We start from the raw sequence: 57671 nt of genomic DNA, 5'->3' as shown, positions 1-57671 counted from the left end.
TTGAGATAGCGCTCCACCTCGCCTGCCCACGCATTCATGCTGACATCCATCGATCCATGGGCAGCGCCAAACAGGAAGAGAGACAGGCCCAGCAGCCAGACATTGGGGGCAACGGCCAAAGCCACGAGGGTTGCGCCATAGGCAAAGGCAATCTTTTTGGTCACTTCGGCGGAGCCATACAGATCGACCAACTTGCCTGCCAGCGGGAAGGAGACGATGGCACCGGCCGCCATGCTGAGCAGCAGGATGCCAAGAAGGGATTCGCTTAATTGATGCATTTCGGCGATGGCCGGCACGCGCGAGGCCCAGATGCCATAAAGCGAGCCATTGAGGAAGAACATCGCCACGACGGCGCGGCGTGGATTGCGCCAGCCGGAATATCCTGCAGGCTGCATGACTGTCTCAGACATGGATAATCTCCGCTCCAACCTCTTTGAAAGGCAGCATGGATGCCGCGTCGGCATCGGTGATGACGAAAGAAAGCTGATCCGGGTCAAGCACCCGATGGCGGGCCTTGCGGCCGAGTTTTTCCTTTCGGCAAATGACCGCCGTGCTGCGTGCCGCCCGAGCCATGGACAATTGCAAGGCGGCCTCGTCGCAATCATCGGAGCTCAGGCCGAAGGTATCATCAAGACCGCAAACACCAAGAAAGGCCAGATCCACCGCCATAGCGGCCAAGGCCCGCTCTGCCTCTCGGCCCACAGCGACACCACCCCATTGACTGATCCGGCCCCCCAGCAGATAGGTCGGGATATCTTTGTCCAGAAGGATGGTGGCAATGACCGGCGAAGGTGTGATGACCAGCAGATCCGGCAATGGCTCAATCCGCTCAGCCAGTTTGGCAAGGGTTGTGCCACCATCAAGGATGAGGCTCATGCCCGGCTTTATGAGCGGCAAAGCGGCATTGGCAAGCGCCGAAACATCCCTGTCCGGACTTTGCCGCCGTTGGCGCAGGGGCTGTAGGGGCTTGGTGGCAGGCACGGCACCGCCCCGCACCCGCTGGGCATATCCTTGTTGTTCCAACATCAGCAGGTCACGCCGGATCGTATCCAGAGAGATGCCGAATTCACCCGCCAGATCGGCGGCCACCAGCTGGGTGCCGTCCTGAAGACGTTTGCGCAGCAAATCCTGACGCACAAGCGGATTGTTCAAGGCCAGTTCGGACATATGGCGGCTCATCCTCTGCATGCACGGCCGTATGGGCTTTTCTCTACATGCATTTTTTTGCAATATTTTGCATGTTATTGCATTTTTGCGCAGAATGTTGCAAGTTCTTTTTGGTCACGCGGGTCACAGATGTCCGCATTGATGCAAGAGACAAACTGTAGTTTAGTGAGCAGAGGACTGTTTTGTCGCCACATTCGCGTTTTGGCGGATAACAGATAGGGAGAAAATAATGATCCGTTGGGGAATCCTGAGCACAGCAAAAATCGCCCGGGAGCATTTGGTCCCGGCCATTCAACAGGCCCGCAATGGCACTTTGCAGGCCGTTGCCAGCCGCCATCAGGACAAGGCCGATGCCTTTGCCCGGCAGTTCGGCATTCCGGAGGCCTTTGGCAGCTACGAGGCGATGCTGGCAAGTGACAGCATTGATGCTGTCTATGTGCCGCTGCCGACCTCGCAGCATGTGGAATGGAGCCTGAAAGCGCTTGCGGCGGGCAAGCATGTGCTGTGCGAGAAGCCGATTTCACTGCATGCCAAGGAGATCGAACCGATCATTGCCGAGCGCAACCGCACTGGTCTGTTGGCGAGCGAAGCCTTCATGGTCACCTATCATCCGCAATGGCACAAGGTTCGCGCCTTGTTGGCGGACGGGGCCATCGGCACGCTGCGGCATATTCAGGGGGCCTTCACCTATTTCAATGTCGATCCGTCCAACATGCGCAACCAGTTGGAGCTGGGCGGCGGCGGCCTGCCGGATATCGGCGTTTATCCGACCGTTACGGCACGCTTTGCCACCGGCAAGGATCCGGTTCGGGCGCGGGCCTCGATCATTCGGGATCCGAACTTCGGTATCGATATCTATGCCAATTGCCAGTATGATTTTGGCAGTTTCGACATGACCTTTTATTGCGGCACCCAGCTGGCAGCGCGTCAGGTGATGGTGTTCCATGGGGACAAGGGCTTCATCGAAGTGACGGCGCCTTTCAATGCCGACCTTTATGAAGCGGTGGATGTTTGCCTTTACAATGCCAGCCATTCCGAAGTGCAACGCTGGAATTTCCGCGGCATCAATCAGTATCGCGAAGAAATCGAGACGATCGGCGATCATCTGGCAGGAAAGACCAAGGAAATTTTCAGCCTTGAAAGCTCGGTCATCAATCAGGCGGCGATCGACGCCCTGTATGAAGCCGACCTCACCGATGGCTGGGTGACAATCTGACGTCAGCAAGCCACGGCTTGCAAAGAAAAAGGGCATTTCCTTTTCAGGAAATGCCCTTTTGTTTTTCCGTAAGGGATCAGCTTATTCAGCCGGAGCCATTGGAGGCTTTTTGCTCTGACCGAGCAACTCGGCTGGATGATTCTGTACCCACGGCTTGCCCATTGGCAGAATTTCGTGGCCATAGACATCCTTCAGGATGGCGCCGATCATCATGTACCATGCGCTGAAGGCACAGCCGATCAGAACGAAGGCAGCAACGGTGTTCATCACTGGGAAGCCAAAGTGGCCAATATCAAGCAGGATGAAGCCAGCCAGCAGCAGCGCGAAAGTGGTTGCCATGGCGCCGTGGACACGGATCGCACCCATCATCATGAAGACGGTGTAGATGGTCCAGGCAACGAGGAACCAGCCAATATCGGTGGCCGAGCTTACGAAAACGCCATAATGGTTGCCCATAAAGATCAGGCACAGGGCGATCCAGAATGCACCATAGGAAGCGAAGGCACTGTAACCGAAATGGTTACCCGTTTTCTGCTCCTGGAAGCCAGCAATCATCTGGGCAAGACCGCCATAGATGAAACCAACCCAGACAACAGGGCCGGTTTCAATCAGGCCGAGATTGTGGATTTGCAGCAAGAAAGTGGTAAGGGCAAAGCCACCCAGACCGACAACGGCAGGGTTTGCATTGATAGCACCTTTAGAAGACATGTCAGATACTCCCGCTTGTAAAAGCTTTGTCTGTCTGAGGTAATTCACGTTAAACTTTCGTCTGAATACCCAGTTGAAACGAAAGAGACAACCTGTCTTTTGGAAGGTGTTTTTGTGTGTTTTCAGTATTTCATATGGCTTAATACTTAAAATCTGCCCTCTTTACCTAGGTAGATACACTTGTTTTCGAGAAACCTAGCCATTATGTCAGTCGATTTTTCACAGCAAAATGCGCCTTGCAACGTTTCAAATGCTGCTTTTATGCGCTTTTTCCGGACCTTAAAGGCAACAACAAAGCCGGGATCCATAGGATCCCGGCTTGCACATTTCATCACACTGGTCTGAGATGACCCGACTTACTTGCCGCTATATTCATTCCATGCGGTGCGATCAACATTGAGATCGGGGAACTTGTCCGGATCAAAGACCGGACGCTCGACGCCCGCTTTCAACTGATCCCGGAAATCCTTCAGGATTCGCAGGCAAGTCGGCAGCAGCATCATGATCACCACAAGGTTGACCACGGCCAGCACACCCATCAGCGGATCGGAGAAGAAGAAGACCGAGGTCGCACCCGGTGCAACAGCCCCAAGGAAGACAACGCAAACCACCAATATGCGCAGGATCGTCAGAGAAGCCGCACTTGACGTGATGACGGTCAGTGCATTCTCACCCAGATAGTAATTGTAGATGATGGAGCTGAAGGCAAACAGCAGGATCATCAGGGAGAGATAATATTGCGACCATTCACCGAGATGGTAAACCAGAGACTGCTGGGTGAGTACCACGCCGTCGATATTCTCCGCACCCGGCACATAGACATTGCCCAACAGAATGACAAAGGCAGTGCAAGAGCAAATGAAAATGGTATCGATGAAAACCGACAGCGACTGGGTGATGCCCTGACTGATCGGATGGCGCACATGGGCCGTTGCAGCGACGTTCGGTGCAGACCCCAGACCGGCCTCGTTGGAGAAGAGCCCACGGCGCAGCCCCTGCGCAATCGCAGCCCCCATGCCACCGCCCACGGCTTCCTTCAGACCAAAGGCATTCATCACGATGTCGGTCAGGATCCGTGGCACTTCGGTGATGTTCAACACAATAACAACGAGTGCCATGGTGATATAGCCTACGGCCATGATCGGGACGACAACGTCGGCGGCTTTGGCGATGCGCTTGATGCCACCAAAGACAATGAAGGCAGTCACGATGGCGAGACCTGCACCGGTGATGTAGCGGCTGATGCCTACGGAATCGACCAGTGCACCGGCAACCGTGTTGCCCTGAAAGGCGTTGAAGCCAAAGCCAAAGGCCGCAATCAGGCAGATACCATAAAGGACCGCCAGCCAGCGATAGTTGGCCCCGAGACCAAAGATGATGGAACGGGCCGGGCCGCCACGAAAATGCCCGTCGGGCTCGCGTCGCTTGTAAAGCTGGGCCAGAGAGCATTCAACAAGGCTGGTGGCCATGCCGACCAGAGCAATGGCCCACATCCAGAAGACCGCCCCAGACCCGCCAAGGGTGATGGCCACGGCCACACCGGCAATGTTGCCGCCACCAACACGCCCGCCAACGGACAGCAGCAGGGCTGCGCGTGCGGTAATGGCATTCGGATCTGCGGACTGGTTCTTGCCAGACAGGACCCGGAACATGCGACCAAAAAACTCGAACTGGACGAATCCGGTCAATGCAGTGATGAAAATACCAAAGACGACCAGAAGCGGGATCAGAGACCACCCCCAAGTGAGATCGCCGATCAGGCCGAAGAAGCTCTCAATATATTGCATGTTTTACTCCAAATGGTTCTGCTGGTCGGGTGGCCTTTTTCACGCCTTTGTTGACCCTTTAGGCAGATCATATTGGCGCAAGGATTTGCCGGCTCTCTTGACCAGCCAACAGCAATCAACATTCCATCCCGCTCACACCCCAACAATGTGTTACGAGACGATGACCAAACCTAAACAAAATCTTAAGGTTGCGCCTTACTAAAGTTTAACAATGCACAAGCCTTTGCCCTTTTTTTTGGCAAAAACCCGCTAAATGGCTGCAAAATTGGGCAGTAATTTCGAACATATTGGAGCAATTGCGGCGACGGACTGTCGCGCATGAGCCAGCACTAGGAAACTATTCCTTTATTTGATCACCCATAAAAAAGGGCCTGCACATACGTACAGGCCCCAATCTGACTTGCCAAAATCCAGACGGCTTGCGGCCCAGAGGGAGCCGATCGCACGTCTAATTCGGGATATCACCCCTGATTTGCTGGTTTAGGGTGCAATCTCTTCTTCTGCTTCTTTGGCAAGCTTCTTCATTTTCTTGGGCAGGATGCGACCGACGAAGATCGGCAGAACGAAGCCGATCACAGCCACAGCCCAGAGGGTGAGCGACAGCGGGCTTTGGAACAGCACCGACCAGTCGCCATCCGAGATGGTGACCGCGCGACGCAAGTTCACTTCCATATTGTTGCCCAGCAGAACGCCCAGAATCACAGGCACCAAGGGCACATCCAGCTTTCTAAGCGCCCAGCCAATAATGCCGAACATAACCATGATCGTCAGGTCGAAGCTCGACCCGGCAATGCCATAAATACCGACAAAGCTGATCATGGCAACCGCAGGCATCAGGATCCGCGGCGGGACCAGCAGGATGCGGATGAAGATCCCGACGAATGGAATATTCAGCAGCAACAGGATGATGTTGGCAATGAACAAAGCCGCAATCAAACCCCAGACCACATCCGGATTGTTGTTGAACAACAATGGGCCGGGTGTGATGTTCAGGGCCAGCAGAACGGCGAGCAGCACGGCCGTGGTGCCGGAACCGGGCACACCAAGCGCCAGCATTGGCACCAAGGCACCACCGGCGGCAGCGTTGTTGCCAGCTTCAGGCGCGGCAACACCACGCGGGTCGCCTTTGCCGAAGGTACCATCCTTGTCACAAATGCGCTTTTCCATCGAATAGGACAGGAAAGAGCCAAGCGATGCACCGGCACCGGGCAGAACCCCGGCAATGAAGCCAACGATCGTCGAGCGGATGGTTGGCATGATGCTGCTTTTCATGGTTTGCTTTGACGGGGTCAGGCGACCCAGTTCGACCTTTTTGCCTTCCACATCAGACGCACCGTGACGATGCTCGATGAAGATAAAGACTTCAGAGAGGGCAAACAGACCGACGATGGCAACCAGGAAGTCGATGCCGTCGTAGAAATGCACCATGCCGAAGGTAAAGCGCGGCACACCGGTCTGGGTGTCAACGCCCACCATGGCGAGGCCAAGCCCGAGCATCGCGGCGAGTGCGGCTTTGCCCTGGTTTTTCGACGACACACCGCCAAGGGTGGCAAAGGCCAGCACGAACAGGGCGAAATATTCCGCAGGCCCGAAGGCCAGAGCGATTTTCACCAGCTGAGGAGCCAGCAGAACCAAACCGATCGTGGCCATGAAGGAGCCGAAGAAAGACGCGAAGCCGGAAAGGGCAAGCGCTTCACCACCCCGTCCCTGCTTGGCCATCGGATGGCCATCGATACAAGTCATCAAGGCCGGTGCATCACCGGGAATGTTGAGCAGGATCGAGGAAATACGACCGCCATACATGGCGCCATAATAAACCGATGTCAGCAGAATCAACGAGGGCGTGGCACCAAGACCAAGGGTAAAGGCCAGCGGAATGAGAATGGCAACGCCGTTCGAGGGACCAAGACCCGGCAGGGCCCCCATGACGGTGCCCAGAAAGCAACCCAGCAGAGCCAGAAGCAAATTCTGCCATGTCATCGCAACCACGAAGCCATCGGCAAGCGAGGAGAAGGTTTCCATCAACAGATCTCCTTAGAAGCCAAGTGGACCCTTGGCCAGCGACAGGCCAAAGATGAGGTGGAAGATGACATAGATGCTTGCAGAAATCGAAATCCCAACGATCACGGACTGGATCGGTGTGGACCCCAGACGCCAGGTCAGGTAGGCCGATGCGACAGCGGTCGAAATGGCAAAGCCAACAACAGGCAGCAGTTCGGCATAGGCAAGCATCACGACGAGCGCGGCGAAGATTTCAGCCAGACGCTTGACATTTGGCCAGTCCGGCTCGGAATCCGGTTTGAGGATAATCGAGAGGCTGGAAATCGCCAAAATCGCTGAAATGATCAGCGGAAAGGCCTTTGGGCCAACCGAGTCGGACAAGAAACTTTCCTGAATCTGCAAGGCAGAATAGGCAAAGAGTACTGCTAGCAGGAGCCCCACGGCTCCAAATATACGATCACTCATGATCCCCTCATATGGGTAGAAAGAGCGGCGGGAGACCACGGCGGGTCACGGGGCACACCCCGGACACCGCCGCAGCAAGGTTGGGATTAGCGGATAATGCCAATGTCCCGGGAGATTTTCTGAATGGTGGCGACAGATTCGCTAACGAATTTCTCGAATTCGGCACCCTGCAGATCCAATGGCGCCAGGCCATTGTTTTTCATGACGGCTTTCCATGCGTCAGACGCATAGAGTTCGTCAATTTTGGCAACCCAAGCTTCATACGCTTCGTCGCTCATGTCTTTTGGAGCATAGAAACCGCGCCAGTTGGCACCAATCGCATCAACGCCCTGTTCCTTGGCGGTTGGGAAGGCAGCATAGTCGCCATCAAGACGCTCTGGGGACAGAACGGCAATCACGCGAATATCGCCGGAATCAACAAAGCCCTTGGCTTCGGAGATGTCACCGGAGAAAGCCTGTACGGAGCCAGCCAGCAGCTGGGTAACCGCTTCACCACCACCAGCAAAGGCGATGTATTTCACTTTGCGAACATCTTCAATGCCAGCCGCATTGGCTGCAATCAGGACCTTGAGATGGTCCCAGCCACCCACGGCGGAGCCGCCGGCGACAGCGATGGAAGCCGGATTGGCTTTCATTTTTTCGAGCAGCTCAGGCAGGGTCTTGATGTCACTTTTTGAAGACACGGCAATCACGCCATAATCAGCGCCGATCGCACCAACCCAGCGAACCTGATCCATGGTGTTGCCTGGATAGGCACCCTGAGCCAGACGGGTTGCCGTTGCAGACGAGGCTGCAATGATAAGATCATTGTCATCACCGCGCTTGTTGACGACTTCAGCGTAAGCCACGCCGCCACCGCCACCGGAGAGGTTGACAACCTGCATGGTCGATTTGATCAGGCCAAGATCCTGAAGCGACTTGCCCACCTGACGGCAAGTGAAATCCCAACCACCACCTGGGTTGGCTGGCGCGATGCATTCCGGGCTTTCAGGTTCGAACGCTTGAACAGAGGCTGGAACAAGGGCCAGACCCGCGACAGCAATCGCTGTGCGAACGATTTTCGAGATCATGTGAATTCCTCCAAATTCGGCCTGCCTTCAATGGCATTGGCCATCTCACAAAGGAATACGTTACGTCGCGAGCCTGTCACCAAGCTGACATGCTGCAAGGTCACCGGTTCCAAGCGGGTCAACGCTTTTGGCGTAAATCTTGGGAATCTTGTCCCAAACTCGGTTAGACTTTGATTTAGTTCGATTTTTCGGAATTTCTTTCGATAGATTTCAGGCGTCAGCAATGATCGAAAAAAATATGTTCCCTGTTGGAATCTTTTGCCTCCCCCCGCTTGCCGCCCGTGCAATCTGTCAGGGCCCCCACCGTCAGAGTGCAACTTGCTTTGGATTTCGCAAAAAGGTGCTGTTTCGCAAACGACCAAAAGCCACGTATAGTGGCTGCTTGATCGACAGCGCCGGGGAACAAAAACGCATAGCTGCCCTGACGTCACTTTTCGGTTCACGGGTCATTTTTGTCAGGAAAATGACAGGTTTTCCGACTAACGTGTCAGATGCAAAAGACAGCCTTGTCGCCTGATATGCGGCCCTGTCTTCCGGCGCTGCGTGAAGCCCATGACGAGCGGCGTATGGCTTTGCCATTCCGCTCCCATTGACAGCTCCAACGAAAGGCCGGTTGATGCGGCAATGCAGCCCAATCGTTTGGCAAGGTCATACCGTGGATCGCGGCATGGGCCAGCCCTCCACCGACCAATATTCTGTCAAGCGAAGGAACGATGCTCGTGAGTGACGGATTGGATTTTTACACGGTGGAGCCAGCCGCCGATCCTGAAGCACGCAGGGAGATTGTGGCCTTCCTCGCCGCCTGCGACCTCGACTTCGAAGAGCAGATCGAAGCCATGGTGCTCTGCCGCGAGAATGACCAGCTCGTCGCCTGCGCTGGCCTTGATAAAGGCATCATCAAGGATGTGGCCATCAGTCCGGCCCTGCGCGGCACATCGCTGAGCCTGCGTCTGGTCAGCGAAATCATCTACCTTGCCCATAGTCGTCAGTACAAGACCCTGTTTGTCTATACCGAGCCGCATAATGCGGATTTCTTCGTTGGGTGCGGTTTTTATCCGCTGGTCGAGGTGCCGGGGCAGACAACCTTGATGGAGAATTCTCCAGTAGGAATGAAATCCTATTGTCAGGAATTGGCTAAAAAACGGGTTGAGGGTGACATCATCGGTTGCGTGGTCGCCAACGCCAATCCCTTTACCCGTGGTCACCTCTATCTGATCGAACAGGCAGCCAAGGCCAGCGACTGGCTGCATTTGTTCATCGTGTCCGAAGATGCTTCCTTGTTCAGCTACGAAGACCGTCTGGCGCTGGCGCGACAGAATGTTGGCCATATCCCGAACCTCACCCTGCATGAGGGCTCGAAATATATGGTCTCGCGCGCCACCTTCCCGGCCTATTTCTTCAAGGACAAGGGCATGGTCGGCAAGTGCCGTACGGCCGTAGATCTGTTGCTGTTCCGCAGATATATCGCACCGGCACTTGGTATTACCCATCGCTTTGTCGGGACCGAGCCTTTCTGTGACACCACCCGCAAATATAATGAAGACATGAAACACTGGCTGCAAGACCCTCTGCGCAAGGCGGAGCCGGTGCATGTCGTTGAAATGGAGCGCACGCGCCTTGATGATATCGCCATTTCGGCGTCCGAAGTGCGGCGTCTGCTCAATCAGAATCATATGGAGCGCATTCAAAGCCTTGTCCCCCCTGCGACCTACGATCTGATCGTCAGCAAATATGTCGCCAAGGTGCAGCAACAAGCCTAACAAGACCGCCGGGATCTCCGACGGCGCCACGAAATCGAGAGGAAAGATATATGAAGATCGTACAGGAGGCGTTGGCGGGAACACTCGAATCGAGCGATCTCTTCGTCAGGGTCTCGCCTATAGACGGCCCGTTGGAAGTGATCGTCCAGAGTGAAGTCGAACATCAGTTCGGCGATCAGATCCGCAAGGTCATCGGCGAGGTGCTGGAAAAACTTGGTGTCACGTCCGGGGCCACCTTGATCGTTGAAGACAAGGGCGCGCTGGATTGCGTCATCCAAGCCCGGGTTGAGGCCGCGATCATGCGGGCCGCTGGAAGCCCGAAGGTTGAATGGGAGGCTTTGTCATGACGTTGCGCCGTTCCATGCTGTTCATTCCCGGCTCCAATGCGGCGATGCTGTCGACCGCCTTTGTGTTCAAGCCGGATTCGGTGATGTTCGACCTTGAGGATGCGGTCTCGCTGCGCGAGAAGGATGCCGGTCGTCTGCTGGTCTATCACACACTGAAATCGGATCTTTATCGCAATATCGAGCGTGTTGTGCGTATCAATCCGCTCTCCACCCCCTTTGGCCATGACGATTTGCAGGCAGCGATCCGTGGCGGGGCCGATGTGATCCGTCTGCCAAAAACGGAAACGGCCGATGACGTGGTTGAGTTGGAAAGGGCAGTTGAGGCCATTGAGAAGGATTGTGGACGCGCGATTGGTTCGACCAAACTGATGGCCGCGATCGAAAGCGCCTCCGGCGTGGTCAACGCGGTTGCCATTGCCTATTCGTCGCCTCGCATGATGGGGATCGCCGTGGCCGGTTTCGACTATGTCACCGACATGCAGACCGAACGCGGGGACGGCACCGAGCTATTCTATGCCCGCTGTGCCGTGTTGCATGCGGCGCGTGCTGCCAAGATCGATGCCTTTGATGTGGTCTTCCCGGATCTCAATGATGAAGAGGGATTCCTCAAGGAAGTCGACGTCATCAAACGGCTTGGCTTTAACGGCAAGTCCCTGATCAATCCGCGCCAGATCGAATTGCTGCACAATGCCTATGCACCGACACAGGAAGATGTGGACTATGCCAACCGCGTCATCGCGGCCGCAGCCAAAGCGGAAGAACAGGGGCTCGGGGTCATTGCGCTGAATGGCAAGATGATCGATGCGCCCATTGTGGACAATGCCAAGCGGGTGCTAAGCCGCGCCGCAGCTTCGGGGGTGAGACGGTAAGATGGACAAGAAACAACTCGAAATCCTGCGGGCTTCCGTTCCGGCCAACAGTGTCTATGCGGGCGCGGTTGAAGAATATGCTGGCTTTGCTGCCAAGATCCCCTATCTGGCGGACCCGGAAGAAAAAGTCGGTCGCAAGGTCGTTGAAAGCATTCAGGAAGCGGTGCGCCGCTCTGGCCTGAAGGATGGCATGACCATTTCCTTCCATCACGCTTTCCGTGAAGGGGACAAGATCCTCAATCTGGTGGTTGGCATTCTGGCCGAGATGGGCTTCAAGGATCTGACCCTTGCGCCCTCTTCGCTGGTCACGGCCCATTTTCCGCTGATCGAGCATATTGAAAATGGCGTCATCCGGAAAATCTATACTTCCGGCATGCGCGGCAAGCTGGCCGATGCTATCTCCCATGGCCTGATGGATGAACCGATCACCATCCACTCCCATGGCGGGCGAGTGGGCCTTATCCAGAAGGGTGAGATCGAGATTGATGTGGCCTTCATCGGTGTGTCGGCCTGCGACCCATATGGCAATGCCAATGGCACGTCTGGCCGGTCCTGGTGCGGCTCGCTCGGCTATGCGATGGTCGATGCCTCCTATGCCAAGAATGTGGTGATGCTGACCGAGGAAATCGTCCCCTATCCCAATGCGCCAGCCAGCATCCGTCAGGATCAGGTTGACTGGATCGTCGAAGTGGAAGAAGTGGGCGATCCGGCCAAGATCAGCGTCGGGGCGGCGCGCGCGACGACCAACCCACGCGAATTGCTGATTGCCCGCTGGTGTGCCGACGTGATGGAGCATGGTGGCTATTTCGAAGATGGTTTCTCGATGCAGACCGGCACTGGTGGTTCCTCCACCGCCACGGCCCGCTTCCTCGAAGCCCGGATGCGGGCCAAGGATATCAAGGCGGCTTGGGCCTTGGGCGGGCAGACCGGCGGCATGGTGGATCTGCATAACAAGGGGCTGATCGGCACCTTGCTCGATACCCAATGCTTCGATTCGGTTGCGGCCCGCTCGCTGGGCACCTCGCCCAGCCATGTGGAAATTTCCGCCCATTTCTATGCCAACCCGTTTGCCAAGGGAGCGACGGTCGACAATCTCGACATGGTGATCCTGTCGGCACTCGAGATCGATCTTGATTTCAACGTCAATGTGCTGACCGGCTCGGACGGGGTGATGCGTGGGGCCTCTGGTGGCCATTGTGACACTGCAGCCGGGGCGAAATTGTCGATTGTGGCCGCGCCTCTGATCCGCTCGCGCATTCCCACCGTGGTAAAGACGGTCACAACGCGGGTGACGCCGGGCGAGACTGTCGGCGTGCTGGTCACCGACCATGGCATCGCGGTCAATCCCAACCGACCTGACGTGGAAGAACGCCTGAAAGCCGCCAATCTGCCAGTCTTTACCATCGAAGAGCTGCATAATCGGGCCATATCGATCACCGGAGAACCTAAGCCGATCGAGTTTCTCGACAAGATTGTCGGCGTGGTTCGCTATCGTGATGGCACCATTCTGGACACTGTTCGACAGGTTGCCTCATGACCAAGGAACGCCTCCCGACCTCCTCCTTGCATCGGTCTGGAGGCGTTTCGCTTCTTCAGCAGTCCATTTCTACTCCGGCTCCTCGGTGTGACGGACCGGAGGCTGCATTTGCTGCACAACTGGGCCAGATTGCCCATCAGGCCTTGCTGGTCGAGGCCAAACTGACCCCGAAGCCGGGTCTGGTCGATGCGGCCAACGATGGCGCACATCGCGACATGTCCCTTGTCACTTTTCATGCGAGCGCGAAGGCTCTTCGCCCCTATCTCAACGCCTTTGTTCTGGCGGGTATCAATGCTGGCAACGAACCGGCTACCGAGGCGCTTGCTCCCTTGCGGGCGCTGGGGCTTGATGCCGAACGGGCCATGCTGGCAGCGACGAGGCATGTCAACACCCACAAGGGTGCGATCTTTGCCTTTGGGCTGCTGCTTGGCGCAGCCGGACGCCTGTGGGCCAAGGGGCAGAGCCTCACCATTGATAGGCTTTGCTCAGAGGCCGGGTGCTTTGTTTCCGGGCTGGTCAGAAGCGAGCTGAAAGAGCGGGTGAAGACTGCCAACAGCGCCGGGGAATATATCTATCACCGCTACGGCCTGACAGGGGCACGGGGGGAAGCCGAAAGTGGCTTTGCCTCGGCTCGACAATGGGCCCTGCCGGCCTACCAGCGGGCAATTGAGGCCGGGTTTGACCCGCAAAGTGCGCTTCTGTCGGCTTTGGTGGCGCTGATGGCAAACAATGACGATACCAATCTGGTGGCACGTGGCGGCATTGAAGGGCTCAATTTTGTCAAGGACGAAGCCCGTCAACTGACACCGCTGGCGCTCTGCGGTCCCGTTGCCTTCAAGGCGCAGCTGCAGGTCATGGATGAACGGCTAACCGCCCGCAACCTCAGCCCCGGCGGGTCTGCAGATTTGTTGGCAGTGACGTGGTTTCTGTCGCAACTAGCATCATCCACGGACAATGGTTACTGACGGGAGGAAAGGGAGGAGCGGCAGTGACAGGGACTAAACGGGACGGGATCGCAATCGACTTGCAGGCCCTGCTTGCCTCACGGGATGCGCGCGCCGCGCGGCGGGCCTCATGCTTTGCCAAACGCCGCCAACCCACCATTACCCTCACTCTTGTCATGCCCGGTCCGGTGAAAGACAGCCCCTTGATCCGCGCCATCGCCGAAGTGGCCCGCCACGAAACCCTTGCCATGCTGGCCCGGCGCGGGTGGGGATATGACATCCATTTCAACACCGATTTGCCAACCGGCCCGGAAAGCCTTTATCAGGTGGACGGCGACGCGGCTCTCCTCAAGCGGGCGCTGGTGGCTCTGGAAGACAATCACCCACTCGGGCGGCTCTGGGATCTTGACGTGCATGATGCGGATGGACAGGCCCTGTCACGCAGCAGCGTCGGTGACCCTCCACGCCGCTGTCTGGTATGCGACGCCGATGCCCGGGCATGCGGTCGATCCCGCACACATGCCCTCGACGAACTCTGGTCCAAGATAGAGACGCTTTATGATCAATGGCTTGGACAAGCTAAGCCGGATTGAGCTTTTCGCGCAATTGTTGCGCGGGAGTTGAAGATTGCCTGCGAAGGGCCTATGGTACCGTCGCACTCCACCCCGCATGCGGGGCACAACCGGAGGCGACTGGGGGACACAGCCTTGGTGGGATCTGTTCAAGGCCTTTTCAGGGGAAGCCATCCTGATCGGGTCTGGTAGTTCATGGAGCAACATGTGGTCAGGCAACTCACACATCCAGATATTCTCGAAGCACTCGATGCCCATGCTGAGGAGTTTGATTTCCTTTTGGTGCCGGGTTTCAAGAATAGCGGGCCTGAGCACTGGCAGAGCTTCTGGGAACGGGATGTGGGGGGCTTCAACCGCATATCCCAGCGCCGATGGGATCAGCGCGACATCGAGTTATGGATCGACGCCATCAGCCGATCACTGTCCGACTGCAATCATCCAGCCATTCTGATCGGCCATTCCCTCGGAGCGCTTGCCTCTGCCTGTGTCATTGCCCAGAAAAACCCCGATGTGGTCGGTGCGATGTTTGTCGCACCCGCCGAACCTCTGCGCTTTGAAGCCGAAGACCGGATTCCGATGGAACGACTGTGTGTGCCAACCTCTCTTGTTGCCAGCCACAACGACAATCTGCTCCGTTTTTCCCGCGCGCGCCACTTCGCAGACACGTGGGGATCCGACTTTGTCGATCTGGGAGAGGCGGGCCATATCAATTCGGAAGCCGGTTTTGGCCGCTGGCCCTATGGCCTGACCATTCTCGTCGAGTTGTGCGACCGCATCAAGCTCGAACAGGAAAGCCTCGTCAGCGCTGTGTGACAACAAACTGCGGCCCAATCGAGCTTTATTCCCCCTTACCCAGAGCCGCCTTCCAGACCGCCCACTGCTTTGTTGTTCCGACCAAGACCGAGCGAAGCCCTTTTCAACCAGCACTGCAACATTGCGCCTTCACCAGCATTGTCACCGTGCTGGTTGAAAAGGTCACAGATTCCAATAACAAGCACGACGCAAAACGCGTGCATCGGAGCATGTGTAAGCATTGAATTTTAAAGGGGAAAATGGCGCGCTGGGGAGGATTCGAACCCCCGACCCCCAGATTCGTAGTCTGGTGCTCTATCCAACTGAGCTACCAGCGCAACCGTCTGCCGTGGAATATTGCCCGGCAAGTGAGGCTGTTGTCTAAAGGACATTGACCGCCATGGCAAGGGCGATTGGTGCTTTTCTTGCACTTTTTTAACAGCGATGAAATTGCCTGTGCACAGGCTGTCAGGGGGCGGGTCCGAGTTCCCCCCTTCAAATGGCAGAAACAGGCCGAATTCAAGCCTTTTTGCCGTGCCAGATATCCACGTTCCACATATGGTTAAAGGCGTCTCGATAGGTGGGATAGAGCATATCGCCTCCGATCAGGGCATGCAGTTTTTTGTTATCGCAGCGCTTGTTCTCACCATAGAAGGATCGGGCCATCGGGGTCATCTCTGCCTCATCGAACGGGATCTGCGTGAGTGGTTCCAGACCCATCAGTTCGGCGCAAAAGGCGATGACCTCTTGCGGTGGGGCGGGTTGGTCATCGCAAACATTGACGATGCCGCTCTGAGCGATCAGAGCTGCCTTGGAGACAGCAAGTGCGATGTCATCGACATGGATGCGGTTGAAGACCTGACCGGGCTTGTCGATGGCGCGACAGGTGCCTGCGGCAAGCTTGATCATCTGGTTGCGGCCCGGACCATAGATGCCTGCCAGCCGATAGATGCCAAGAGGCTTGTCGATCTGTTTGGCAAAGGTCTGCCAGGCCTGTTCCGCAGCGACGCGCTGGACGGAGCGTTTGGAAACGGGATGGCATTCGCTTTCCTCGCTCACCCAGGCTCCATCATGGTTGCCATAGACGCCAACGGTTGAGAGATAGCCCAGCCACTCCAGCTGTTGATTGGCACGAAGATCATCTCCATGGCAGCGCATCACCGGGTCTCCGTCTGCGTCGGGCGCGATGGAAAGCAGGATATGAGTGGCTTCTTTGAGGGCTTCTGAAATGGCTGGACTGGCATTCTCGCCATCGAACTGAAAGGCGCGCAAACCGTCGGCCTCGATCACAGCGCATTTTTCCAGCGAACGAGAGGTCCCGGCAATCCAGTCACATTGGTCTTTCAGGTCCCGTGCGATGGCCTTTGCGCTGAAGCCATATCCGAAAATGAAGAGTTTCATGCCAGTTCCTTATTTGGTTCAAGATTGCAAGGCCTGTTGCCATTCCTGTTGCACATAAGGGTCCGTTTCCTCGACTGCAAGGCGGCCCGCCCATTGTTCGAGTTGTTGTGTGGACAGGAGACGGCCCAAGGCCCAGATGGCCGCCCCACGCACCACCGGATCTGTGTCGATCAAATGGCTTTCAATGGCTGCAACAAGGGACGTCTCCGCGCTGTTGCCTGCCGCAATCAGCACATTGCGCAAGAAGCGGTTGCGGCCGATCCGTTTGATCGGCGAACCGGTGAAATGGGCGCGGAAGGCCGCGTCATCAAGACCGAGAAAGTCGCGCAAGGCTGGGGCTTTCAAATCGTCGCGGGCCTGCAATTTCGCCTCGGCAGCGGTTTGGGCGAATTTGTTCCATGGGCAAGCGGCAAGGCAATCGTCGCAGCCATAGATCCGGTTGCCCATCGCGGGGCGAAATTCATGCGGGATTGGCTCTTTATGTTCGATGGTGAGGTACGAGATGCAGCGTCGCGCGTCGATCTCATACGGGGCCGGGAAGGCACCTGTCGGGCAGGCATCAAGACAGGCGCGACAAGAGCCGCAATGATCCACCTCGGTCTCATCTGCAGGCAGATCGAGGTTGGTGAAGATCGCGCCCAGAAAGATCCATGAGCCGAAGTCCCGGCTGACCAGATTGGTGTGTTTGCCCTGCCAGCCAAGCCCTGCGCGATAGGCAAGAGGCTTTTCCATCACCGGCGCAGTGTCAACAAAGACCTTGATTTCGCCGCCGGGATGGCTGTCGCGCAGGCGGGAGAGCAACTTGGCAGAGAGTTGCTTCAAACGCCCCTTGATGACGTCATGATAATCACGGTGGCGGGCATAGACCGAGATGTTGGCCTTGTCTTTTTGGGCGAGCAGTGGCCGTGGGTCTTCATCGGGGCCATAATTGAAGCCAAGCATGATGATTGAGCGGACATCACCCCACAAAGCCGACGGATGGGCGCGGCGCTCCAGCGTCTCTTGCATCCAGCCCATGGTGGCGTGATAGCCTTGTTTGGTGAAATGGCGCAAGGTGTCGGCGTGATTGGCCGCCTCGTCGGCACGACAGATCCGGATATCGGCAAAGCCGAGTGCCTTGGCTTCCCGGTCAAGGAAGGTCCGCAGTTTGTCATCTGAGGCAGTTCGGTTGGCAGTCATCGGGTAACGCTCGTGACATCTCATGGGCGGCAGAGCGCGCACCTTGCATCAATATGAATCAGAAATCCAGATCCACATAATGGGAGGCCGCCGGGATGCCTTTCAGGCTGTCGGCAAGAATCGGACGGAAGGCGGGGCGGGATTTGATCCGCTGATACCATTCCTTGACCACCGGTTCCTTGTCCCACGGCACCTCCCCCATATAGTCGATGGTCGACAGGAAGGCCCCTGCGGCCAGATCGGCATAGGAGAAATGCTCACCCGCCAGCCAGTTGCGGCGCTCGGCGAGATAAGCGATGTAATTGAGATGGATGCGCAGATTGGCCCGCGCTGCGCGCAGAATGGTCGAATCCGGAGGGCCACCCCCCTCGCCCGGTCGCCGCATGCGTTTGTAGATCTTTTCTTCAATGAAGAATTGGGCGCTTTCCTCAACCGCTTTTTCCAAAAACCAATGGATCAGACGCCGCACTTCAGCGCGCTGGTTGGGATGATCAGGCAACAGGCGGCGATCCCCCAAGGCATAGCCGCGGGTTTCATCGAGATATTCGGCAATCACACTGGCACCACAGACGGGAGGGCCGTCATTTTCGCGCAGCACCGGTACCTTGCCTGCAGGATTGATGCGCAAAAAGGCTTCGTCCCGCTCCCAAGGCAGCATTTCGCTCAGTTCCGCACCAGCTTTGCATTCGGCCAGCACGAGACGGGCAAAGCGGGAAGGAATGGACATTTTCGTGTGATAGAGCAGCAACATGCTGGCGCGACCCCTTTTGACCCCGACGAACACCCATATGGACAGGACAGGTCGGGTTGTGATGTGAGCACCCGTCTATCCAATGGTAAAATGGTTATCAGCGATTTAATAGATTCGCTTTCACACCCTTCCTTACCCGCTTTCCACCCTTCGCTGACAAGGTGGAGTGGGGCCAAAAGCCAAGGGTGTGACAGTGCGTTCATACATCGCTGGTTCGGAATGGAGGCGCGACCATATCGCCCCTTCTTTTGCTTCGCCAGTGATTGCGGGTCGAAACTGCCCGCTTGTCACACTTTTCCACGCACCGGCCCGATGCATGGCCGCCGCCTTGTGGCAAGATCACTCCGGTGGAGCTGCAAACTGGACTAGTCACATCCTGTCAGAGGCTGACATAGCCATAGGCCATGGCAAGTAGGAAGATACCAAGTGCGAATCGATAAAGCACGAAGGGCAGGAAGCTGATCCGCTTGACCAACGCCATCAGGAAGGCAATGGCCGCGAAGGACGCAAGAAAGGACAGACCCGCGCCGAGCCACACATCGGACGACATGGTTGTTCCAGTTTCGATGGCTTCCTTAATGGTCAACAAGCCGGCACCAGCAATGGCTGGCATGCCAAGCAGGAAGGAAAAGCGTGCAGCCTCGGGCCGCGAGAAGCCCAAGAAACGAGCCGCTGTCATGGTGATGCCCGAGCGGCTGGTGCCAGGAATGAGCGCCAGCATCTGCGCCAGACCGATCACCAAAGCAGGCGGCAGGGTCATGTTTTCCATGGCCTTTTCACTGGGTCCGAAACGGTCAGCCAGATACAACAAGGCACCATAGACAATGGCAGCCCAGCCAACCACCTGTAGTTTGAGCAAATCATCAGCCCGCAAAGCGTCCAACGCACCGGTCTTCTTCAAGATCAGACCGAAAATCACCGCCGGGATGGTTGCCAGCACGATGTAAAGGGCCAGTTTGCCATGAGGGGTCAGGCGACCACGTAAGAGATTGAGGCCACCGATGGCAAGGTTCAGCACGTCGCGCCAGAAATAGACGATGATGGCAAAGAGTGAGCCGACATGAAGCATCACATCCATCGCAAGGCCCTGATCGGCCCAGCCGGTGATGTCTGAGGTGATTGCCAGATGGCCGGAGGAGGAAATGGGCAAGAATTCGGTGATGCCCTGAATGATGGCAATCACGATGATTTGCATGAGCGGCATGCTATGGCCTTTCTGGACGAAAAATGCGGCAGGAAACTGGATTGGTCATTATAAAGCAAATGTGGCTGCTTTATTACCAAGCCTGTCAAAAAGAGAAAAGCGGGAAATGCACCCCGCTTTGCACCTTTCTGCACGCCCATCCGGTTGCTCGGCCCTCTTGCCAGTCTTGCCCCCTGGCTCAGGCCAAGGCCCGTTCCGCTTCTGCCGCATTCAAGGCCCGGCGGAATTGGTCAACGCCAGCGGCCCCATTCAACAAATATTTGGAGTTGAGGATGATGGCGGGAACGCCACTGATGCCCTGCTGACGCCAGAATGAGATATGTTCGCCAACATCGGTTGCAAACCGATTCTCGGCCAGAACCGCGCGGGCCTCGTCCGCATCAAGCCCCTGATCACTGGCAATATCAACCAGAATGTCGGTATCGTCGATATTCTTGCCGTCGGTAAAATAGGCCTTGAGCAGGGCGAGCTTCAAGTCATGCGCCTTGCCAAAATCTCGTGCCCAATGGATCAATTGATGGGCTGCAAGGGTGTTGTAGGTGCGCTGTCCTGCGGCAAAATTGAAGGTGAAGCCGACTTCCTTGCCCAGATCGGTTATCCGCTGCTGGGTTTTGGCTGCATCATCCGCCGAGATGCCGTATTTTTCTGCCAGATAGCCCAGACGTTCCTGCCCTTCGGGTCCCATATCCGGGTTCAACTGATAGGGGTGCCAGTGGATGTCCGCTTCCACGCCGGTGCGCTCCAGCGCAACACGCAGCTGGTTATAGCCAACGGCACACCAGGGGCAAACCACGTCTGAAATGATGTCGATGCGAAGCGGGTCTGTCATGGGGCCTGTCCTTGTCTGTCATAGTCTGTCGCATTGCTCGAAAAGTCGGAGCGTTTGGAGACAGACTATAGAAGACCGTTCGGTCCCAAAATAATCAATTGGGCGTGAAGAGCTGCATTCTTTAATGACAAATCTCGCCTGCGATGCCCCGGGTGGGGCAAGCAACAGCTCTTACAGCTCCAGTTTGCTCTCACGCAAGCGGAACAGGGTGATGCCGGTGGAGACGGCAAGATTGAGGCTTTCGGCGCGGCCTGCCATGGGGATTTTCACCAAATGGTCGCAGGTGTCGGCAAAGGCGTCCGGCAAGCCGGATTGTTCATTGCCCATCAAGACCATCACCGGATCCTCAGGTTTGACGTCGCGATAATCGACCGCCCCTTTCAAATGGGTGCCGACGATCGCGCCGGGCCAATTTTGCCGCCACGCAAGGAACTCTTCGCGGGTGGCACGATAGAGCGGTATATGAAAGATCGAGCCCATGGTGGCGCGGACCGCTTCAAGGCTGAAAGGATCGGTGGTCTCACCGATCAGCAGCATGGCGCTGGCCCCAACCGCATCAGATGTGCGGATGGTGGTGCCCAGATTGCCCGGATCCTTGACCCCTTCCATGGCGACCAGCATGTCACCGCCAGCGGCTTCGACATCGCTGGCCAGATCAGAAAGGGTGCCGAAGCGCTGCTGAAAGACGCCGATGACATGCTGGGGATTGTCCCGGTGGGTGATTTTCGACAAAACCTGTTCGGAGACTTCCAGAATAAGCCCGCCCTTGGCATAGACCTTGGCGGCCACTTGCTGGACCAACTCATGGGTCTTGATGTTTTTGGCATAGACCAGCGTTTCGGCGACCCATCCGGCTTCCAACGCAAAGGCAACCAGCTGCAGGCCTTCGGCCATGAAGAGGCCGGTTTCGTTGCGGATCTTGCGGCGCTCCAGCGCCTTGATATCCTTGATATGCTGGTTGGAGACCGCGGTGATTTCCTTGATCAGGCCGTTGCGTTGTGCGCGGCTATTCATGCGCTGATCTCCTGTTGGCTGGCTGCTTCGTCTGCATTGAGCGGACGCCAGCGGGTATAAAGAGAGGTATTAAGGCAGCGGGGGCCATTTTCCTCGGCAATCATCAGTTCGCCGGATTCGACAATCCCGCCCTGCCCGGTCATCACTTCGATCATCAGTTCGTCAAAGGCGGCATAAGAGGCGCGCATCGCATAGGCGGTGAGCGTGTAAAACAGCGCCTCCTTGGACAGGATCTGACGGCAGGCATCGAGCATTTCAGGCAGCATTTCGAACAATTGCCAGACTTCACCCTTCGGCCCACGGCCAAATTTCGGCGGATCGAGCAGGATGCCGTCATAGACATTGCCGCGACGGATTTCGCGCTGGACGAATTTCATCGCGTCATCGACGATCCAGCGGATCGGCTTATCATCAAGGCCAGCGAGAAGCTGGTTTTCCTTGCCATAGGCGACGGCTTTTTTTGACGCATCGACATGGGTGACTTCGGCCCCCGCACGGGCGGCGACCAGCGAGGCAACGCCGGAATAGCCAAACAGATTGAGCACCCGAGGCGGACGCCCCAAAAAAGCACCACGCAATTGCTGGTCCATCCATTGCCAATGAGCGGCCTGCTCGGGGAAGAAGCCCACATGGCGAAAGGCGGTGAAGCGGCCATAGAAGCGGATCTGGTCCCAATGGGTTTCCCATGTCTCGCCCAGTGGCTGAGGATAGCGCCAGCGGCCGGGGCCTTCTTCTTCCAAGTCGCCGGAAAAGATCGCGTCAGCCTTGTCCCAGATGGCTTGATCGAGGCGCGGGCTGCCCATGGCCTGCGGCTCTGGCCGGACGATGGTGTAGGGGCCATAGCGTTCCAGCTTTTGGCCGTGGCCCATATCGAGCAGGGCATAATCATCCCATGGGCCGGTGACCATCAGGGCAAAGGGGGCGCGGCGCGGGGTCGGGCCTTCGGGGCGCTTTGGCAGGATGAATGGCGCGCGCGGCTCTTCGGCTGGCTTGGAGGGTTTGGTGTCTGTGCGGTTCTGCTTGATGATGCGGCCGGGTTTGAAGTCAGGTCTCGGCTGATCAGGCTTGCCACTTCGAGTGGCTTGGCCGTGACGGGAGGGCTGACCTTGACGGGAGGGCTGACCTTGACGGGAAGGCTGGCCGCCACCGCGATTGGCAGCGCCAGCTCGGCTGCCTGCCGTTTTGCCGTCGCCGCGTCTGGCCGATTGCTTTGGAGGTTTGCCACCGCGCTTGTTTGCCATTGCCGTTCCTGTGCCGTCCTGTGCTGATCCTGAGCCGATCAGTCTATGGCGTTCGCTCCGGTCCGGCGATACGGATCGTTTGGGAACGCGCTGAATTGTCTCGTTTGCTAAGGTGCCCTCTATAATCCAGAAGAAAGAGCGGCGCAATGTCAAAGGCAGCGCCAATGGGGCATACGGCAAAAGGCCGCCTCTTGCGAAGGCGGCCTGATACATCCCATCGGTAAGCCAGGCATCGCTCGCCTCAGGCAGGCACACGGACCTTGGCGTTGGCCAAGGATTTGACCTCGGAGGAATGGGCGATTTTGCTCTCCTTGGCATAGGCCTGATGATGCTCTTCGATCTTGGCTTCATTATAAAGATAATTGACCATCACGCCCCAGCTGTTGCTCTTGCCACGCGGCGACAAGTCAGCCTGCGCATGCACCTTGTGCAGGATCGCACCATTGCCAAGGTGGAAATGGGCGACCGGATCATAGGCCGTGCCCCGCTTGCTGCGCGCATTGACCAGATAGCGAGCAGCAAGGCGGGCAATGACCTCTGCAGGCGGCAGTTGGTTCTCTTCCAGCCCCTGCAACACAGTTTGCTCTTCGATTTTCAAGAGGCTGTCCTCCTTGTCCATGGCCTCGGCCACCCAGCGACGCAGACCCGGCACAGGCGACAGGGTGACAAAGGTGGTCAGAGACGGCAACTCGCGCTGCAGTTCGGCCACCACCTGCTTGATCAGGAAGTTGCCAAAGGAAATGCCGCGCAAACCATGCTGGCAGTTGGAGATGGAATAGAAGACCGCGACATTGGCCACATTGGGATCAAGGGTCTCCCGGTCATGCTCCAGGATCGGGGCAATCGCGCCGGGAATTTCCTTGGTCAGGGCGACCTCGACGAAAATCAGCGGATCATCGGGCATGGCCGGATGGAAGAAGGCGAACAGGCGACGGTCTCGCTCGGCCACACGCTGGCGCAGATCATCCCAGCCGTGGATTTGGTGTACCGCTTCATAGGCGATGATTTTTTCCAGAATGGACGCAGGCGTCGACCAGTCGATCTGTTCGATCTCAAGAAAGCCCCGGTTGAACCAGGCGGACAGCAAATGCTGGAAATCCAGATCGAGGCCACGCAAATCGGGATGTTTGCGCAGGAAGCCCAACAGCTCCGAGCGCATACGGACCAGACGCCCCGTGGCACCGGGCACCCTGTTGATGCGGCGGATCAGCTCAAGGCTCTTGGGCTCAGCGGCGAAATAGAGCTCACGGGCTGATGCATTGTCGCTTGGCTGCCATTTCTCGACCGCTTCGGTCAGGGCATCATGATCAACCCCGTAGCGATCAGCCATGGTTTCGAAGAAAGCCAGCTTTTCCTCGTCATTGGCCGTGTCGTAGATATCTAGAATCTTCAGCGCAGTCTTGAGGCCGGATGCTTCACCCTGATCGCTGATCAGCTCGTCGCATAACGGAATCAGATCCGCGGGGCTGCTGGCGCTTTTGGACGACAGGAAAGGGGCACGGGCGACGCGTTTCAAAATGTCGCTTAGAAAATGTTTTTCCGCCATAAAAATACTTACCTCAATATCTTGGGAATCGGGTCGACGAGGCGGCTCCCGGCCGCTTTGCCTACGTGGGAGAACGGACCCGCATTCCTGAAGCAGAATGCCCTGGGAGAAGGCATCTGAACCCAAAGCATAGAGGCAGCAAGGGCTTGCGGGCAAGTCCTCCGTTGGCATTGCGACTAAGATATCAGAAGCGAGGCATCCCTAACATAACAAGCAACGTCGTTGACTCACTTATTGTAATAATCGCGGAACCAGGCAACGAAAGCCTTCACGCCATCTTCAATGGTCGTGGCGGGTTTGTAGCCGGTCAAATGATGAAGCAGGCTCGAATCCGAAAGGGTGGCAGGCACATCCCCCTGCTGAATTTCCATCATGTTGCGGATCGCCTTCTTGCCAAGCGCTGCTTCTATGGCTTCGATGAAGTCGAGCAGCTGGACCCGCGTGGCGTTGCCAATATTGACCGTGCGATAGGGAGCAACCGGGGAAAGCGAGTCCCCGTCTTCGATCTGGTCGCGGCTTTGCGGGCGCACTGGCACCGCTTCCATCAGCAGACTGATCGCCTTGACGAGATCGTCGACATAGGTGAAGTCGCGCATCATCCGGCCATGATTGTAAATATCGATCGGCCGATCATCGAGAATGGCGTCGGTGAATTTGAACAGGGCCATGTCCGGACGGCCCCATGGGCCATAGGCGGTAAAGGTGCGAAACATGGTGATCGGCAGATCATGGATATGGGCGTAAGAATGGGCCATCGATTCCGTGGCCTTCTTGCTTGCAGCATAAAAGGACATTTGCGCGTCGGTTTTGTCGACTTCGCGATATGGCATCTGCTCATTGGCGCCATAGACCGAGGAGGTCGACGCCATCAGCAAATGCTCGACCCGTTGTTCGAGCGCCGCTTCCATCACATTGAAGGTGCCGATGATGTTGGCTTCCAGATAGGAGCGCGGATTGTCGATGGAATAGCGCACGCCCGCTTGGGCTGCCAGATGGACGATGATGTCGGGGGCAAAGTCGCGCACCGCCTTGGCCACCGCATCCTGATCTTCGAGCATAGCCTCGGTCACGGCGAAATTGCGGTTTTGCATCAGCATCGCATGGCGGCGCTGTTTGAGCGTGATGTCGTAATAGTCGGTGATGCCGTCAAAGCCATGGACGATATGCCCCTCGGCCAGCAAATGTCTAGCGAGGTGAAACCCGATGAAACCCGCTGTACCGGTGATGAAGACGCGTTTCATGATCTGGGATCCTCTCTGGCTCGTCGCCTCGATAGGCTCTGTGGCTATCGTGGCTTGCATGATCTGCCCGGGTTGTCTCAGAAAGTGGGATCGCATTCAAGCGCCGGGAGGGCGGCTTTCTCAACTTTTCCTAAGACATGGCAGTAAAAAAGGAGGATGCGGCAGCCGCACCCTCCTTGCTGCATCTGGTATCAGGCGACCCGTCTGTCAAGGGAATCAGACGGACCAATCATAGATCTCGGTCTTGCCGAGATAGTCGACGATGGCGTCGGCGGCCTCTTCGGCGCTCATGTCGGCTGTGTTGACATGGATGTCCGGATTGAGCGGCGCTTCATATGGCGCATCGATGCCGGTAAAGTTCGGGATGTCGCCTGCCCGCGCCTTGGCATAGAGCCCCTTGACGTCGCGTGTTTCACAGACTTCCAGCGGGGTGTCGACATGGATCTCGACGAATTCCCCCTCGCCCAGCATATCGCGGACCACATCGCGCTCGGATTTGAAGGGCGAGATGAAGGCGGTCAGCACGATCAGGCCCGCATCAACCATCAGCTTGGACACTTCGCCAATGCGGCGGATATTCTCCACCCTGTCGGCATCGGTGAAGCCGAGATCTCTATTCAGACCATGGCGGACATTGTCGCCATCGAGCAAATAGGTGTGTCGGCCATCCCGATGCAGCTTCTGTTCCACCAGATTGGCAATGGTCGACTTGCCCGAGCCGGAAAGGCCGGTGAACCACAGCACTTTCGGGGTCTGATGTTTGAGCGCGGCGCGGGAGCCCTTGTCGACATCCACCGCCTGCCAATGGATGTTGTCTGCCCGGCGCAGGCCCTGCCAAACGAGACCAGCGGCGACCGTCTGGTTGGAATAGCGGTCGATCAGGATGAAGGATCCGGTCTGGCGGTTCTCTTCATAGGCATCCATGGCCAGCGGCTGGGAGAAAGCAATGTTGCAGAAGCCGATCTCATTCAGCTCCAGCGTCTTGCCCGCATCCTTGCGTGAGGCGTCGTTGACGTCAATCTTGTGGTTGAGGGCGGTGATGGTGGCCTGCACCTGCTGGCTGCCAAGCTTGATAATATAGGGCCTGCCAACAAACAAATGAGCGGAATCCATCCAGATGAGATGGGCAGAAATCTGATCGGTCACCAATGGGCGGTGTTGCGCAGGGGCCAGCAGATCGCCGCGGGAAATGTCGATTTCGTCTTCGAGCGTGATGGTGACCGCTTCGCCGGCCTCGGCATCGGGCAGCTCGCCATCCATGGTGACAATCGAGGCGACCTTGGAGGATTGACCGGATTTGGCCACCACGACTTCATCGCCTACCTTGACGATACCTGAGGCAACCGTACCGGAAAAGCCACGGAAATTGAGGTTCGGGCGGTTGACCCACTGGACGGGAAAACGGAACGGCAAGGCGCGGTCGGCGCTTTCGGTGTCGATCTCTTCAAGATAGCCGAGCAGGGTCGGGCCTTCATACCAAGGCATATTCTCGCTTTTGGCGACCACATTGTCACCATAGCGAGCCGAGATCGGCACGGCGGTGATGGTGTCAAACTCAAAACTCTGGGCAAAGGTCTGATAGTCGGCGAGGATCTTGTCGAAGACCTCTTGGCTATAATCCATCAGATCCATTTTGTTGACCGCCAGCACCACATGGCGCACGCCGATCAGGGCATTGATGAAGCTGTGGCGACGGGTCTGGGTCAGGATGCCTTTGCGGGCGTCGATCAGAATGACGGCCAGATCGCTGTTGGAGGCGCCGGTCGCCATGTTGCGGGTATATTGCTCATGGCCGGGCGTGTCGGCGACGATGAATTTGCGCTTGTCGGTCGCAAAAAAGCGATAGGCCACGTCGATGGTGATGCCCTGTTCCTGCTCGGCCTGCAGGCCATCGAGCAGCAAGGCCAAATCAACGTCATCGCCGGTGGTGCCGTGCTTTTTGCTGACTGCTTCGAGCGCCGTCATCTGGTCTTCGAAGATGGTCTTTGAATCATAGAGCAGCCGACCAATCAGGGTCGATTTGCCATCATCAACGGAGCCACAGGTCAGGAAGCGCAGGATGTCGCGGCTGTCCTGCTGGGCGATCTGGTCGATTTGCACGGGGGTTGCGGTTTCAACGGTCTTTTGTGTCACAGGAGCAATGGTCATCAGAAATATCCTTCCCGCTTTTTCTTCTCCATCGAGGCGGTGTCGTCATGGTCGATCATTCGCCCTTCCCGCTCGGAAGTGCGGGCCACAAGCATCTCTTCGAAAATGGCTTCAAGACTATCGGCGCTGCTTTCCACCGCACCGGTCAGCGGGTAGCAGCCCAAGGTGCGGAAGCGGACAATGCGTTCCTCGGGCACTTCACCGGGCTGGAGTGGCAGGCGCTCGTCATCGACCATGATCCAGGTGCCATCGCGTTTGACGACGGGGCGTTTCTTGGCAAAGTAGAGCGGCACGATGGGGATATTTTCCAGCATGATATATTGCCAGATATCCTGCTCGGTCCAGTTGGAAAGCGGGAAGACACGAATGCTCTCACCCGGTTTGATGCGGGTGTTGAAGAGCTGCCACAGCTCTGGCCGCTGGTTTTTCGGATCCCAGGCATGATTTTCATTGCGGAAGGAGAAAATGCGTTCCTTGGCGCGGGACTTTTCCTCGTCGCGGCGCGCGCCACCAAAGGCAGCGTCGAATTTATGCTCTGTCAAAGCCGCCTTCAGAGCGTCGGTTTTCATCACCTGGGTGTAGAGCGATGAGCCATGATCAAACGGGTTGATATTGTCCGCGACCCCTTGCTGATTGGTATGAACAATCAGATCGAGATCATAATCGCGAACCATTTGGTCGCGAAAGGCAATCATCTCGCGAAACTTGAAGGTCGTGTCGACATGCATCAAGGGAAATGGCAGGCGGGAGGGATAAAAAGCCTTCCTTGCCAGATGCAGCATCACGGCGCTGTCCTTGCCAATGGAATAGAGCATCACCGGGTTTTTGAACTCGGCGGCCACCTCGCGCATGATCTGAATGCTTTCATGTTCAAGGCGTTTGAGGTGCGAAATGCGGCGTTCCTGAGCCGGATCAGACATCATGGTCATCCTTCGGGGTCCTGTCTGGTCACAAGCATCGCCTTCTGTTTGGAAACTGCGAAGGCAAGACTTGGCGTTCATGAATGCAGGTCTGACAGCGGCCTTGGCCCTACCGTTTGACCTGGATTTCGAATAAGCGTCATCCTTCGTGCTCCAGTCGGTATGACTTGGGAGCACGTCTGGACCACACTGTGGTGGTTTGCGGATCAGACATATCCAGCTTCGGGCCGGTTTGGTCTGATCAGTGTGTGAGTGGCGACTGCTGCCTCAGGCCCGGTTGTGGCCCTTTTCGAGAAGCCCGCGCTCCCAATCGAGCGCAGTCCTGACGATCAGATCGAGATCATCATATTGCGGCTGCCAGTTGGTGATGCCCCGCAAGCGCGTGGAATCGGCCACCAGGTTGGCCGGGTCGCCGTCCCGTCTTGCGACGATATCGGCGGAGAAATTGTTATCAGACACGCGACGAACGGCATCGACCACTTCCAGAACGGAATAGCCCTTGCCATAACCGCAATTGGCGACGAACGGTTCGTGCCCGTCCAGCAGTGCTTCAAGCGCCAGTGCATGGGCGGCCACCAAATCCGAGACATGGATATAGTCACGGATGCAGGTGCCATCAGGCGTCGGATAGTCATCGCCAAAGATGGCGAGCTTGTCGCGCTGCCCAAGCGCCACCTGATTGGCGACCTTGATCAAGTGGGTTGCCACCGGAGACGATTGGCCGGTGCGACCTTTCGGATCAGCGCCGGCAACATTGAAATAGCGCAGGGCAGCATATTTCAGGCCATAAGCCACCGCGCTGTCACGCAGCATATATTCGGTCATCAGCTTGGAGGTGCCATAGGGCGAAATCGGCTCGAGCTGGAGATCTTCGCTCAGAGCTCCCTCGACACCTTCAGGGTTGCCATAAACGGCGGCCGTGGAGGAGAAAATGAAGGCCTTGACGCCTGCCTTCACTGCATTCTCGATCAGCGAACGGGACTTGACGGTGTTGTTGAGATAATAACCGAGCGGGTCGGTGACAGAATCCGGCACAACGATGGAACCGGCAAAATGAATGACCGCGTCGACCTTGTGCTCGGCCATCACATCGGCAACCAGCGCACTGTCGCCAATATCGCCTTCTATGACAGGCACTGAATCGGGCACCAGCCACTGGAAGCCAGTGGAGAGATTGTCGATGACCACGACATCCTTGCCGGCATCAAACAAGTTCCAAACCATGTGGCTGCCGATATAACCGCAGCCTCCCGTCACCAAAATGCTCATCCTGTCCCCAACCTGTTTTGCCAACGCTTCCCGGCCAGATTTGCGTTGCTCAGGGTTGCTGCCAATCTTGCCCCCGAAAAACGAAATCATGCTCATTATTTGCGGCTTTCGACGAAAGACTGCAACCCCAAACTGGCGTTGAGAAAGCAAATAAGACCCAGTTTCGAATGTATGCAGTTTTTGGAACGCGCGAGTTCCAACAATCGGCACAATATTGAAAGCAAATTTCCTACCGCCCTGCCACGACTCACCATTTTTCCTGCTTTCATCCCCAGCCAGCACCCCATGATCGCCTGCCTTTTGCCTCCAGCCGGTCTGCAGGCGGGCACCAGCAAACTCCGTATTCCGCTTTTGTTCCCGAGATTTGGGCTATAGTGTCACACTTGCGTTTTTCAACGCGGGATAGGTGCCGGAATGGCAGGGGTTAACTTGATTCCAGCCGAGCGCTCTGATACAGCGAAAAGGGACTTTTATGAGCCGTTGTCGAAAATGATTGGAATTAACGAATTCGTTTCTGGTCTTTTTTCGAAGGCAAATTGATTTTTCGGGTGCTTGTATGACTATGAATAAAGACCGGACCATTGCGCGATGCGCGCGTGCAGCGCTGCTCGCCTCTACTGTTTCCATCCTCGGTCTTGCGGCACCGGCCAATTCTGCCGATATGGGACAGGTTTTCGGCACCAAGTCGGCCTATGACTGGAGCGGCCTCTATATGGGTGTTCAGTTCGGCATGGGCACCGGTAAGGTCAATTCATCGGATGGCACCAACAAGGTTTCCGAACGCTTCTCTCAGGGCGACAATACGACGGGTGGCGTGCTGGTGGGCTGGAACTATCAGACCGGCAACATTGTCTATGGTCTGGAAGGCGGCCTGTCGATCAACGAAATCAAGGCCAATCATAACGGCAGCACCGTGGCCTATCACAATAGTGACTATGTCTGGCATGCCGAAGCCCGCGGTAAGGTGGGCTATTCGCTCGGTCGTTTCCTGCCTTATGTTCATGCCGGGGTTCTGGCTGGTGAATTCTACCAGCAGAGCGCACCGGGTGCGACCAGCCCTTCCGCAAAGATGAAAACCGTTTACGGCTACACCGCCGGTGCCGGTATCGATGTTCGCATTGGCCCGAAAATCTCGCTGCGCTCCGAATATGTCTATCAGAATTATGGCAAGCAGAATTATTACCTTGCCAGCGTGCCAACCACGCTGAAGTCCGACTTCGACGTGCATATCGCTCGCGCGGCTTTGCTGTATCATTTCGGCAATCCGATCACCCAGTCCGATGAGCCGACCAGCAATGCCCTGTTGTTTGCCGGACCGTCCTTCGGTGTCAATGTCGCCACTTCGACCGGAGATGTGAAACTGGGGGGCTACAGCTCAGGCAACTTCAGCCTCGACACCATTTCGGCCGGGGCAACGGTTGGCTATCTCTATCCGATCAACGATTTCCGCGTTGGTGCGGAAGCCGAACTGGCGATGCATAGCGGCTCCGAAAGCACCAATCCGGGCGGCCTGCTGACCAGCCTGAAATATCGCCTGATGTGGCATGCGGCCGTGCGCGGCAAGGTTGGTTATGTGTTTGAGAATTACATGCCTTATGTGATGGCCGGTGCCAATCTGGGCCAGTTCACCACCAGTTCGCAGCCCAACAACAACACCAACCTTGACCCTTACAAAAATGGCTACAGCGTCGGGGCCGGTTTCGAATATGCGATCAGCGATCATCTGAGCGCCGATGTGGCCTATAGCTACAACACCTATAAAAAGACCGGTGTTGATACCAGCGGCAGCGTGACCAAGGTCGGCCATGATTTCCATCAGGTCCGGTTCGGCCTGACGGTTCGCTAACCGCCGTTTCCAGCAATCGGATTTTTAAAGGCGTGCTTCGGGCACGCCTTTTTCATTTGTCGGGCATAACAAAGCCGGCCCTGATCTCAGGACCGGCTTTGTTAATTTTCATGCGGCTTGGGATCAGACCGACAGCGCATTCAGCGTGTGGCGGGCGATCATGATCTCTTCATCGGTCAGGATGATATAGACCGGCAGAGATCCATCTTCGGAGATCAGGGATGCGTTGGCATCATTGCGAGCAGGGTCGATGCGAATGCCGATCCAATTGAGATAGTCGCCGATCTTCTTGCGGATGATCGGGCCATGTTCGCCAATGCCTGCGGTGAAGACCAAAGCATCCAGACCGCCGGTGGATACGGCCAGAGAGACAATCTGCTTGGCAACCCGACTGCAGAAGTAATCGACCGCCAGCTGAGCGCGTGGGTCGGGATTGTCCTGAAGGTCACGCATGTCATTGGAGATTTCAGAAATGCCGAGCAGACCGGACTCCCGGTAGAGCAGCTTTTCAAGATCTTCCGCATCCATGTCATGTTCCCGCATCAAATGGATCAAGATGCCCGGATCAATGCTGCCTGGCCGGGTGCCCATGGGCACACCTTCCAAAGCGGAGAAGCCCATAGAGGTCTCGATGCTCTTGCCGTCCTCAAGCACGGACAGGCTGGCACCATTGCCCAGATGGGCAACGACGACGCGGCCCTTGGCCAGATCTGGCATTTCCTGCTTGAGATAATGCGCGATATATTCGTAGGACAGGCCGTGGAAACCATAGCTGCGGATGCCCTGATCGGTCAGACGCTTTGGCAGGGCATAGATCGAGCAGAGGTCGGACTGACCCTGATGGAAGGCTGTGTCGAAACAGGCAACTTGCGGCAGGTCTGGCCGGGTCTTGGCGAGCGCTTCAATGGCAGCCACATTCTGCGGCTGATGCAAGGGAGCAAGCGGGCTGAAGCTTTCCAGCTGCTTGAGGATCTCAGCCGTTACCACCACGGGCTTGTCATAGACTTCGCCGCCATGAACCACTCGATGACCGGCAGCGATCAGCGGCAGATCAGCTGGCAGACTGGTTTCGATCCATGTCAGCAGATGTGGCAGGATGGATGGAACAGTGCCTTCGTCCTTGGTGGCCCAGCTTTCGTCGGCCAGTTTCTCGCCTGCCTCGCTTTTGGCTTTCAAATGGGCATCCGTGCCGATGCCGGTCAACTGGCCTGCAAAGAGTGGGACAACCCCTTCCGCGCCGTCTGCGTCGAGCTGAAAAATGGAAAATTTCACACTGGAGGAGCCGCTGTTCAGGACGAGCAGCGCTCCCTTCTTGATGTCGGATTGTGTCATTCTGTCGATGCTTTCAATCGTCGCTTATTTGCGTTTTTCGCCTGCGGCCATCAGGACGGCCAATGCGCAAGAGGCAAGACGGGCAGGCAGGCTGTCGGCGCGAGAGGTCAGAATCACAGGCACGGAGGCCCCGACAATGATGCCAGCCGCGTCGGCGTGGGACAGGAAAGACAACTGTTTGACCAGCATGTTGGCCGAGGCCAGTTCCGGTGCCAGCAGAATGTCGGCCTGACCGGCCACCTCGGAGATGATCCCCTTGGTGCGGGCAGCTTCTGCGGAAACCGCATTGTCAAAGGCCAGAGGACCATCCAGCAAACCACCGCGGATCTGACCGCGGTCCGCCATTTTGCAAAGCGAGGCCGCATCGACGGACGAGACGATGCGCGGATTGACCGTTTCAATCGCCGACAGGATGGCAACCTTTGGTGTTTCAACACCCAACAACTGTGCCAGATCGATGGCATTCTGGATGATATGGACCTTGTCTTCCAGATTGGGTGAGATATTGACCACGGCATCCGAAATCAGCAAAGGCTTCGGATAGCTCGGCACCGACATGACGAAAACATGGCTGATGCGCTTGGCCGTCCGCAGACCGACTTCGCGCTTGACCACCGCGGCCATCAGCTCGTCTGTATGCAGAGAGCCTTTCATCACGGCACCGGCTTCGCCATTCTTGGCAAGTGCCACGCCTTTGGCTGCGGCGTCGAGCTCATCGCGAGCATCGACCAGACGGAAGTTGGAAATGTCGAGATTGTTGTCTTCGGCCACTTCGCGAATTTTGTCTTCCGGCCCAACCAGAATTGGGTCGATCAGGCCAAGCTGATAGCCAAGGCAGGCGCTTTCCAGCGCGACGCGACCGCAAGGATAAACCACCGAGGTTGGCAACGGATCGAGATCTGCGCATTTTTCGGTCAGCAGATCCAACTGATCGTGGGCGATGAATTGCAGTTCCGGCAAGGCATGGCCTTCCTGACTGCGATGCTCACTTGGGGGAATGACGATCGCCTCGCCCTTGACCAGCAGCTTGCCGGTCTGGTCGACACAGCTGCAGTCGAAGGAGACCAGCTTGGGACCGTTCTTGGAGGCTTTCTTGGATTCGATGGTGACCGTTGCTGTGACCGTGGAGCCGAGGGGGATCGGCGCAAGAAATTTCAGATTCTGTTTGTGGTAGATCGTTCCGGGGCCGGGGAGGCGCGTGCCCAGAAGACCGGAAAACAAAGAACCGGCCCACATGCCGTGACCGACAGGCTGCGAGAAAATCGCACTTTCCGATCCTTCGGGGAAATGCAGTGGGTCCGTGTTACCGGACATGGTGGCAAACAGGTTGATATCGGTCAGGGTCAGTACGCGGGTAATACTGGCAGACTGGCCAATCTCCAGCTCGTCAAAGGTGAGGCTGGTCAGCTGGGTGATGGGCTGTTGCAGTTCGGAAAATGCGGTCATTTGTCTGTTTATCCCTAGATGGAAAATCTGGCCTTCATGTACCACCCGAGCTGAAAGGGAGTCTAGCAGGCGACCTATTCCAATCCTGCATCACAGCCACCCAAATGCCCTCGCGTGTTCTGTCGGGCCAATCCTTGCCTAGCCAGACTTATGGCTGGTTTCATTGACATTACTCAGAAATTAGCGATTATTTACATCGCATGGCAGTTTTGCACCATTTGCATAGCCCAAAATGCGCACTTCTCGCACATCCCCTCATTCTGCCGCAATGATCTGCCAAAACAGCATAATAGCCCACAACAAGGTCAGCTCTCCTGCACCATTCCGCGCGCTTGCAGCCGGAATCGTCCCGACCTACGTTTTGTGCGCTGCAAATTTGACGCAATTGCCACCTCTTTTTGTACCACCAAAGGCGAGCTTTCACCCTGCGACGACGAGTCGCTCTTGATAGTCGAGACCGATTGACGCCCCCCCCCCGCCACACCCTTCCCCTCGGTCAGGAATACTGTCTCTTTGCCGGAAGGTCTACCGGGCGCATCAGACAGCAAAAAGGCAGCCTGCAACCACCGCCGCAGACCGCCTCATCCGTGATCCCTTTGCCAGGATACCCAGCGCTCATGATACCCGACGCTCATGATACCCGGCGCTCATGATACCCGACGCTCTGGGCCATCATAGTCAGCATCGAGGGTCTCGCGCCGGTCGAGCGGTCCCTGACGCAATCCAAGGATAAACTCCGAGACTTCCCTTTGCAGGATCGAGGCATCCCCATTCATGCGTTTGGCAGATGCCATGACGAAGTCTGCCGCCTGTCCCGTTTCCTCCGCATTGCGCGACACGGTGGTGATATTCTGGGCGACCTGCTCGGTTCCGAGATGGGCTTCTTCGACATTGCGGGCGATTTCGGCGGTCGCCGCATTCTGCTGTTCGGCAGCGGCTGCGACAGCCGAAGTGATGTGTTCCATCTCGCCAATCACCTCAGACACATTGCCAAAGGCGGTCACGGCCCCTTCTGTCGCAGACTGGATCGCATGAACCTGCTGGGTGATTTCCTCAATCGCCTTGGCGGTTTGGCCTGCCAGCTCCTTCACCTCGCCAGCAACCACGGCAAAGCCCCGCCCTGCCTCTCCGGCACGGGCCGATTCAATCGTGGCATTCAGCGCCAGCATATTGGTCTGTTCGGCAATAGCAGAAATCAGTTCAACAACGCGGCCAATGGTTTCGGCAGAGGCGGTCAGCCCCTTGATTTTTTCTTCCCCCTGCCGGGTCTCACTGACCGCCCGACTGGCGACCCGGGCGGATCGTTCGATCTGGGTGCCGATTTCGCGAGAGCTGGCGCTCAATTGTTCCACCGCAGAGGAAACGGTCTGCACATTGACCGACGTTTCGTGACTGGCCGAGGCAACAATGGCTGCCCGCTCGTTGGTGTTGGCAGCGCTTTGGGTCATGTCGGTCGCGGTGGCATTCATCTGATCGCCAGCCTGCGACAGATTGGCAGCAATGACCTTGGTTGCCTGTTCGAAATGGGTCGTCTTACTGGCAAAGTCATTGATGCGGGATTGCACGCGATTGATGGCATCATTCATCTGGATGGCATAGGCCTGAAAACTGCCATTGAGACCCGCGAGTTGAATGCGGCGATAATATTTGTTGTGGGACAAAGCGTTGGAGGACGCCACCGCCTCACGGATGAAGGTGTCAAACCGGTCAACGAGATAATTGACCGCCGTCATCATGGCGCGCACATCACCTGAATCGAGATTTTCATTGACCCTGCCCTCAAAGTCGCCGCCTCCGATCTGCCTGCAGATCTCCGCCGTGTGGGCGAGAGAGCGTGCAGTGGTCTGGCTTTGCCATAACGCATAGACCAGCCCCAGCAGGGCAATCCCCATCATTGCGGCAAGCCCGCCACCCGTTAACCCGGTTGCCATGAGGCCAACAGCAGACGCCATCGACAAGCTGCTGACCAACAGTCCCAGACGCAGTTTAGAGAGTGAGGATAAATTGATCATAGGTCGTTCTTTTCTCTTCCAGAATGTCGGCAAGATGATTGGTGCTTTTCTGAAGGCCAACCTTGCGATTGTCTTCGCCGTTTTCGATGGCCCGCAAGTCACGATAAAGGGGTTCGATCACATCGCTCAGGATGGACCGTTCGGGCGCACGGCGGGCCGAGTGGTATCCAATCACCTGCCCTGATCCGTTCAGCGAGGGCGTAACATGAGCAAAAACCCAGTAGTGATCGCCGTTGCTGGCCATATTCTTCACATAGGCGAAGACTTCGCGCCTGGCTTCCAAAGCAGTCCATAGATGCTTGAAAACAGCGCGCGGCATGTCAGGATGACGGACACAACTGTGGGGCTGGCCAAGCAACTCCTTGTTGCTGTAGCCCGCAATGGTGCGGAACAATTGGTTGCAATAGGTGATGCGGCCCTTCATGTCAGTCTTGCTGACAAGCATTTCGCCGGGATCGAAGTGACGTTCCAGTCCGGTTGGCATAATTCGTTGTGCCATTCCCAACTCCAAAAAAAATTATTCAATGGAGACAGACTGGTATAAAACTGTAAATAAATTCTTATTTAATGAATTATATCAATAACATATAAGTATTTTACCGATAGCGCCATTTGTCAACTATTGCAAGCAGAGCCCTTGCTTGGCTCCGCATTGCTGTCCGGTACAGCATCGTCGGTGAAGCGTCGAGACTTATCGACCAATTTGCCCCGACGGGTTGGGAGATGCGAGAACTCTTCTTTTGTCGGATGGAATGTTGGGGTTGGTCACGGAGCCATCACAGCAATGGCAGGCTCCTCATCTATGGTTTAAATTGTTATATTTCAGCCAGTTAGCTTTCTTTTCCCATAGCTTTATCCCTGTCACCATGACCAGAAGCAACTTTTGATGGCTCAATCCTCTTTATACCCTTAATATGTGCGACGTCGGTTACCATCAATCCAAAGCAGCAAGTCACCTATCTGGCGTTTTGTTTTTGAGAGTTTCTACTGGTTAAAGCCCCTATGGATCTGCGTCTCATTTCGGCCCACAATGATAGGCAAGCAAGAACAGCGACACCATAATGAACGGGACAAACATGGCGTTTCACTTGAAAACCTGCGGTGGCTGCGCGTTGACCGATCCGAACGGCCATTCCGTCAATGTGCCGGCCTTGTCTCTTGTCGGGCTGGCTTTTCTGCATCAGGAAGGCCGTCCGGTTGCGCGCCGCGAGCTGGCACGCATGCTTTGGGACCGGGATGATTCTGTGGCTTCTACCAATCTGCGTTCGATGCTCAGGCGGCTTGGCTCTGCCTTGCCTGCGGAGGGCGACGATCTGCTGCAACTGGACAATCGCCACATTGCCATTGCACCGGGCATGCTGGGCTGTGATCTGGAGGTGATGGCAGAGCCAGATCCGGTGAAGCGGCTCAAGGGGTTGTGTGAGCTGATATCGAAGGGGTTTCTTCAGGGCTATGGTCACAATCAGGCGCCGTTGGACAAATGGGTCCGCGCGGTGCGCATTGCGCTTGTGAAGAATTTGCGGTGCGATTTCCTGGCCCTTTGTGACAAGCCCGCCGCCAGTGCGCTGAAGGCCGATTTGAAGCATGCGGCCATTCTGTTGCTGGAAGATGACCCGCAGGATGAGGAAATCCGACAGGCACTGGTCACCCAAGCCGCCCCCGAACAGGTTGAGGCGACGCCACTGCTGTTGCCCGCGTCCGCCAGAACGCCGGATCAGCCAACCGCCTTCAATCCGGATCGGGCGGTGAGCAAGACTGCGTTACCGCGGGTGGCTCTGCTGCCTCCGGCAGAACTTGGCATTGTGTCGAGCCAGAATTCGATTGCCAGCGCCCTGATCGAGGATATCACCATTGGGCTATGCGCCAGCCGTACGGTTTCTATGGTTGCGCCTTACACCTCGGAAAAGATAGCCCAGTCAAAGGATCGTGCGTCCCTTCTCAAGCAGTTTGACGTGGCCTATGTGCTGGATACCAAGCGCTCCGGCGATCATCTCTATGTCCAACTGATTTTCATGCCTACAGATGAAATCATCTGGGCCAATCGCTTCTTGCTTGATCCGGGTCATACGATCAGCCAACGCGCCATGATCTCGGAGGCCATCCAGTCCTCGATCATCGACTTCACCCATTATCACACCCCGGCGCTGCATGACTTCAAGGCCAATCCCGACGCCTATTGTGCCTATCTCACCGGACTGCAGACTCTTTCGAAACTGACCCTGCCATCCGTCCGCAGTGCCCGGCGGCAATTCAAGGATTCGCTGAATTTGCAGAGTAAATTCTCCCATGCTCTGGCGGGCGTATCGCGGACGCTGAGCATGGAATGGGTTCTGACAGCCCAGGGAGATGCGGATCTGTTGCTGGAGGCGGAACGAGTGGCAAGCATCGCCATCGAGGAAGACAGCCAATCCGCCGAAGCTTTCAAGGCACTGGGTATGAGCAGGCTTTATCTGGGCAAGATTGATGAAAGCCTGCAGGCACTGAGCGAGGCGGAACATCTCAGTCCCCATTATGCCGATGTGTTGTGCAGTCACGCGGACAGCCTGACCCATGGGGGCGATCCGAAACGCTCACTGGAGAAGATCGACACCGCGATTTCGCTCAACCCGATTTCACCGGATGCCTATTTCTGGAGTGCGGCGGGTGCCTGTTTCTTTGTTGGCGATTATCATCAGGCACTCGATTACATCAATCGCATGAAAGACCGAAGTCCTGCCCTGCGTCTGGCTGCTGCTTGTTGGGGTATGTTGGGGGAAACGGGCAAGGCTCGTACCTATCGCAGTCGCGTTCTGAAAGACAATCCACAATTCGACCTCAATCAATGGCTCTCGGTCGTGCCGATCAAGGAGGCATGGCAAATCGAGCTTTACCGCGAAGGCCTCAAGAAGGCTGGTTTTTAGAAAGGAGACGTTTATGTCAAAAATTGTTGTATTCGGGCTGGAAGGCGAAGACGGCCTGTGGGAAGCGGATCTGGAAGCAGGTACCGTGGTGGCACTGGATACCGGCCCCAAGGGCGATATGAAGAAAGTGGCAGAAATGCGCAATGCCAAAGCGCCTCTGACCCGTGGCATCGATTTTGCCGTGATGATCAATCAGGCAGAAGAGGAAGCCGGTGGTTTCTTTGAAGCATCCGGCGGTTTCTTTGAGGCCTCTGGCGGATTTTTTGAAGTGTCCGGTGGTTTCTTCGAGGCATCCAGCACGCTCCATGACCGCTGAATTTCTTTATTCGGGAATCCGTTCTTTCCGAAAATGCACACCAGGAGAGACCTTCGACAAGGTCTCTCCATATTTTTCGCGTCTGGGCATCACCCGGGTTGCGAGCCAGACCGGCCTTGATCGGGTTGGCATTCCGGTTTGGTGCGCCTACTCCCCCAATGCGCGGGCGATCGTCATCGCGCAAGGCAAAGGAGCGGACGATGAATGCGCCCGCACCTCGGCGGCGATGGAAGCCGTTGAACGGATCATTGCCACCCAGCCCGACTGTGAGACGCTCTGTACCACGCAGGAGCAATTGCAGTCTGACGGCTGTGAAGTGCATCCGATGAAGTGCCTGCTGACCATCGGCAAGCAACCGATTGAGCCGGATGAGACCATCAATTGGGCCAGAACCACCAATCTTTTGACCCATGCGCCAACCTGGGTGCCGTTTGATGCCGTCAGCTTTGATCGCACCGCACTCGAACCCCGTTTCTGGCATTCGTCTGATGGTCTGGCTTCCGGCAACACATGGGCCGAAGCGGTGCTGCATGGCTTGCTGGAACGGGTCGAGCGCGATGCCCTGACCTTGTGGGCTGTGACCAACCCGGCCAAACGGCTGAGCAAACGGATTGATCCAGCCAGTCTCGAAGATACCGAGCTGCAGATGATGCTGGAAAAGATCGATGCCGCCGGGCTTGAGATTGCCCTGTTTGACATTTCCAGCGATCTGGACATTGCCTGCATATCTGCCCTGCTGGCCCCCAAGAAACGGTCCCCCGGCTCGCTGCGCCATGTGGATGTGACGCTCGGGGCGGGCGCATCGCCCTTCCCGCTGATTGCTGCCTCACGGGCCATTTCAGAAGTGGTGCAATCGCGCATGACCTTCATTGCCGGAGCGCGGGATGACTTGCTGCCAAGCACCTTCACCCAGCCGGCCAGCCCGATCACCCTGAAAGCCTTTGACGCCCCCTTTGGCCAAAAGCTCGACGGAATGCCGGTGATGGCGGTGGGTGACACAGAGACAGCTCTTGATCGATTGGTGGCGCATCTGGCTGAGCGGGATATTGACGAATTGTATGCGGTGGATATCGGACCCGACTGGCTACCCGTTAGCGTTGCCAAGGTTTTTGCACCGCAATTGGAAAATCCAGACGGCGACCGCAAGGTGCGGTTTGGCAGTCGCGCCCTGTTACGGAGTTTGCAATGAAGGTTGTGTTTGTCGGGCCAAGTCTACCCGATGCAAAATTCCATGCAGGGGACGATCTGGTCGTCCGCCCGCCTGCCTGTCAGGGCGATGTGATGCAGGCGCTTGAGGATGGGGCAACGGCCATTGGCCTGATTGATGGCCAGTTCGAATTTGTTGCGCCGGTTTGGCACAAGGAACTGCTTTTTGCGCTGTCTGAAGGCAAGGCCGTTTATGGTGCCGCCAGCATGGGCGCCTTGCGGGCGGCGGAATGTGCCGCCTACGGCATGATTGGGATTGGCAAGATTTTTGATGCCTATATTTCCGGCCAACGTATTGATGATGCTGACGTTGCACTGGTTCACAGCCCCGCAGAACTCGGCTACTTCGCCATGACGGTTCCGCTGGTCAATGTCGATGCAACGCTGGCCGAGGCCGTGGCTATCGGCTTGTTGTCGGACGAGGAGGAAGCCCGCCTGTCCAAGGCGGCACGGGCGCTGTTCTTCAAGGACCGCACATGGAAAAAAATGGCGGCAACAGCAGAGCTTGAATGGGCGAGAGTGGACCCCATCATCAAAGCGGCCCAAGTCAATCAGAAACGTCTTGACGCCATCGCATTGATGGACGAAATGCGTGCGACCGATTGTCTCAACCAGCCTCAGCAGGAGTGGCAATTCAATGCAACGCCACTTTGGCGAAAGTTGTATTCCTAAAGCATTTCAAACAGATCGTCATCACTTACCTTCAACTCGTGTTGCGTGTGCAACGCCTTTGCAACGCGCATGCGCCGTTTTTTTGTGCCACAAAATGCAATAGAGCAATATGTGAGGCACGAGATGATTACACCTGAGACCAGACCAACGTCTCAAGACCGCGTGGATGAATTCATGGCCGTCATCAACATGATCGGCTATGCGCGGGGCGTCGCAGAGACTCTCGGCGTCCCCGGAGCCGCTTCGGACCTGCAAGCCGCAGGCCTTAAGCTGGCATTGGAAATTCAACGTGAAATGTCTTGGAATTTGACAAGCAAAGACATTATCGACATGGCTGTGACCCCCCACGGCCGTTGCTGATTGGCAAAGCCTGACCCCGTCCCCGCACTCTTTGTGGGGTCAGGCTTTCGCCATTTTTTGAGCAGTCCTGAAGCAAACAGGTTGCTCGCCCTATCGGAGTTCCAATTGCCTCTCTAGGCAATCCGCTCCCGGTCCGGCTCGCAAAGCCCGCACTTTGCTGATCCGGCCGGGAGCCCTTCACTCCTTGGCCAGTCTGGCCTCAGGCCTTGCGGTCTCTTCCTCATCAGACATGTCGGTTTCCTCGATGGCATGACCTGCCAGACTGCGACCGGCTTCTTTCAGGGAAAGATAGGTCTGATCAGCCCCGGCATCATGGATCATGTCGACATGATCCGCATGCAGAGCGTGGCTGACGATGGTGCCTGCAAAGCCATGCTCCCGCAACATACGGGTCGCGATCAGTTTGGCCTCGATATCATCCATTGCCAGCACAACGGCGTCGATGCCTTTGATATTCACCCCATCCCAAAAGTTGCAGTCTTCCGCGTCAGCGAAAATAACGTTGCGCCCCGCCTCTTCATGGGCTTCAACCTTGTAGATGTCGGCATCCAGACCAATCGGCTGGCGGTCATTGGCAACCAGCTCCTCATAGGCGGCAGAGCCTGTCCGGCCCATGCCGAAAATCAGCACATCCGCATCTCCGAGATCCTTGGGCACTTCGTCCGGGTGGCGGATCGGGCGCTCGAAAGGCTGCAACAGCACACCAAAGCGTTCGAACAACGGATGGGCGAAGTGATTGAGCGGAGCAGCGATCAGGAAAGACACCGAGACGGCGATGGCCAGTGGCACCAGATAGGGCTCGACCGCAGGAATGCCAGCAGCAACAATCAGGCCGAACTCGCTATAGGCCGTCAGCGACAAAGCGGCGATGAAGGACGTGCGGGCACGCAGTTTGAAAAGCACCAGAATGAGGAAGAACAACACCCCTTTCAGCGGCAACAGCAGACCAAGCCCGATCGCAAACAGCAAAGCGTGCCAGTCCGGCAAGCCGGACATGCCGATCGAAAGGAAAAAGCCGACAAGGAAGATTTCCTTCAAGGCCCAGAGCGATTTTGACAATTCGCTGGCACGGGGATGGTTGGATAGAAGCAGTCCCATCACCAAAGCGCCGATTTCGCCCTTCAAACCGATCATCTGAAAGCCGACGCCCCCGATCACCAGACTGAGCACCATGCCGGTCAACACCAGCACCTCATCATGCCCCGCCAAATCCAACAGCTTGTAGAGCAAGGGGCGCAGCAACGGCGTCGCAAAAATCAGCAGCGCCCAAGGACCGGGCACCTTGCCGGCAAAAATCGCCAGCACCACAAGGGCAATGATATCCTGCATCACCAGAATGCCAATCGCGGTGCGCCCATGAAAGGTGCCCATTTCATGTCTGGTTTCGAGCAATTTCGCCGAGAGCACCGTTGAGGAAAAGGCCACGGCAATGCCGATCAAAAGAGCCGATAACCAGTCGTCCGTAAACAGAAGTCGGCTAATGGGCGCAAAGATGGCGATCGACAGGGCAAAATGCAACAACGCGCCACCGAGCACATGAGGTTCGGTGATTTGACGCAGTTTGAGCTTCAGGCCGATGGTAAAGAGCAACAGAAGAACGCCGAGATTGGCGATATAGTCAAGAATCGCTCCGGTTTCTGCAGGAATTCCGCCCTTGGGGCCGAGCCAGTTGATGCAAAAACCGGCTGCCAAAAAGCCAACAAGGGGCGGCAATGCGACCTGCCTTGCGGCAAGGCCGAACAGAAACGCCGCACCAATGGCAAAAACCTCAAACAAATGCGTTTCTCCGACAAGGCCCCAAAAAGAGCGACGGCAATCTGGGCCTGTAAACTGAAATAGTGAACTAAAACAAGAAACCGGGAGTTGGTTAACAGACTAGAGTCAGCCCCTCTTTTGTCAAGGCTTGTGGCAGCAATTGCCCCTTTGCCAGACCAAGCACCGACAGCGGCACCACCCTGCCCATCCCATTGAAGCATAAAGCCTGTCGCTCAGCGCGTTACCCCAGCTCGAGGCTGGAGATGGCAAAGACCCGGTCCATGTCAAGGCTCGGCATGCCACCCTTATACATCCGGGCGGTTTCAAAGCCGCGCTCGAAACCTCTTGCGGCAAGTATGTGTGAGAAGCTGGTTTGGTTGGCTGGTACATCCAGATGCAGCATCGCGCCTGTACAGGCATTGGAGGCCGCGCCGAACAGTTTGAGCGCACTCTCTTCATCATCGGCAAAAAGCGGGCCGAGCTTGAACCCATCCTCGCACTCACGCAAAACTGCATAGCCTGCCAGCTTGCCTTCGCGCGTGATGGCAAAAGCGGAACGAGGGGGCGACAGCCATGCCTTCAAAAAGGCCTTGCGCGGAGCCGGGAACGCCTGGGCGTCATAGGTTGCAATTTCATCCAACTGCTCGGCATCAACCTCGAGAACATCGTAGATCCGTTCATCCTTCTGGAAGCTGCAAAGGCCACTCCATCGTGCGGTTTCATAAGCCTTGGCAAAGCCCATCGAGGCATAATTGTCCTGCTGCTGAGGCACGCCATCAAGCCCGATCATCCGTCCCTTGAGCCGCTCCATGGCCGCATTCCAGACCTTGAGGCCATAGCCCTTGCCGCGCTGATCCGGATGGGTGATGTAAAGACCGATGAAGCTGAAATCATCTCCATAGGTGACGCAGGAAATGCCCGCAACGAGGGCACCATCGACAAAGTGACCCAGAAAACCTTGCCTGTCGGCGGCATAAAAGGGCGCGGCATCCGCTTTGCCCGGATTCCATCCCTCCGCCTTGGCCCAGCCGATCAACTCGGCGACGTCTTCTTCGGTCATGGCGCGGATGATGCTCTGCTCTGTCATGGGAATGCTCGATCTCGGGTCAATTAGGGGGATGCGATAGATCCGGGCGCGAAGGGTGCCAACATGCCGCCATAGGGCTTTTGAATCGGGGCGGCATAGACCCCCATCTTATAGGTCGTGAGATCAAGAGCAACCAAAGCTTCGGCCTGTTTGACAGCGGCAGACACGCCATCGATCACAGGCAGTCCGAACTCGGCTTGCAGGCTGGTCGCCAGATCGGCCATCCCTGCACAGCCCAGAATGATCGCTTCGGCACGGTCTTCTTTGAGGGCGGTGGCGATCTCACTGCGCAGGCGGTCGCGGGCATTGGAAGCTGGGTCTTCGAGGGAGAGCACCGGGATATCTGCGGCCCGCACATTGCAGCGCTCCGCATGCCCATAGCGCCTGACCAGATGCTCAATCGGGATGCGCGAGCGCTCCATGGTGGTGATGATGGTGTATCGCTGGGCAATGAAAGACGCGAGAGACAGGGCGGCCTGACAAATACCCAGTACCGGGAAGGGCGCCAATGCGCGCGCCGCATCGAGCCCCGTATCATCAAAACAGGCAATGATCGCTGCGTCTGCGCCTTCTTTGTCCGCCTTGGCCAGTTCAAGCAGCAAGCCGGGCACAGCAAAGGCCTCGTCATAATAGCCTTCAATGGAGACCGGCCCCATTGCGGAGGTAATCCCTGTCACCTTGGTGGTGGGAGCCGCCACTTGCCTTGCTGCATCAGCAATGGTCGCGGTCATGCTCTTGGTGGTGTTGGGGTTGATCACACGAAGCTTCATAACACCTACCTCTTCGCCCGACCACGTTGTTTGTTCATGTAGTAGATCAGACCCAAAGTGGAGAGGATCACCAGCAGCGAGAAGAGCGTCGTCACCGTCCCCAGAGCATAGAGAACCGGGGTCGTCACATTGGTTGTCATACCGAAGATCTCCAGCGGCAGGGTGTTGTAGGTGCCGGACGTCATCAGGGTGCGGGCAAATTCATCATAGGACAAGGTGAAGCCGAACAGACCGACGCCGATCAGGCTGGGGGCGATCATTGGTAGCAGCACATAGCGAAAGCTCTGCCACGGGGTGGCGCCAAGGTCGCGGGCGGCTTCTTCATAGGAAGGCGAGAAGCGGTTGAAGACGGCAAACATGATCAGCACGCCGAAGGGCAAGGTCCATGTTAGATGCGCCCCGAAGCCGGAACTATACCAGGCCGGTTGCCAGCCCAATTGCTGGAAGAGCACACCAATGCCAAGCGAAATGATGATCGAGGGCACCACAAGGCTGGCAATGGCGAGATAGAACAGGGCCGTTGCGCCGCGGAATTTGCGCCGGAAAGCAAGCCCTGCCAGCAACGAGACCAGCACCGTGACAACCATGACCATCAGACCCAGCGTGAAGGAGCGGGAGAAAGCGCCGCCAAAGTCACCCACAGCCTGAGTTTCGAACAGGTTGAAGAACCAGTGCAGCGATACACCGTTGAGCGGAAAGGTCAGTCCGCCATTCGGGCCCTGAAAAGACAGGATGAACACCGCAGACAAGGGACCATAAAGGAACAGGACAAACAGGGCGAAAAAGGCCGCCAAGATGTAGAATTCCCTGCCTCTTTTTTCACTGATCATCTCAAAGCTCCTTGCGAATATCGACGATGCGCAGGATACCTGCCACCATGGTGAGAACCAGCACCAGAAGAACCACCGCATTGGCGGCGGCTGCCGGATATTGCAGCAGTGACATTTCATTCTTCATCATCAAGGCCACCGAGGCGCTCTGGCCGCCAGACATGACCTGAACGGTGATGAAATCGGCCATAACCAGCGTGACGACGAAAATGGTGCCAATGGCCATACCGGGCTTGGCCAGCGGAATGATGACGTTGGTTAGGATCTGCAAGCCGGACGCACCGCCATCGCGGGCAGCTTCAACCAAAGAGCGATCAATCCGCATCATGGTATTGAAGATCGGGACCACCATGAACAGGCTGTAGAGATGAACCATGGCCAAGACGACCGCGAAATCGGAATAAAGCAACCATTCGACCGGCTCAGCCACGATGCCCATCTCGGTCAGGGCCGAATTGACCAGCCCGTTGCGCCCCAGCACCGGGATCCATGAAATCATCCGGATAATGTTGGACGTAAGGAATGGCACCGTGCAGACCAGAAACAGAATGGTCTGGGTGGTGGCGGTCTTGACATGGAAGGCCAGAAAATAGGCCACCCAGAAGCCAATCACCAAGGTGATGACCCAAACCATTACCGCATATCTGAGGGTATTGAGATACGTTTTCCAAGTCACCCACGACCCCAGCGTTTCGCCATAATTGAAGGTGACGAAATCGGGATACATGCGAGCAAAGTCATAGTCCCAGAAGCTCACGGTGGCGATCATGGCAATGGGCAGCAGCAAAAAGGCCCCGAGAATGACGGCGAGCGGCAGCGCCTGCAGATAGGAGGCGATCGCGCCGAGACGGAAAGAGGAGGTGGTTGCCTTGATGTCTGTGCCGCTCATATGGCTATTTTCCTGTTGCCTATGCTGTCCGGTCTTTTGCCCTGACCATTGAAGGATCCGTGGCTTGCTGGTTGCCTCCCCCCGAGCCGGTCGGGAGGAGGCCTGATGGACCGGGGAGAGGTGACCCGGCAGTAAGCAGGATGGCGCATGCGCCCAACGCTTAGGACGTGCTTAGGAAGCGATGAACTCGTTCCAGCGGCGCACCATGTAGCGGTCCTCGTCCATGACCGAGTTCCAGCATGCCACCTTGCCCATGCGTTCGGTGAAGGAGCCGCCATCCCGCACGGCGCCGGCTTTTTCCATGACCTTGCCTTCTGGCGAGAGGATGTCTTTCTGCGCAGGCTTGCCTTCGATCCAGAAGCCCCATTCGTCTTCGGACATATAGCCTTTTGCGGTTTCCATGCAGGCGGAATAATAGCCCTGACGGTTGAGATAGCCGCCAACCCAGCCGGAGGTGTACCAGTTGATATATTCATAGGCTGCGTCGAGCTGAGCGCCGGACAGGTGGGCAGCAAGGCCCAGACCGCCACCCCAGGAGCGATAGCCCTCTTTGAGTGGCTGATAGACGCATGGGATGCCCTTGGAGCGCACAGCGGCGACAGCAGGGGACCACATGGACTGGATGATCACTTCGCCGGATGCCATCAGGTTGACGCTCTCATCGAAGCTCTTCCAGAAGGCACGGAACTGGCCGTCTGCCTTGGCTTTCATCAGGAATTCGATCGTGGTGTCGATTTCTTCCTTGGTCATATTGCCTTTATCGGCATAGGTGAGGATGCCCATGGCTTCGCAGATCATGGCAGCGTCCATGATGCCGATGGACGGAATGTTGAGGATCGAGGTCTTGCCCTTGAAGGCCGGATCCATGATGTCTGCCCAAGAGGTGATATCGCGCCCCACAAGGTCGGGACGAATGCCAAGGGTGTCGGCATTGTAGATGGTCGGCACCATGGTGAACCATTCGGTTTCGCCCTTGGCAAAGGTCTTGCCGTCCGGCCCTTCGACATAGCCAACGGTGTGAGGTGCGGTGCCCTGCGCAATGACGCTGTCAGGGGTCAGCTTGCCATTTTTGAACAGAGGCACGATTTTGTCGTAGTGGGTCAGCTTCTTGGTGTCCATCGGCTGGATAACACCGGCCGGGAAGACCTTTTTCAGAATCCAATATTCGATATCGGCGATATCGTAGGAGTTTGGCTGAGTGACCGAGCGCTGGGCAGCGGAATCGGAATCAAGCGCGGTCATTTCCAGCGTGATGCCGAGATCTTCCTTACATTTCTGGGCAATCGCGTTGATGTTGGATACGCCGGTGCCGATCTGGCGCAGGGTGATCGGGTTCTTGGCCCAGATGGTCGGGAAGCCGGTGATGGCGCCGGAACCGGCGGCCAGACCCGCAGCGGCAGCACCGGTTTTGAGCAGATTACGGCGGCTGATGCCTGCGGTTTTCTTGGTCTTCTCAGACATGGTTTCTCTCCTGTTTGAAATCCAATGTTCGACTAAATTTTGCTTTGGCTTGAAGGATGTTGAGACTAGGAAGCGTTCGGATGACCAAGGACGACCGTGTCCTCCTCGGCCCATGACAGGTGCACGGCCTCGCCGGTCTTGACCGGTCTGGCGAAGAAATCGGCATCTCTAAGGACAATGGTGAAGGTGTCTATGTCCGCCCCCTGAACAGACACCTTCACTGTTGCCCCCAAATCCTCGACGTTGGTGACCACACCGGAAAAACCCAGGGAGTCCGCGACCGCATCCACGAACCGAACATGATCAGTCCGGATGGCAATGTCGGCGCAGTCCGGATCACCGTGATGGCGGCCAACACCCTTGAACCGCCCACCGGGCGTTTCAATCGTCACCCCGATGGCATCTTCTTGGACCAAACGACCCGAGAGCACATTGTGGTTACCCATAAAGCGGGCAACAAAGGGGGTGGCTGGTTTCTGGAAAATCTGACGCGGGGAAGCAGCCTGCTCGATCTTGCCGTCGCTCATCACGACGATCTGATCGGCCAGCGCCATCGCCTCCTCTTGCGAATGGGTGACATGAACGAAAGTCATGCCGAGAGAGGCTTGCAGCCGCTTCAATTCCGCGCGCATGCGGATCTTGAGGAAGGGGTCAAGCGCCGAGAGCGGCTCATCAAGCAACAGGGCCTGAGGCTGGGTGATCAAGGCGCGTGCCAGCGCGACGCGCTGCTGCTGGCCTCCCGACAGTTGATCGGGGCGCCGATCCGCAAAAGCCTCAAGCTCCATGCGCGTGAGCATCTCCATGGCCTCGGACCGGCGTTTGGCTTTCTCCACGCCCTTCATCTTGAGGCTGAAGGCGACATTGTCGACCAGATCAAGATGGGGGAACAGGGCATAAGACTGGAACATCATGGCCGTGCCGCGCTTGGCGGGCGGCAGGTCATTGACCACCTTTCTGGCAAGAACGACATCGCCGTCGCTGATGGCCTCATGGCCGGCAATCATCCGCAAGGTGGTCGATTTGCCACAACCGGAAGGGCCAAGCAGGCAGGCATAGGACCCGGCCTTGATCTTCAGACTGATCTGATCCACTGCCACGTTCGAGCCATAATGCTTGGACACTGACGCCAGTTCGATTTCCGCCGCGTTCGTCATGAAAACTCCTTGATAATCACCCTCTCCTACAGAGCAATCACCGTGCCAAGTTTTCCGCTTTCTGCTAACCGTCTGGAATCATGCCATTTTATACTTGTATGCCGAAAATCTGCAAAAAAAGCGGCTGGTCATTTGCTTAAACTTCACGCAAGCTTGTGCACAAAAAATAGACTTTTGAATTCAATAGAACTTTATAATTGCATACAATCTTGTTGGAAATGAAATGCAAAACTGTATTAAACATTGAATTTTAGCCACACGGCCTATTGAAGGAATCGAGGCGAAGCGGCATATAGAAAGAAAGAACGATCGGTAAATGGTGATGAGCAATCTTAAAAATCTCAATCTGGATGCCAATCAGGAGGATCGCGCCAAGGCCATCCGCGACTCCCTGCGCGATGCAATCGTCGATCGTCGCCTGGCACCCGGTGCCAAGCTGTCTGAAGCAGAAGTTGGATCTCTTTATGATGTCAGCCGGACGGTCGCCCGCCACGCCTTGCAAATGCTGACCTTTGAAGGTCTGGTGACCAGTGAGCGAAATAAGGGTGCCTTTGTATCCAATCCCAGCCCGGAAGAAGCCCGCCAGATCTTCACCTCACGCCGCCTGATCGAGGCAGGCCTGATTGAAGAAGCCGCCCACCGCATGCAACCGGACGATTTTGCAGCTTTCCGGCAGCAATTGAGCAAGGAAGCGGGCCTCAAGGCCAATCATGGGGCAAAGGCCCGGCGCGAAGAGATCAAGGCATCCGGTGATTTCCACCTGATGTTGACGGACGTGGCGGGCAATGAAATCCTGAAGAAATTCATGGACGAGCTGATTGCCCGTTCCTCTCTGGTAATCGCTCTTTATGGACGCACGGGCACATCCAGCTGCGGCAATGATGATCATTCAGACATCCTTGACGCCATGGAGGCAGGGGACGTGGCGCGGGCGACACAAATGATGCTCCGCCATATCGATCACATCGAGGCGGATCTGGACCTGCGCTCGGTCGATTCCCTGACGCTCAAGGAAGCTTTGCTGCAATAGGACCGGCCAATTCCACTTGCTGAGAAGGGAAAGAAAAAGCCCGGCCATGGCCGGGATTTTCCGTTTCAGATCAGTGCGCTTTGTTCACAGACGACAGCGACGGCGTGGACCGTTATAGGGCTGGTAGGTACAATTCTGCGGCCAGAAGCTTCTATAGCGCGCGGAACAAGCCCGGTAGTTGCAACCATAGCGCGGGGCTGGGCGATAATAACGCGGAGCAGGACGATAACGCGGGCGATAGTAGCGACGTGGAGCCGGACGATAGCGCGGCCGATAATATCTGCGATAGGAACGATATCGCCGCTGGGCCTGCGCCTCAGATACGGCTGAGATGCTCAGCGAGGTCCCGGGAACTTTCAATGGCAATCCTACGATGCTGACCGACAAGGCAAGCAAAACGGACATAACAAAATGTTTGATTTTCATGGCACTTCCTTTGACGTCGTACGCATGGGATGAAAAATTCGTTGGTTTTTTGGTAGAATTACTTAGGATACCACATTACCAAAAATTAATCTTCTCAACAATCCAACATTTGGCTTCCTACCAATTCGACTGGCAGGCACAATCACCTTTGTTCAGTGTTACATTTCTCTCAGAGGCAACTGTCCCGAGGAGGCCATTGGAGAGATGGGAAGAGTTGGAGACGCAGGTCCCCATAAACAGCATCACCATCGGCTTGCAAGCCGGATGGGTGCTGTTGCAAATGAGAAGCCCCGACACAAGCCGGGGCCCTCCATCTCGAGCAGAGATCAAACGGCCGTCACAGGCGGCAATAGCGCCGTGGACCATTGTATGGCTGGAAAGTGCAGCTTGCCGGATCAAAGCTTCTGTAGCGATAGGAACAGGCGCGATAGTTGCAGTAGCCTCTGCGCGGTGGCGGAGGTCTGCGATAGCGTCTGTCATTCCTCGCAGCGTTGGCTGCGATGGCACCAGCAGCCAGACCAATGATCGCCCCAGCCGCGAAGGCGCCCCCTCTGCGACTGCTTCTGCGAACGGGAGCTCGGCGACGCACAGGAGGACGACGATAACGTTGTGCCTGAGCTTCAGACACACTGGAGAGCGTGAGCGATGTACCTGGGATGTTGACAGGCAGCCCACCGACGCTCACCCCAAAGGCAAGGGTAACTGCCAGCATTGCATGGGATAGTTTCATAACAATTCCTTCCCGAAAGCATGAAATAGAGGAATAATTTTATCAATCGCACTACTACTTTATGTATTTCAGCTTATCGGACATAGCGATCCTTCGCAATTGTAAAATCGTATTCGTCCATTTGCCCCCCCTTATCAGGCGACTGCATCCGCTGTGACAGGACCCGCTCCCGGCTTGCCAGTGCATCAATTTGACAAAATCCCGTCAAGCGGACGAGACCTTCTGCGGCAAAGCAATAGGAAGGTGACCGGGGGCTTAGGATGAAGCGTGTCACACTCATCGCAGAAGGGCCGTCCAGATCGTCGGGAGAGAGACCCTCGCTCGATCTGGTCATTCGAAGGAAAGGCAGGTCATAAAAGCCGTGTCTGAACCTGCTGTCCCGGCCCCATCCCGGCCCCATCCCGGCCCCATCCCGGACCGTGTGAGCGATAAGCACCTGTTACGATCAGATTGGCTGATCAGAGGCCGAGCAGTGGATACTCCCGCAATCGGCCCCTCCAAGACCCCTTCGAGCCCTGGTATTTAGACAAACTCGAAGTCATCAGCGGAGATCAAGGAATCGTCGAAATTCAACAGGGTGACAGAGGCTCCGCCAAACGACAAAGCGGTATCAAGCCCCTGTTGTATGTGCGTGATATCAGCCAAAGACGAAACACCGAGGCCGCCAATGCGGATGGTGTCAATGCCATTTTCGAAATCGGTAATCACATCCATCTCGCCAGCCCGACGGAAAATAAAGACGTCGCTGCCCTCGCCTCCGGTAAACTGATCATTGCCGCTGTCATCAAGGAAGGCATCGTTGCCTTTGCCGCCAATGAGAATGTCATTGCCAAAGGCACCATTGAGAATGTTGTTGCCGTCATTGCCGGTGATGGTGTTGGCGAGGCCGTTGCCCGTGCCGGTCGTGTTGGCAAGGCCCGTCAAGGTCAGGCTTTCGAGATATTGCGATTGGTTTCTCAGAGCAAAAGAGATGGTGCTGTAAACATGGTCTGTTCCCGCACCAAACGCTTCCTCAATGGTGTCACCGGCATTGTCGACATAATAGGTGTCGTTGCCGATGCCGCCGACCATCTGATCCGCGCCGATATTGTCCTTGAAGATATCATCGCCCGCGCCGCCAAATAGCGTGTCGTCACCAGCAGCGCCGTTGAGGATGTTGTTGCCGCCATTGCCGACAATGACATTGTTCAGCGCATTGCCGGTGCCATTGATATGGCCTTGGCCAAGCAGGGTCAGGTCTTCGAGATATTGCGACTGGTCTCTCAGCGCGAAACTGATGGAACTGAATACTTTGTCATTGCCGCCGCCATCATATTCTTCGATACGGTCACCGGCATCATCGACATAATAGGTGTCGTTGCCGGTGCCACCGACCATGCGATCAGCCCCGATGTCATCCTGGAAAATATCGTCGCCGGCGCCGCCAAACAGCGTATCATTGCCAAAGGCACCATTGAGAATATTGTTGCCCGCATTGCCGACAATAATGTTGGCTTGCCCATTGCCGGTGCCGTTGATGTCGCCTTGACCATAGAGGCTCAGATTTTCGATATGTTGCGAATGGTCCCTGAGGGCAAAGTCGACAAAGCTGAAGACCTGATCAAAGCCGGCTCCGGGGGCTTCTTCGATGGTGTCACCGGCATCATCGACATAATAGACATCGTTGCCAAGGCCACCATTCATCCGATCCGCACCGGCATCATCGATGAAGATATCATTGCCCTGAGCGCCAAGGAGCCAGTCGTTGCCAGCACCGCCATTGATGATATTGTTGCCCGCATTGCCTTCGATGCGGTTGGCCAGACCATTGCCCCAGGCGCGAAGATTGTCGGAGCCCAACAGGGTCAGATTTTCCAAATGGGCCGAATGATCGCTCAGCGCAAACTGGATGCTGCTATAGACCTGATCGGTGCCCTCATCTGCCAGTTCTTCGATGACGTCGCCTGCATTGTCGACATAATAGACATCATCCCCGAGGCCGCCAACCATCCGGTCCGCGCCTGTATCATCGAGGAAGGTATCGTTGCCTCCCCCGCCAATCATCACATCATCGCCAAAAGCACCGTTGAGAATATTGTCTTTGGTGTTGCCGGTGATGATGTTGGACAGGCCATTGCCGGTGCCGGAAATGGCGTAGTTCATGAGGGTCAAATTTTCAAGATTTTGGGAATGGTCACGCAAAGCAAAGTCGACATAGCTCTCTACCAACTCGGTCCCTTCGCCGACATTCTCGACGATCGTGTCGTTGGCATCTGTCACGATATAGACATCGTCGCCCTTACCGCCGAGCAGCAGATCCGCGCCGCTTTGGCCTTCAAGCCGATCATCGCCGTCGCCGCCGATCAGTGTGTCGTCTCCGCCATAACCATGGAGCCAGTTGGCCCCGCTGTTGCCCTCAAGAATGTTGTTACTGGGATTCCCGTCACCACTAAGGTTCCACGTGCCGAAAAGCTTCAGATTTTCGACATTGGCCCCAATTGAAATAGAGACGGTCGAATAGACCCAATCAGTCCCGGCATCGACGGCTTCATACACTTGATCGAAGCCACTATCGACATAGTAGAGATCGTCGCCATCTCCGCCTTTCATGAGGTCGCCACCTGCGCCGCCATTCAGGATATTGTCGCCCTTGTTGCCAATCAACGTGTCAGCGACGCTGGTACCGGTCAGATCGAGGTCAGCCACACCCAAAAGCCGTGCCTTATTGATGCCTGAGCCAAGGGTCAGGCTGATCGAGCTCCAGATCGTGTCGCCATCAACAATGTCGAGCTTGGCATTTTCGCCCGCCAGATCAATCGACACAGTGATGGGCGCAGCAAGGCCACCGCCAGAGAAGGACACAGTGTGCTGCCCGGCTGCGGTTTGTACCTGATAGCCGCCGGTTGAGACGGTTTGGGTCGCGTCTCCCGAGACGGAAATACTCATCCCCGACACGCCTTCACCGACAGAATAGAAATCGTCGCTGTCATCGTCGTTGAAGGCCACGCCAGTGACAAAAACCTTATCACCGGAACGGGCATAATCCTGCGTCGACATCAGGGTCAAATAATCCGTTCCCTCATAGGTGAAGGTGCCGGTGATCTGACCGATGCCAACTTCCTGAAATACACCCCTCAGCGTGTTTTCGCGATGACCGGCGCTGCGGAACAACCCTTCCGCCTGTTCATAGACATAAGACAGATAATCAGGATTGACCACATCACCAATCCGGGCCAGATTTTCGCCCCACCACCAATCGCCGGTAAAGTCATAGCCCGCATAGGCCATGCGGTCGCTCGGAGAGGAAGAGAGATAGCCGGTGTGGTCAAAAATGTCGTTGTCGATTATCCATTGGCTATGGAAACGGGCGGCGTCGATCAAAATCTCATTCATAGCCAGAGCTTGCTTGGCCGTGCCATCGAGCGTGCCCGGCTCCAAATCCTGGTTGAGATCAATCCCGTATCGCTCTGCTTCTCCCAAAGGGTCCAAACGCGCACGGTTGATCAGCTCCAGCATCAGCTGTTCCATGTCATTCTGAATGGCCATGATGTGTCTCTTCCCTGAATGTAAACTGTCTTCACATTTCCGGGCTCAGCTTGAATAACTGGCCTTATGCAGGAACATCCATCGCTTTAATTGTCTTTTAATTTTGTCAGATCTTGTCAGAATGTTTCCGTACCCACAAGCACAACCACAGGGCGCATGCACATAAAAGATGGTAGATTTGGTTAGATATGTCTTGATTGCCGCACAGACCCCATGGAAACACTGAGACAAACTAACGCAACCGACAGAGTGACCGCACGCCACCCTCCGTCAATTGCCCGGAACACCAAGGCAATTCAGGCAACAAAAAACCCCGCTGCACACACAGTGCAACGGGGTTTTTTGGTGCCCAGGATAGGATCCAAACTACCAAATATCTCCCTGATAATACTCGATTTCTGCCATTCTGAGCTTATCACGGTACACAATTCAGTACACCAAGGCCTATTCTCATGTCAAAATCAGCTGACCTCCCCAAGTATGTCAGCCTCTCCAAGACAGGCGTTTATCAGTATCGCCGCCGTGTCCCTGAAAGCCTCAAGGCTCACATTGGGAAATCCGAGATCAAGAGCGGGTTTGGTAAGGACTACGCCGAGATGATGAAGCAGTACGGAGAGTTCCAAGCCACCGTCAACAAGCTCTTCTCTTACAAACCCAAAGCAGGAGACAACCACGGCCCTGTCATCGTTGCTGCAATGAAGGAGTTTGGCCTCGACATGCAAGCCCTTGCTGCTGTCTCCGCCGGGATCGATCCAGACAATGAAGAGGAGATGGGCGTAGCTGCTGCTGTTGATGCCATGCTTGAAAGCCTGATGGAACGCAAATCAAGCGGTCAGGAAGCCCCAGCGATCCCGGAGGAGCTTTACAGGGAACTTACCAAGGGCAACACGCCTATTACCCTAGCGGATACACTAGACGAACAAAGAGACCGATTTATCAGGCGCTCCCCCGGCAGTGCGAAAGAAATCCGCAATCGCTTTCAGCGCCACAAGATAGCCCTGTCAAACGTGATCGGCAAAGACTTGGTTCAAAAGCGGCACCTTCGCAACGTACGGCGCATCAACGCCAACCAATTCAGAGATAAGATGCTCGACAATGGCCTCAAGCCTTCTTCTGTCAGACGCTCATTCAGTGATATCAACGCTGCCGTGAACCGAGCCATTCAAGAACATGCGCTTGATATCATCAACCCATTCGCCAATGTCTCGATTGAGAACGCCCAGCATACCAAGAATGACCGAATGCCATTCCTGCCCCCTGAAGTTGCCTTGGTTGATGTCATGAGCGGCAAGGATCACCTGAGTTTGATATGGCGTCTCCTCAGGGACACAGGCGCTCGCCCAAAAGAGATTGTGGGGCTACGCTGCCGAGACCTTAACTCCGATGGCGCATTCATTTCTATTTGCCAGTATCAAGGAAACAGGCTCAAAACCCCGCACAGTGAGCGCGACATTCCTATACCCGGCGACTTGGCGGCTGATCTGGCATTGCTAAAGACCGACAATCCATCTGCCGCTCTGTTCCCCGAGTACCGAGACAAACCAAGGGGCAGTGATAGCTGCACCGCCGCCCTGAATAAGCGCATCAGGATCGCTCTATATTCCAATGAAGGCGCTCCATTAGAAGGCGTTGAGGAGACAGAGAAGCGCAAGACCTGCTACAGTGCCCGACACAGCTTCAAAGACGCCCTCAGGGACACCGATTGCCCTGAAAGTCTCGCAAGGGAGATCATGGGCCACTCTGACCAGTCCAGCGCCGCCAACTATGGCCGAGGGTCCAGCCTGAAGCGCAAGAGAGAGGCTATGGATAGAGTCTGGAATCTTTAATCCTACTGCGTCACTTTTCTGGCTGTGCATTTTTGTCTATTCCATTTTCTTCGACAACATGGGCAGAATTCGAGAGATTTCACTAGGGATTGTGCGATGAGAATACGCAAGGTTGCGATT

Annotated in this window: 49 protein-coding genes and 1 tRNA gene (1 of these 50 running past the window's edge); 16 read left to right on the top strand and 34 right to left on the bottom strand. The window is 56.3% G+C overall.

Features of this window, described 5'->3' with window-relative positions:
- Together FDK21_RS18315 and FDK21_RS18310 are read right to left on the bottom strand one after the other, a co-directional pair.
- On the bottom strand, nucleotides 1-410 hold the start of the coding sequence (locus FDK21_RS18315) for an MFS transporter (RefSeq protein ID WP_210238840.1). The gene continues 820 nt to the left of window position 1, outside the view; only the first 410 of its 1230 coding nucleotides appear in the window; it begins with the start codon at nucleotides 408-410; its stop codon lies off the left edge, out of view.
- A complete protein-coding gene (locus tag FDK21_RS18310) occupies nucleotides 403-1167 on the bottom strand; it encodes a DeoR/GlpR family DNA-binding transcription regulator (RefSeq protein WP_171022150.1) in 765 nt (254 codons plus the stop codon). Before FDK21_RS18310 ends, FDK21_RS18315 begins: the two co-directional genes overlap by 8 nt.
- A 229-nt stretch (nucleotides 1168-1396) precedes the next feature.
- Here FDK21_RS18310 and FDK21_RS18305 point away from each other — a divergent pair, with 229 nt between their 5' ends.
- Nucleotides 1397-2383, top strand: a complete 987-nt coding sequence (locus tag FDK21_RS18305) for a Gfo/Idh/MocA family oxidoreductase (RefSeq protein WP_138150379.1) — start codon at nucleotides 1397-1399, stop codon at nucleotides 2381-2383.
- Between the two features lie 81 nt (nucleotides 2384-2464).
- Here FDK21_RS18305 and FDK21_RS18300 read toward each other — a convergent pair whose 3' ends face one another.
- The 5 genes from FDK21_RS18300 to FDK21_RS18280 form a co-directional block, all read right to left on the bottom strand.
- A complete protein-coding gene (locus FDK21_RS18300) occupies nucleotides 2465-3091 on the bottom strand; it encodes a GPR1/FUN34/YaaH family transporter (protein ID WP_138150378.1) in 627 nt (208 codons plus the stop codon).
- A 356-nt stretch (nucleotides 3092-3447) separates the two neighbouring features.
- Nucleotides 3448-4878, bottom strand: coding sequence for an alanine/glycine:cation symporter family protein (locus FDK21_RS18295; RefSeq protein ID WP_138150377.1), 1431 nt, complete (start codon nucleotides 4876-4878; stop codon nucleotides 3448-3450).
- A gap of 480 nt (nucleotides 4879-5358) precedes the next feature.
- Nucleotides 5359-6900 (bottom strand): tripartite tricarboxylate transporter permease, encoded by a 1542-nt coding sequence (locus FDK21_RS18290; protein WP_138150376.1) that lies wholly within the window; start codon nucleotides 6898-6900, stop codon nucleotides 5359-5361.
- Between the two features lie 12 nt (nucleotides 6901-6912).
- On the bottom strand, nucleotides 6913-7344 hold the full coding sequence (locus tag FDK21_RS18285; protein WP_114007885.1) for a tripartite tricarboxylate transporter TctB family protein: 432 nt from the start codon (nucleotides 7342-7344) through the stop codon (nucleotides 6913-6915).
- 86 nt (nucleotides 7345-7430) lie between these two features.
- On the bottom strand, nucleotides 7431-8414 hold the full coding sequence (locus FDK21_RS18280) for a tripartite tricarboxylate transporter substrate-binding protein (protein WP_114007886.1): 984 nt from the start codon (nucleotides 8412-8414) through the stop codon (nucleotides 7431-7433).
- A gap of 719 nt (nucleotides 8415-9133) precedes the next feature.
- Between FDK21_RS18280 and citC the strand changes: the two genes are divergently transcribed.
- The 7 genes from citC (at nucleotide 9134) to FDK21_RS18245 (ending at nucleotide 15256) form a co-directional block, all read left to right on the top strand.
- Nucleotides 9134-10174 carry a [citrate (pro-3S)-lyase] ligase gene (gene citC / locus FDK21_RS18275; RefSeq protein WP_245418327.1) on the top strand — a complete coding sequence of 347 codons (1041 nt, stop codon included), beginning with the start codon at nucleotides 9134-9136 and terminating at the stop codon, nucleotides 10172-10174.
- Between the two features lie 50 nt (nucleotides 10175-10224).
- The gene (gene citD, locus FDK21_RS18270; RefSeq protein WP_114007889.1) at nucleotides 10225-10521 is read left to right on the top strand and encodes a citrate lyase acyl carrier protein; all 297 of its coding nucleotides are present in this window, start codon (nucleotides 10225-10227) and stop codon (nucleotides 10519-10521) included.
- Complete coding sequence (citE, locus tag FDK21_RS18265) at nucleotides 10518-11390, top strand: citrate (pro-3S)-lyase subunit beta (RefSeq protein ID WP_138150375.1); 873 nt, start codon at nucleotides 10518-10520, stop codon at nucleotides 11388-11390. Before citD ends, citE begins: the two co-directional genes overlap by 4 nt.
- Nucleotide 11391: 1 nt before the next feature.
- Nucleotides 11392-12927 (top strand): citrate lyase subunit alpha, encoded by a 1536-nt coding sequence (gene citF / locus FDK21_RS18260; protein ID WP_114007890.1) that lies wholly within the window; start codon nucleotides 11392-11394, stop codon nucleotides 12925-12927.
- Entirely contained in the window at nucleotides 12924-13892 is a 969-nt protein-coding gene (gene citG, locus FDK21_RS18255; protein ID WP_138150374.1) for a triphosphoribosyl-dephospho-CoA synthase CitG, read from the top strand. Before citF ends, citG begins: the two co-directional genes overlap by 4 nt.
- A gap of 23 nt (nucleotides 13893-13915) precedes the next feature.
- Complete coding sequence (gene citX, locus FDK21_RS18250; protein ID WP_171022149.1) at nucleotides 13916-14464, top strand: citrate lyase holo-[acyl-carrier protein] synthase; 549 nt, start codon at nucleotides 13916-13918, stop codon at nucleotides 14462-14464.
- Nucleotides 14465-14650: 186 nt separating this feature from the next.
- Complete coding sequence (locus FDK21_RS18245) at nucleotides 14651-15256, top strand: alpha/beta hydrolase (RefSeq protein WP_210238839.1); 606 nt, start codon at nucleotides 14651-14653, stop codon at nucleotides 15254-15256.
- A gap of 240 nt (nucleotides 15257-15496) precedes the next feature.
- Here FDK21_RS18245 and FDK21_RS18240 read toward each other — a convergent pair.
- From FDK21_RS18240 to galE, 13 genes are all read right to left on the bottom strand, one after another.
- Nucleotides 15497-15573, bottom strand: a tRNA-Arg gene (locus FDK21_RS18240).
- A 181-nt stretch (nucleotides 15574-15754) separates the two neighbouring features.
- Nucleotides 15755-16636: an SDR family oxidoreductase gene (locus tag FDK21_RS18235; protein ID WP_138150371.1), complete on the bottom strand. Its 882-nt coding sequence runs from the start codon at nucleotides 16634-16636 to the stop codon at nucleotides 15755-15757.
- A gap of 18 nt (nucleotides 16637-16654) precedes the next feature.
- Nucleotides 16655-17815: a tRNA epoxyqueuosine(34) reductase QueG gene (queG, locus tag FDK21_RS18230; RefSeq protein ID WP_138150370.1), complete on the bottom strand. Its 1161-nt coding sequence runs from the start codon at nucleotides 17813-17815 to the stop codon at nucleotides 16655-16657.
- A gap of 58 nt (nucleotides 17816-17873) precedes the next feature.
- A complete protein-coding gene (locus FDK21_RS18225; protein ID WP_114007896.1) occupies nucleotides 17874-18566 on the bottom strand; it encodes a glutathione S-transferase family protein in 693 nt (230 codons plus the stop codon).
- 379 nt (nucleotides 18567-18945) lie between these two features.
- Nucleotides 18946-19770 carry an undecaprenyl-diphosphate phosphatase gene (locus tag FDK21_RS18220; RefSeq protein WP_138150369.1) on the bottom strand — a complete coding sequence of 275 codons (825 nt, stop codon included), beginning with the start codon at nucleotides 19768-19770 and terminating at the stop codon, nucleotides 18946-18948.
- 178 nt (nucleotides 19771-19948) lie between these two features.
- Nucleotides 19949-20599 carry a DsbA family oxidoreductase gene (locus tag FDK21_RS18215; protein WP_138150368.1) on the bottom strand — a complete coding sequence of 217 codons (651 nt, stop codon included), beginning with the start codon at nucleotides 20597-20599 and terminating at the stop codon, nucleotides 19949-19951.
- 171 nt (nucleotides 20600-20770) lie between these two features.
- Complete coding sequence (locus tag FDK21_RS18210; RefSeq protein ID WP_138150367.1) at nucleotides 20771-21613, bottom strand: RNA methyltransferase; 843 nt, start codon at nucleotides 21611-21613, stop codon at nucleotides 20771-20773.
- A complete protein-coding gene (locus FDK21_RS18205; protein ID WP_138150366.1) occupies nucleotides 21610-22854 on the bottom strand; it encodes a class I SAM-dependent methyltransferase in 1245 nt (414 codons plus the stop codon). The genes FDK21_RS18210 and FDK21_RS18205 overlap by 4 nt, the downstream gene beginning before the upstream one ends.
- 241 nt (nucleotides 22855-23095) lie before the next feature.
- Nucleotides 23096-24400, bottom strand: a complete 1305-nt coding sequence (locus tag FDK21_RS18200) for a malonyl-CoA decarboxylase (RefSeq protein WP_138150365.1) — start codon at nucleotides 24398-24400, stop codon at nucleotides 23096-23098.
- A 227-nt stretch (nucleotides 24401-24627) separates the two neighbouring features.
- Nucleotides 24628-25641, bottom strand: coding sequence for an SDR family NAD(P)-dependent oxidoreductase (locus tag FDK21_RS18195; RefSeq protein WP_138150364.1), 1014 nt, complete (start codon nucleotides 25639-25641; stop codon nucleotides 24628-24630).
- Between the two features lie 216 nt (nucleotides 25642-25857).
- Entirely contained in the window at nucleotides 25858-27789 is a 1932-nt protein-coding gene (gene cysN / locus FDK21_RS18190; RefSeq protein WP_138150363.1) for a sulfate adenylyltransferase subunit CysN, read from the bottom strand.
- Nucleotides 27789-28718, bottom strand: coding sequence for a sulfate adenylyltransferase subunit CysD (cysD, locus tag FDK21_RS18185; RefSeq protein WP_246657617.1), 930 nt, complete (start codon nucleotides 28716-28718; stop codon nucleotides 27789-27791). Before cysD ends, cysN begins: the two co-directional genes overlap by 1 nt.
- A gap of 258 nt (nucleotides 28719-28976) precedes the next feature.
- Complete coding sequence (gene galE / locus FDK21_RS18180) at nucleotides 28977-29978, bottom strand: UDP-glucose 4-epimerase GalE (RefSeq protein ID WP_114008578.1); 1002 nt, start codon at nucleotides 29976-29978, stop codon at nucleotides 28977-28979.
- Nucleotides 29979-30534: 556 nt separating this feature from the next.
- On the opposite strand from galE, the gene FDK21_RS18175 reads away from it, so the two are divergent.
- Nucleotides 30535-31824 carry an outer membrane beta-barrel protein gene (locus tag FDK21_RS18175; protein WP_138150362.1) on the top strand — a complete coding sequence of 430 codons (1290 nt, stop codon included), beginning with the start codon at nucleotides 30535-30537 and terminating at the stop codon, nucleotides 31822-31824.
- A gap of 123 nt (nucleotides 31825-31947) precedes the next feature.
- Here the strand turns inward: FDK21_RS18175 and FDK21_RS18170 are convergent, their stop codons facing one another.
- From FDK21_RS18170 to FDK21_RS18155, 4 genes are all read right to left on the bottom strand, one after another.
- Nucleotides 31948-33156, bottom strand: a complete 1209-nt coding sequence (locus tag FDK21_RS18170; RefSeq protein ID WP_138150361.1) for an acetate/propionate family kinase — start codon at nucleotides 33154-33156, stop codon at nucleotides 31948-31950.
- A gap of 24 nt (nucleotides 33157-33180) precedes the next feature.
- Nucleotides 33181-34602 (bottom strand): bifunctional enoyl-CoA hydratase/phosphate acetyltransferase, encoded by a 1422-nt coding sequence (locus FDK21_RS18165; protein ID WP_114007907.1) that lies wholly within the window; start codon nucleotides 34600-34602, stop codon nucleotides 33181-33183.
- A gap of 647 nt (nucleotides 34603-35249) precedes the next feature.
- A complete protein-coding gene (locus tag FDK21_RS18160) occupies nucleotides 35250-36614 on the bottom strand; it encodes a methyl-accepting chemotaxis protein (RefSeq protein ID WP_210238838.1) in 1365 nt (454 codons plus the stop codon).
- Nucleotides 36589-37113, bottom strand: a complete 525-nt coding sequence (locus FDK21_RS18155; RefSeq protein WP_138150360.1) for a PAS domain-containing protein — start codon at nucleotides 37111-37113, stop codon at nucleotides 36589-36591. The genes FDK21_RS18160 and FDK21_RS18155 overlap by 26 nt, the downstream gene beginning before the upstream one ends.
- 577 nt (nucleotides 37114-37690) lie before the next feature.
- On the opposite strand from FDK21_RS18155, the gene FDK21_RS18150 reads away from it, so the two are divergent.
- From FDK21_RS18150 to FDK21_RS18130, 5 genes are all read left to right on the top strand, one after another.
- Entirely contained in the window at nucleotides 37691-39514 is a 1824-nt protein-coding gene (locus FDK21_RS18150) for a hypothetical protein (RefSeq protein WP_171022148.1), read from the top strand.
- Nucleotides 39515-39527: 13 nt separating this feature from the next.
- Nucleotides 39528-39830, top strand: coding sequence for a hypothetical protein (locus FDK21_RS18145; protein ID WP_114007910.1), 303 nt, complete (start codon nucleotides 39528-39530; stop codon nucleotides 39828-39830).
- On the top strand, nucleotides 39820-41019 hold the full coding sequence (locus FDK21_RS18140) for a YcaO-like family protein (protein WP_138150358.1): 1200 nt from the start codon (nucleotides 39820-39822) through the stop codon (nucleotides 41017-41019). The genes FDK21_RS18145 and FDK21_RS18140 overlap by 11 nt, the downstream gene beginning before the upstream one ends.
- Nucleotides 41016-41708 (top strand): TfuA-like protein, encoded by a 693-nt coding sequence (locus FDK21_RS18135; protein ID WP_138150357.1) that lies wholly within the window; start codon nucleotides 41016-41018, stop codon nucleotides 41706-41708. Before FDK21_RS18140 ends, FDK21_RS18135 begins: the two co-directional genes overlap by 4 nt.
- 123 nt (nucleotides 41709-41831) lie before the next feature.
- Nucleotides 41832-42068: a hypothetical protein gene (locus tag FDK21_RS18130; RefSeq protein ID WP_114007913.1), complete on the top strand. Its 237-nt coding sequence runs from the start codon at nucleotides 41832-41834 to the stop codon at nucleotides 42066-42068.
- A 177-nt stretch (nucleotides 42069-42245) separates the two neighbouring features.
- On the opposite strand, the gene FDK21_RS18125 is transcribed toward FDK21_RS18130, so the two are convergent.
- The 7 genes from FDK21_RS18125 to FDK21_RS18095 form a co-directional block, all read right to left on the bottom strand.
- Nucleotides 42246-43844, bottom strand: coding sequence for a cation:proton antiporter family protein (locus tag FDK21_RS18125; RefSeq protein WP_138150356.1), 1599 nt, complete (start codon nucleotides 43842-43844; stop codon nucleotides 42246-42248).
- 220 nt (nucleotides 43845-44064) lie between these two features.
- Nucleotides 44065-44910 carry a GNAT family N-acetyltransferase gene (locus FDK21_RS18120; protein ID WP_138150355.1) on the bottom strand — a complete coding sequence of 282 codons (846 nt, stop codon included), beginning with the start codon at nucleotides 44908-44910 and terminating at the stop codon, nucleotides 44065-44067.
- A gap of 23 nt (nucleotides 44911-44933) precedes the next feature.
- Nucleotides 44934-45680: an aspartate/glutamate racemase family protein gene (locus FDK21_RS18115; RefSeq protein WP_114007916.1), complete on the bottom strand. Its 747-nt coding sequence runs from the start codon at nucleotides 45678-45680 to the stop codon at nucleotides 44934-44936.
- Nucleotides 45681-45685: 5 nt separating this feature from the next.
- Entirely contained in the window at nucleotides 45686-46510 is an 825-nt protein-coding gene (locus FDK21_RS18110) for an ABC transporter permease (protein ID WP_138150354.1), read from the bottom strand.
- A gap of 1 nt (nucleotide 46511) precedes the next feature.
- Nucleotides 46512-47399 (bottom strand): ABC transporter permease, encoded by an 888-nt coding sequence (locus FDK21_RS18105; RefSeq protein ID WP_114007918.1) that lies wholly within the window; start codon nucleotides 47397-47399, stop codon nucleotides 46512-46514.
- Between the two features lie 171 nt (nucleotides 47400-47570).
- Nucleotides 47571-48860 carry a PotD/PotF family extracellular solute-binding protein gene (locus FDK21_RS18100; protein WP_114007919.1) on the bottom strand — a complete coding sequence of 430 codons (1290 nt, stop codon included), beginning with the start codon at nucleotides 48858-48860 and terminating at the stop codon, nucleotides 47571-47573.
- 65 nt (nucleotides 48861-48925) lie between these two features.
- A complete protein-coding gene (locus tag FDK21_RS18095) occupies nucleotides 48926-50014 on the bottom strand; it encodes an ABC transporter ATP-binding protein (RefSeq protein ID WP_138150353.1) in 1089 nt (362 codons plus the stop codon).
- Between the two features lie 316 nt (nucleotides 50015-50330).
- On the opposite strand from FDK21_RS18095, the gene FDK21_RS18090 reads away from it, so the two are divergent.
- Nucleotides 50331-51044: a GntR family transcriptional regulator gene (locus FDK21_RS18090; protein WP_138150352.1), complete on the top strand. Its 714-nt coding sequence runs from the start codon at nucleotides 50331-50333 to the stop codon at nucleotides 51042-51044.
- Nucleotides 51045-51128: 84 nt separating this feature from the next.
- On the opposite strand, the gene FDK21_RS18085 is transcribed toward FDK21_RS18090, so the two are convergent.
- The 3 genes from FDK21_RS18085 to FDK21_RS18075 form a co-directional block, all read right to left on the bottom strand.
- Nucleotides 51129-51470, bottom strand: coding sequence for a BA14K family protein (locus FDK21_RS18085; RefSeq protein ID WP_114007922.1), 342 nt, complete (start codon nucleotides 51468-51470; stop codon nucleotides 51129-51131).
- 337 nt (nucleotides 51471-51807) lie between these two features.
- On the bottom strand, nucleotides 51808-52200 hold the full coding sequence (locus FDK21_RS18080; RefSeq protein ID WP_114007923.1) for a BA14K family protein: 393 nt from the start codon (nucleotides 52198-52200) through the stop codon (nucleotides 51808-51810).
- A gap of 522 nt (nucleotides 52201-52722) precedes the next feature.
- A complete protein-coding gene (locus tag FDK21_RS18075; protein WP_138150351.1) occupies nucleotides 52723-55725 on the bottom strand; it encodes a CAP domain-containing protein in 3003 nt (1000 codons plus the stop codon).
- Nucleotides 55726-56177: 452 nt separating this feature from the next.
- Between FDK21_RS18075 and FDK21_RS18070 the strand changes: the two genes are divergently transcribed.
- Complete coding sequence (locus FDK21_RS18070; protein ID WP_138150350.1) at nucleotides 56178-57551, top strand: site-specific integrase; 1374 nt, start codon at nucleotides 56178-56180, stop codon at nucleotides 57549-57551.
- Nucleotides 57552-57671 lie beyond the last annotated feature (120 nt).

This window comes from Cohaesibacter sp. CAU 1516 (assembly GCF_005771485.1).
GTDB classification, from domain to species: domain Bacteria; phylum Pseudomonadota; class Alphaproteobacteria; order Rhizobiales; family Cohaesibacteraceae; genus Cohaesibacter; species Cohaesibacter intestini.
Note: the sequence above shows the minus strand (reverse complement) of the source record. Positions and strands in the feature narration are given on the sequence as shown.

Bases quoted from the DNA above. Each gene is read 5' to 3' on its own strand.
- FDK21_RS18200 (WP_138150365.1), bottom strand. From the start codon at position 24,400: ATGGCGGAAAAACATTTTCTAAGCGACATTTTGAAACGCGTCGCCCGT.
- citG (WP_138150374.1), top strand. From the start codon at position 12,924: ATGACCAAGGAACGCCTCCCGACCTCCTCCTTGCATCGGTCTGGAGGC.
- FDK21_RS18225 (WP_114007896.1), bottom strand. From the start codon at position 18,566: ATGTTGCTGCTCTATCACACGAAAATGTCCATTCCTTCCCGCTTTGCC.
- FDK21_RS18120 (WP_138150355.1), bottom strand. From the start codon at position 44,910: ATGACAGAGCAGAGCATCATCCGCGCCATGACCGAAGAAGACGTCGCC.
- FDK21_RS18195 (WP_138150364.1), bottom strand. From the start codon at position 25,641: ATGAAACGCGTCTTCATCACCGGTACAGCGGGTTTCATCGGGTTTCAC.
- FDK21_RS18210 (WP_138150367.1), bottom strand. From the start codon at position 21,613: ATGAATAGCCGCGCACAACGCAACGGCCTGATCAAGGAAATCACCGCG.
- FDK21_RS18300 (WP_138150378.1), bottom strand. From the start codon at position 3,091: ATGTCTTCTAAAGGTGCTATCAATGCAAACCCTGCCGTTGTCGGTCTG.
- FDK21_RS18165 (WP_114007907.1), bottom strand. From the start codon at position 34,602: ATGACCGCATTTTCCGAACTGCAACAGCCCATCACCCAGCTGACCAGC.
- FDK21_RS18080 (WP_114007923.1), bottom strand. From the start codon at position 52,200: ATGAAACTATCCCATGCAATGCTGGCAGTTACCCTTGCCTTTGGGGTG.
- FDK21_RS18085 (WP_114007922.1), bottom strand. From the start codon at position 51,470: ATGAAAATCAAACATTTTGTTATGTCCGTTTTGCTTGCCTTGTCGGTC.
- FDK21_RS18280 (WP_114007886.1), bottom strand. From the start codon at position 8,414: ATGATCTCGAAAATCGTTCGCACAGCGATTGCTGTCGCGGGTCTGGCC.
- galE (WP_114008578.1), bottom strand. From the start codon at position 29,978: ATGAGCATTTTGGTGACGGGAGGCTGCGGTTATATCGGCAGCCACATG.
- FDK21_RS18305 (WP_138150379.1), top strand. From the start codon at position 1,397: ATGATCCGTTGGGGAATCCTGAGCACAGCAAAAATCGCCCGGGAGCAT.
- citE (WP_138150375.1), top strand. From the start codon at position 10,518: ATGACGTTGCGCCGTTCCATGCTGTTCATTCCCGGCTCCAATGCGGCG.
- FDK21_RS18100 (WP_114007919.1), bottom strand. From the start codon at position 48,860: ATGTCTGAGAAGACCAAGAAAACCGCAGGCATCAGCCGCCGTAATCTG.
- FDK21_RS18145 (WP_114007910.1), top strand. From the start codon at position 39,528: ATGTCAAAAATTGTTGTATTCGGGCTGGAAGGCGAAGACGGCCTGTGG.
- FDK21_RS18290 (WP_138150376.1), bottom strand. From the start codon at position 6,900: ATGGAAACCTTCTCCTCGCTTGCCGATGGCTTCGTGGTTGCGATGACA.
- FDK21_RS18175 (WP_138150362.1), top strand. From the start codon at position 30,535: ATGACTATGAATAAAGACCGGACCATTGCGCGATGCGCGCGTGCAGCG.
- citF (WP_114007890.1), top strand. From the start codon at position 11,392: ATGGACAAGAAACAACTCGAAATCCTGCGGGCTTCCGTTCCGGCCAAC.
- citD (WP_114007889.1), top strand. From the start codon at position 10,225: ATGAAGATCGTACAGGAGGCGTTGGCGGGAACACTCGAATCGAGCGAT.
- FDK21_RS18220 (WP_138150369.1), bottom strand. From the start codon at position 19,770: ATGCCGCTCATGCAAATCATCGTGATTGCCATCATTCAGGGCATCACC.
- FDK21_RS18205 (WP_138150366.1), bottom strand. From the start codon at position 22,854: ATGGCAAACAAGCGCGGTGGCAAACCTCCAAAGCAATCGGCCAGACGC.
- FDK21_RS18170 (WP_138150361.1), bottom strand. From the start codon at position 33,156: ATGACACAATCCGACATCAAGAAGGGAGCGCTGCTCGTCCTGAACAGC.
- FDK21_RS18090 (WP_138150352.1), top strand. From the start codon at position 50,331: ATGGTGATGAGCAATCTTAAAAATCTCAATCTGGATGCCAATCAGGAG.
- FDK21_RS18285 (WP_114007885.1), bottom strand. From the start codon at position 7,344: ATGAGTGATCGTATATTTGGAGCCGTGGGGCTCCTGCTAGCAGTACTC.
- FDK21_RS18130 (WP_114007913.1), top strand. From the start codon at position 41,832: ATGATTACACCTGAGACCAGACCAACGTCTCAAGACCGCGTGGATGAA.
- cysN (WP_138150363.1), bottom strand. From the start codon at position 27,789: ATGACCATTGCTCCTGTGACACAAAAGACCGTTGAAACCGCAACCCCC.
- FDK21_RS18310 (WP_171022150.1), bottom strand. From the start codon at position 1,167: ATGTCCGAACTGGCCTTGAACAATCCGCTTGTGCGTCAGGATTTGCTG.
- FDK21_RS18105 (WP_114007918.1), bottom strand. From the start codon at position 47,399: ATGAGCGGCACAGACATCAAGGCAACCACCTCCTCTTTCCGTCTCGGC.
- queG (WP_138150370.1), bottom strand. From the start codon at position 17,815: ATGACTGCCAACCGAACTGCCTCAGATGACAAACTGCGGACCTTCCTT.
- cysD (WP_246657617.1), bottom strand. From the start codon at position 28,718: ATGACCATGATGTCTGATCCGGCTCAGGAACGCCGCATTTCGCACCTC.
- FDK21_RS18075 (WP_138150351.1), bottom strand. From the start codon at position 55,725: ATGGCCATTCAGAATGACATGGAACAGCTGATGCTGGAGCTGATCAAC.
- FDK21_RS18070 (WP_138150350.1), top strand. From the start codon at position 56,178: ATGTCAAAATCAGCTGACCTCCCCAAGTATGTCAGCCTCTCCAAGACA.
- FDK21_RS18235 (WP_138150371.1), bottom strand. From the start codon at position 16,636: ATGAAACTCTTCATTTTCGGATATGGCTTCAGCGCAAAGGCCATCGCA.
- FDK21_RS18135 (WP_138150357.1), top strand. From the start codon at position 41,016: ATGAAGGTTGTGTTTGTCGGGCCAAGTCTACCCGATGCAAAATTCCAT.
- FDK21_RS18110 (WP_138150354.1), bottom strand. From the start codon at position 46,510: ATGATCAGTGAAAAAAGAGGCAGGGAATTCTACATCTTGGCGGCCTTT.
- FDK21_RS18215 (WP_138150368.1), bottom strand. From the start codon at position 20,599: ATGACAGACCCGCTTCGCATCGACATCATTTCAGACGTGGTTTGCCCC.
- FDK21_RS18155 (WP_138150360.1), bottom strand. From the start codon at position 37,113: ATGGCACAACGAATTATGCCAACCGGACTGGAACGTCACTTCGATCCC.
- FDK21_RS18095 (WP_138150353.1), bottom strand. From the start codon at position 50,014: ATGACGAACGCGGCGGAAATCGAACTGGCGTCAGTGTCCAAGCATTAT.
- FDK21_RS18140 (WP_138150358.1), top strand. From the start codon at position 39,820: ATGACCGCTGAATTTCTTTATTCGGGAATCCGTTCTTTCCGAAAATGC.
- FDK21_RS18295 (WP_138150377.1), bottom strand. From the start codon at position 4,878: ATGCAATATATTGAGAGCTTCTTCGGCCTGATCGGCGATCTCACTTGG.
- FDK21_RS18160 (WP_210238838.1), bottom strand. From the start codon at position 36,614: ATGATCAATTTATCCTCACTCTCTAAACTGCGTCTGGGACTGTTGGTC.
- FDK21_RS18150 (WP_171022148.1), top strand. From the start codon at position 37,691: ATGGCGTTTCACTTGAAAACCTGCGGTGGCTGCGCGTTGACCGATCCG.
- FDK21_RS18115 (WP_114007916.1), bottom strand. From the start codon at position 45,680: ATGAAGCTTCGTGTGATCAACCCCAACACCACCAAGAGCATGACCGCG.